Annotated in this window: 52 protein-coding genes and 1 pseudogene (2 of these 53 running past the window's edge); 25 read left to right on the top strand and 28 right to left on the bottom strand. The window is 42.7% G+C overall.

Annotation, left to right across the window (positions count from 1 at the left end; translation table 11 throughout):
* Positions 1-585: the 5' portion of a 16S rRNA (adenine(1518)-N(6)/adenine(1519)-N(6))-dimethyltransferase RsmA gene (gene rsmA / locus JMX96_RS05335; RefSeq protein ID WP_201567912.1), read on the bottom strand. 279 nt of this gene lie to the left of the window's left edge; the window shows 585 of its 864 coding nt (coding positions 1-585); its start codon is at positions 583-585; its stop codon lies off the left edge, out of view.
* Between the two features lie 516 nt (positions 586-1,101).
* Between rsmA and JMX96_RS05330 the strand changes: the two genes are divergently transcribed.
* Positions 1,102-1,881: a transglutaminase-like domain-containing protein gene (locus JMX96_RS05330; protein WP_201567910.1), complete on the top strand. Its 780-nt coding sequence runs from the start codon at positions 1,102-1,104 to the stop codon at positions 1,879-1,881.
* A 161-nt stretch (positions 1,882-2,042) separates the two neighbouring features.
* Here JMX96_RS05330 and pdxA read toward each other — a convergent pair whose 3' ends face one another.
* Positions 2,043-3,143: a 4-hydroxythreonine-4-phosphate dehydrogenase PdxA gene (gene pdxA / locus JMX96_RS05325; protein ID WP_201567908.1), complete on the bottom strand. Its 1,101-nt coding sequence runs from the start codon at positions 3,141-3,143 to the stop codon at positions 2,043-2,045.
* Positions 3,144-3,441: 298 nt separating this feature from the next.
* Between pdxA and dnaB the strand changes: the two genes are divergently transcribed.
* The 3 genes from dnaB (at position 3,442) to argF (ending at position 7,268) form a co-directional block, all read left to right on the top strand.
* Positions 3,442-4,845 (top strand): replicative DNA helicase, encoded by a 1,404-nt coding sequence (gene dnaB / locus JMX96_RS05320; protein ID WP_057760393.1) that lies wholly within the window; start codon positions 3,442-3,444, stop codon positions 4,843-4,845.
* Between the two features lie 175 nt (positions 4,846-5,020).
* Positions 5,021-6,127: an alanine racemase gene (gene alr / locus JMX96_RS05315; protein ID WP_201567906.1), complete on the top strand. Its 1,107-nt coding sequence runs from the start codon at positions 5,021-5,023 to the stop codon at positions 6,125-6,127.
* A 217-nt stretch (positions 6,128-6,344) separates the two neighbouring features.
* Positions 6,345-7,268, top strand: coding sequence for an ornithine carbamoyltransferase (argF, locus tag JMX96_RS05310; protein ID WP_057760398.1), 924 nt, complete (start codon positions 6,345-6,347; stop codon positions 7,266-7,268).
* A gap of 136 nt (positions 7,269-7,404) precedes the next feature.
* Here the strand turns inward: argF and rpiA are convergent, their stop codons facing one another.
* Positions 7,405-8,064, bottom strand: a complete 660-nt coding sequence (gene rpiA, locus JMX96_RS05305; RefSeq protein WP_057760400.1) for a ribose-5-phosphate isomerase RpiA — start codon at positions 8,062-8,064, stop codon at positions 7,405-7,407.
* A gap of 306 nt (positions 8,065-8,370) precedes the next feature.
* Between rpiA and ilvA the strand changes: the two genes are divergently transcribed.
* The 8 genes from ilvA (at position 8,371) to JMX96_RS05265 (ending at position 15,148) form a co-directional block, all read left to right on the top strand.
* Positions 8,371-9,924 (top strand): threonine ammonia-lyase, biosynthetic, encoded by a 1,554-nt coding sequence (gene ilvA, locus JMX96_RS05300; RefSeq protein WP_201567903.1) that lies wholly within the window; start codon positions 8,371-8,373, stop codon positions 9,922-9,924.
* 102 nt (positions 9,925-10,026) lie between these two features.
* Entirely contained in the window at positions 10,027-10,416 is a 390-nt protein-coding gene (locus tag JMX96_RS05295) for an excalibur calcium-binding domain-containing protein (protein ID WP_261863483.1), read from the top strand.
* A 97-nt stretch (positions 10,417-10,513) separates the two neighbouring features.
* A complete protein-coding gene (locus JMX96_RS05290) occupies positions 10,514-10,936 on the top strand; it encodes an RNA-binding S4 domain-containing protein (protein ID WP_201567895.1) in 423 nt (140 codons plus the stop codon).
* 207 nt (positions 10,937-11,143) lie between these two features.
* Entirely contained in the window at positions 11,144-11,641 is a 498-nt protein-coding gene (locus JMX96_RS05285; RefSeq protein ID WP_191113680.1) for a low molecular weight protein-tyrosine-phosphatase, read from the top strand.
* A gap of 315 nt (positions 11,642-11,956) precedes the next feature.
* A complete protein-coding gene (gene murB, locus JMX96_RS05280; protein WP_261863492.1) occupies positions 11,957-12,997 on the top strand; it encodes a UDP-N-acetylmuramate dehydrogenase in 1,041 nt (346 codons plus the stop codon).
* Positions 12,998-13,046: 49 nt separating this feature from the next.
* A complete protein-coding gene (locus JMX96_RS05275; protein WP_227676932.1) occupies positions 13,047-13,775 on the top strand; it encodes a YdcF family protein in 729 nt (242 codons plus the stop codon).
* A 115-nt stretch (positions 13,776-13,890) separates the two neighbouring features.
* Positions 13,891-14,151, top strand: a complete 261-nt coding sequence (gene ccoS, locus JMX96_RS05270; RefSeq protein WP_227676930.1) for a cbb3-type cytochrome oxidase assembly protein CcoS — start codon at positions 13,891-13,893, stop codon at positions 14,149-14,151.
* Between the two features lie 97 nt (positions 14,152-14,248).
* On the top strand, positions 14,249-15,148 hold the full coding sequence (locus JMX96_RS05265; protein ID WP_201567885.1) for a sulfite exporter TauE/SafE family protein: 900 nt from the start codon (positions 14,249-14,251) through the stop codon (positions 15,146-15,148).
* A gap of 106 nt (positions 15,149-15,254) precedes the next feature.
* Here JMX96_RS05265 and JMX96_RS05260 read toward each other — a convergent pair whose 3' ends face one another.
* Together JMX96_RS05260 and JMX96_RS05255 are read right to left on the bottom strand one after the other, a co-directional pair.
* Complete coding sequence (locus tag JMX96_RS05260) at positions 15,255-16,409, bottom strand: DEAD/DEAH box helicase (RefSeq protein WP_201567883.1); 1,155 nt, start codon at positions 16,407-16,409, stop codon at positions 15,255-15,257.
* 290 nt (positions 16,410-16,699) lie between these two features.
* Positions 16,700-16,915 carry a cold-shock protein gene (locus JMX96_RS05255; RefSeq protein ID WP_057760416.1) on the bottom strand — a complete coding sequence of 72 codons (216 nt, stop codon included), beginning with the start codon at positions 16,913-16,915 and terminating at the stop codon, positions 16,700-16,702.
* Between the two features lie 445 nt (positions 16,916-17,360).
* Between JMX96_RS05255 and aroQ the strand changes: the two genes are divergently transcribed.
* Complete coding sequence (gene aroQ / locus JMX96_RS05250) at positions 17,361-17,897, top strand: type II 3-dehydroquinate dehydratase (protein ID WP_201567873.1); 537 nt, start codon at positions 17,361-17,363, stop codon at positions 17,895-17,897.
* A 123-nt stretch (positions 17,898-18,020) separates the two neighbouring features.
* Complete coding sequence (locus tag JMX96_RS05245) at positions 18,021-19,322, top strand: ABC1 kinase family protein (protein ID WP_201567871.1); 1,302 nt, start codon at positions 18,021-18,023, stop codon at positions 19,320-19,322.
* Positions 19,323-19,355: 33 nt separating this feature from the next.
* Here JMX96_RS05245 and JMX96_RS05240 read toward each other — a convergent pair whose 3' ends face one another.
* On the bottom strand, positions 19,356-20,186 hold the full coding sequence (locus JMX96_RS05240) for an ion transporter (protein WP_057760421.1): 831 nt from the start codon (positions 20,184-20,186) through the stop codon (positions 19,356-19,358).
* 317 nt (positions 20,187-20,503) lie between these two features.
* Here JMX96_RS05240 and JMX96_RS05235 point away from each other — a divergent pair, with 317 nt between their 5' ends.
* Entirely contained in the window at positions 20,504-21,253 is a 750-nt protein-coding gene (locus JMX96_RS05235) for a YebC/PmpR family DNA-binding transcriptional regulator (protein ID WP_191113687.1), read from the top strand.
* Between the two features lie 74 nt (positions 21,254-21,327).
* Here JMX96_RS05235 and JMX96_RS05230 read toward each other — a convergent pair whose 3' ends face one another.
* Positions 21,328-21,894 carry a methylated-DNA--[protein]-cysteine S-methyltransferase gene (locus JMX96_RS05230; RefSeq protein ID WP_201567869.1) on the bottom strand — a complete coding sequence of 189 codons (567 nt, stop codon included), beginning with the start codon at positions 21,892-21,894 and terminating at the stop codon, positions 21,328-21,330.
* A 54-nt stretch (positions 21,895-21,948) separates the two neighbouring features.
* Positions 21,949-22,860: a signal recognition particle-docking protein FtsY gene (ftsY, locus tag JMX96_RS05225; RefSeq protein WP_227526712.1), complete on the bottom strand. Its 912-nt coding sequence runs from the start codon at positions 22,858-22,860 to the stop codon at positions 21,949-21,951.
* A gap of 765 nt (positions 22,861-23,625) precedes the next feature.
* On the opposite strand from ftsY, the gene JMX96_RS05220 reads away from it, so the two are divergent.
* From JMX96_RS05220 to JMX96_RS05210, 3 genes are all read left to right on the top strand, one after another.
* Positions 23,626-23,775 carry a hypothetical protein gene (locus JMX96_RS05220; protein WP_156410696.1) on the top strand — a complete coding sequence of 50 codons (150 nt, stop codon included), beginning with the start codon at positions 23,626-23,628 and terminating at the stop codon, positions 23,773-23,775.
* Positions 23,776-23,840: 65 nt separating this feature from the next.
* Positions 23,841-25,337, top strand: coding sequence for a M16 family metallopeptidase (locus JMX96_RS05215; RefSeq protein ID WP_201567867.1), 1,497 nt, complete (start codon positions 23,841-23,843; stop codon positions 25,335-25,337).
* A 67-nt stretch (positions 25,338-25,404) separates the two neighbouring features.
* Entirely contained in the window at positions 25,405-26,982 is a 1,578-nt protein-coding gene (locus tag JMX96_RS05210) for a M16 family metallopeptidase (RefSeq protein WP_201567865.1), read from the top strand.
* A gap of 151 nt (positions 26,983-27,133) precedes the next feature.
* On the opposite strand, the gene JMX96_RS05205 is transcribed toward JMX96_RS05210, so the two are convergent.
* Both JMX96_RS05205 and JMX96_RS05200 read right to left on the bottom strand, forming a co-directional pair.
* Positions 27,134-27,709, bottom strand: a complete 576-nt coding sequence (locus JMX96_RS05205; protein WP_201567863.1) for a hypothetical protein — start codon at positions 27,707-27,709, stop codon at positions 27,134-27,136.
* Between the two features lie 268 nt (positions 27,710-27,977).
* Positions 27,978-28,925, bottom strand: a complete 948-nt coding sequence (locus tag JMX96_RS05200) for a D-Ala-D-Ala carboxypeptidase family metallohydrolase (protein ID WP_201567856.1) — start codon at positions 28,923-28,925, stop codon at positions 27,978-27,980.
* Between the two features lie 284 nt (positions 28,926-29,209).
* Here JMX96_RS05200 and rodA point away from each other — a divergent pair, with 284 nt between their 5' ends.
* A complete protein-coding gene (gene rodA, locus JMX96_RS05195) occupies positions 29,210-30,352 on the top strand; it encodes a rod shape-determining protein RodA (protein ID WP_201567854.1) in 1,143 nt (380 codons plus the stop codon).
* Between the two features lie 1,109 nt (positions 30,353-31,461).
* Positions 31,462-31,803, top strand: a pseudogene (locus tag JMX96_RS13730) (septal ring lytic transglycosylase RlpA family protein); the annotation flags it as partial.
* Between the two features lie 216 nt (positions 31,804-32,019).
* Here the strand turns inward: JMX96_RS13730 and radA are convergent.
* The 11 genes from radA to JMX96_RS05135 form a co-directional block, all read right to left on the bottom strand.
* A complete protein-coding gene (gene radA, locus JMX96_RS05185; protein WP_201567852.1) occupies positions 32,020-33,456 on the bottom strand; it encodes a DNA repair protein RadA in 1,437 nt (478 codons plus the stop codon).
* A gap of 393 nt (positions 33,457-33,849) precedes the next feature.
* The gene (gene lptB / locus JMX96_RS05180) at positions 33,850-34,560 is read right to left on the bottom strand and encodes an LPS export ABC transporter ATP-binding protein (protein ID WP_370587250.1); all 711 of its coding nucleotides are present in this window, start codon (positions 34,558-34,560) and stop codon (positions 33,850-33,852) included.
* A 143-nt stretch (positions 34,561-34,703) separates the two neighbouring features.
* A complete protein-coding gene (lptA, locus tag JMX96_RS05175) occupies positions 34,704-35,261 on the bottom strand; it encodes a lipopolysaccharide transport periplasmic protein LptA (RefSeq protein ID WP_057760441.1) in 558 nt (185 codons plus the stop codon).
* A gap of 89 nt (positions 35,262-35,350) precedes the next feature.
* On the bottom strand, positions 35,351-35,935 hold the full coding sequence (gene lptC / locus JMX96_RS05170) for an LPS export ABC transporter periplasmic protein LptC (RefSeq protein WP_057760443.1): 585 nt from the start codon (positions 35,933-35,935) through the stop codon (positions 35,351-35,353).
* Positions 35,932-36,498 carry a KdsC family phosphatase gene (locus JMX96_RS05165; protein ID WP_201567850.1) on the bottom strand — a complete coding sequence of 189 codons (567 nt, stop codon included), beginning with the start codon at positions 36,496-36,498 and terminating at the stop codon, positions 35,932-35,934. The genes lptC and JMX96_RS05165 overlap by 4 nt, the downstream gene beginning before the upstream one ends.
* Positions 36,499-36,575: 77 nt before the next feature.
* On the bottom strand, positions 36,576-37,568 hold the full coding sequence (locus JMX96_RS05160) for a KpsF/GutQ family sugar-phosphate isomerase (protein WP_114700106.1): 993 nt from the start codon (positions 37,566-37,568) through the stop codon (positions 36,576-36,578).
* 219 nt (positions 37,569-37,787) lie between these two features.
* A complete protein-coding gene (gene hfq / locus JMX96_RS05155; RefSeq protein ID WP_201567848.1) occupies positions 37,788-38,315 on the bottom strand; it encodes an RNA chaperone Hfq in 528 nt (175 codons plus the stop codon).
* Positions 38,316-38,642: 327 nt separating this feature from the next.
* On the bottom strand, positions 38,643-39,806 hold the full coding sequence (gene miaA, locus JMX96_RS05150) for a tRNA (adenosine(37)-N6)-dimethylallyltransferase MiaA (protein ID WP_201567840.1): 1,164 nt from the start codon (positions 39,804-39,806) through the stop codon (positions 38,643-38,645).
* Between the two features lie 82 nt (positions 39,807-39,888).
* Complete coding sequence (mutL, locus tag JMX96_RS05145; RefSeq protein WP_201567832.1) at positions 39,889-41,658, bottom strand: DNA mismatch repair endonuclease MutL; 1,770 nt, start codon at positions 41,656-41,658, stop codon at positions 39,889-39,891.
* Between the two features lie 53 nt (positions 41,659-41,711).
* Complete coding sequence (tsaE, locus tag JMX96_RS05140; RefSeq protein WP_201567823.1) at positions 41,712-42,242, bottom strand: tRNA (adenosine(37)-N6)-threonylcarbamoyltransferase complex ATPase subunit type 1 TsaE; 531 nt, start codon at positions 42,240-42,242, stop codon at positions 41,712-41,714.
* Positions 42,235-42,852, bottom strand: coding sequence for a 6-pyruvoyl trahydropterin synthase family protein (locus JMX96_RS05135; protein WP_191113700.1), 618 nt, complete (start codon positions 42,850-42,852; stop codon positions 42,235-42,237). Before JMX96_RS05135 ends, tsaE begins: the two co-directional genes overlap by 8 nt.
* 390 nt (positions 42,853-43,242) lie before the next feature.
* On the opposite strand from JMX96_RS05135, the gene JMX96_RS13670 reads away from it, so the two are divergent.
* A complete protein-coding gene (locus tag JMX96_RS13670) occupies positions 43,243-43,368 on the top strand; it encodes a hypothetical protein (protein ID WP_256958865.1) in 126 nt (41 codons plus the stop codon).
* A 106-nt stretch (positions 43,369-43,474) separates the two neighbouring features.
* Here JMX96_RS13670 and JMX96_RS05130 read toward each other — a convergent pair whose 3' ends face one another.
* Complete coding sequence (locus tag JMX96_RS05130) at positions 43,475-43,807, bottom strand: YnfA family protein (RefSeq protein ID WP_201567813.1); 333 nt, start codon at positions 43,805-43,807, stop codon at positions 43,475-43,477.
* Between the two features lie 221 nt (positions 43,808-44,028).
* Here JMX96_RS05130 and htpX point away from each other — a divergent pair, with 221 nt between their 5' ends.
* Both htpX and JMX96_RS05120 read left to right on the top strand, forming a co-directional pair.
* The gene (gene htpX / locus JMX96_RS05125) at positions 44,029-44,943 is read left to right on the top strand and encodes a protease HtpX (protein ID WP_201567811.1); all 915 of its coding nucleotides are present in this window, start codon (positions 44,029-44,031) and stop codon (positions 44,941-44,943) included.
* Between the two features lie 99 nt (positions 44,944-45,042).
* Entirely contained in the window at positions 45,043-45,984 is a 942-nt protein-coding gene (locus JMX96_RS05120; RefSeq protein ID WP_201567803.1) for a restriction endonuclease, read from the top strand.
* A 177-nt stretch (positions 45,985-46,161) separates the two neighbouring features.
* On the opposite strand, the gene JMX96_RS05115 is transcribed toward JMX96_RS05120, so the two are convergent.
* Together JMX96_RS05115 and JMX96_RS05110 are read right to left on the bottom strand one after the other, a co-directional pair.
* The gene (locus JMX96_RS05115; RefSeq protein ID WP_201567794.1) at positions 46,162-47,436 is read right to left on the bottom strand and encodes a saccharopine dehydrogenase family protein; all 1,275 of its coding nucleotides are present in this window, start codon (positions 47,434-47,436) and stop codon (positions 46,162-46,164) included.
* Between the two features lie 275 nt (positions 47,437-47,711).
* Positions 47,712-48,953 carry a carboxynorspermidine decarboxylase gene (locus JMX96_RS05110; RefSeq protein WP_227676926.1) on the bottom strand — a complete coding sequence of 414 codons (1,242 nt, stop codon included), beginning with the start codon at positions 48,951-48,953 and terminating at the stop codon, positions 47,712-47,714.
* A 99-nt stretch (positions 48,954-49,052) separates the two neighbouring features.
* Between JMX96_RS05110 and JMX96_RS05105 the strand changes: the two genes are divergently transcribed.
* Complete coding sequence (locus tag JMX96_RS05105; protein ID WP_201567792.1) at positions 49,053-49,718, top strand: DUF924 family protein; 666 nt, start codon at positions 49,053-49,055, stop codon at positions 49,716-49,718.
* Between the two features lie 151 nt (positions 49,719-49,869).
* Here JMX96_RS05105 and JMX96_RS05100 read toward each other — a convergent pair whose 3' ends face one another.
* From JMX96_RS05100 to lpxB, 3 genes are all read right to left on the bottom strand, one after another.
* On the bottom strand, positions 49,870-51,123 hold the full coding sequence (locus tag JMX96_RS05100) for a CAP domain-containing protein (RefSeq protein ID WP_201567790.1): 1,254 nt from the start codon (positions 51,121-51,123) through the stop codon (positions 49,870-49,872).
* Between the two features lie 334 nt (positions 51,124-51,457).
* Entirely contained in the window at positions 51,458-52,336 is an 879-nt protein-coding gene (locus tag JMX96_RS05095; RefSeq protein WP_201567788.1) for a ribonuclease HII, read from the bottom strand.
* Between the two features lie 22 nt (positions 52,337-52,358).
* Positions 52,359-53,591 carry a lipid-A-disaccharide synthase gene (lpxB, locus tag JMX96_RS05090; protein WP_413786733.1) on the bottom strand — a complete coding sequence of 411 codons (1,233 nt, stop codon included), beginning with the start codon at positions 53,589-53,591 and terminating at the stop codon, positions 52,359-52,361.
* A 513-nt stretch (positions 53,592-54,104) separates the two neighbouring features.
* Between lpxB and JMX96_RS05085 the strand changes: the two genes are divergently transcribed.
* On the top strand, positions 54,105-55,187 hold the full coding sequence (locus JMX96_RS05085) for a 3-deoxy-7-phosphoheptulonate synthase (RefSeq protein ID WP_102078467.1): 1,083 nt from the start codon (positions 54,105-54,107) through the stop codon (positions 55,185-55,187).
* Positions 55,188-55,304: 117 nt separating this feature from the next.
* On the opposite strand, the gene pepN is transcribed toward JMX96_RS05085, so the two are convergent.
* Positions 55,305-57,671, bottom strand: partial view of an aminopeptidase N gene (gene pepN / locus JMX96_RS05080; protein WP_261863489.1) — the 3' portion only. It continues 234 nt past the right edge of the window; 2,367 of the gene's 2,601 nt are visible here — the last part of the coding sequence; its start codon lies beyond the right edge, outside the window; the stop codon is at positions 55,305-55,307.

Below are 57,671 nucleotides of genomic sequence, written 5' to 3'. Positions count from 1 at the left end.
ATTAAACGCACCGCGAGGAACGGTCAGCAAGTAATCTGTATCACAGTGGTATTGCATGATGACCGATAAGCGGCCATAAGTCTTGCTACCCACGTCGGCTGTGATACGCTCGACCACTTCTTTTTGCAACATAAAATGCATGTCTTGAATCACATCGGCATAGCTAAGCAGATGAAATAAGATAGGCGTTGAGATGTTATACGGTAGGTTACCCACCACGCGCAGCTTACCGCGCTCTTCACTATATAGCTCACGGTAGTCCACATGCATCGCGTTGTCTTTGATAATCTCAAAGTTTGGGTGGCTATTGGCACCAATACGAATACGCAAGCTATCTGCTAAATCGCGATCTAGCTCCACCACTGTCATCGCATCCACTTCTGCCAATAACGGCTCGGTCAATGCGCCCATACCAGGCCCAATCTCGATCAAATTGTCATCGCGCTCTAGACGAATACTTTCGACGATTTCGCGAATGACGCTGGTATCATGCAAGAAGTTCTGGCCAAAGCGCTTACGCGGCTGATGTTTGGCAGTACGTAAGCTGTTAGAAATAGTTTGAGCATCAAATGAAGTTTTGGACATAAAAGAGTCTTAATGTATAAAGGAGAAATGGGCTATGATAATGTAATGGCAGCGATATACTGACTTTATAATAACAAATTATACCACAGCTCATAATTAGGCTGTGTTTTTGAATAATTATTATCGATAGACGAGCCATGCTTTCGAGTAACCAACCCGGTAACTTTTTACCTCTAAATCCATATAATATAAACTCTGATCATGCTAAATGGCAGCGTCAAATCAAGTGCTAGCAGACAGAAACAGGTCCAAAGATGGAGTCCTCATAACAATCGCGGCGTAAAACTAAATCGATAATTAATCGATTTTTAACACTTCTCAGGTTCATTAAAGCCCGACTGCATAACGCAATTGGTTATGTCTCACCTTTTGATTCTGAAAAGCGGTATTATGATAATTTAATCCTGTCAGGTATTGGTGTCTGACTCCAGTAAACCAGTCTCTGATATAGTCGGGAGCGGTTCAGCCCCACGCGATCGTCAGCCCGCCAGATAAATACCCTTAGGGAATTCACATATGATTCTGAAACTTAACGTCACCCTCCATTATCGACTCTCAGAGCCAATGGATCTTTTGCTTCAGATTGAAGCTGCCGATCTTGCGGATCAACGGGTACAGTCAGCCGAAATTTGGACATCAGACGTTGCGCATTTTTCACGGGTTACCGCCGATGATGGCATAGGAGAGCGGATTTGGATTCACGCTGAAGGGGATTTTAGCTGCACTTATCTCGCAGAAATCGCCGTTGACCGTCCTGCCTTAGACATATCGGCACTGTCCCAAACGCCCCTGCATCTTTTGCCCGGAGAGACGATCAGGCATTTAATGCCGTCTCACTATTGCCCGTCAGAACAATTCCATGCCTTCGTGGACACCGAGTTTGGCGATCTCACTGGCGGCGCACGGATTGCCGCGATGCGCGACTGGATCGAGTCGGCATTTAGCTATGTACCTGGATCGAGCCATGCACAGACCACCGCACTCGACAGCTTTGCTCAACGTCAGGGCGTATGCCGCGACTTTGCGCATGTTCTCGTAACACTAGCGCGCGCGTCGTCGATACCAGCTAGGTTTGTGAGTGTTTATGCGCCCGATGTGACACCGCAAGACTTTCATGCCGTGGCCGAGGTCTATCTTGAAGGGAGCTGGCACCTCATTGATCCGACTGGCATGGCAGATGCCGACACAATGGCCCGCATCGGTGTTGGGTCCGATGCGTCCAGTGTCGCGTTCTTAACCTCGTTCGGATCCATGGAGCTGATTAACCAATCGGTATCCGTAACCAGACAAGCTTAGGGTCCTGATCCTAGGCTTTCGAGCCTATGTTTAAAACAGATGCTGCCCGTCATGCACGATATAAACTTTACTAAATCGTCTTAAGTGGCTGCCTTTTTAGATAGGCATTACTGATAATAAAATTATTAAGTACTACGTGAAAAATATCTATAAGCACTATTTTATACAGCAGGTACATCGATAAGTGACTTATCAGCCATCTCATTAGCCATACTTAGTGCTTGATATAAGCTGGTCGCACTCGCACCGCCGTTTCCTGCCAAGTCTAGCGCCGTACCATGATCGACAGAAGTACGAATATAAGGCAAGCCTAAGGTTAGATTGACGGTATCACCAAAACCGTGCGATTTTAATACTGGTAAACCTTGGTCGTGATACATGGCAATGACCGCATCACAGTTTGCTAAATGTCTGGTGGTAAATAACGTATCGGCAGGCATCGCCTCTGATATATTGACACCTGCATCGATGAATTCTTGCAACACGGGATTGATAATCTCAATCTCCTCACTTCCCAAGTGACCACCCTCGCCTGCATGTGGATTGAGGCCGCAAACCAAGATACGAGGCTGCGCGAGACCAAACTTTTCTCTCATGTCATCGATGACAATTTGTACCGTTTGGCGCACGTTCTCCGCGGTGATGGCAGCAGGGATGTCCTTTAATGGTAAATGCGTAGTGACAAGCGCGACTTTCATCGCTTGATTGGCAAGCATCATGACGACCTTCTCACAACCACTTTGCTGCATAAAAAACTCAGTATGACCACTAAACATGGTGCCATCTAACAGCTTGATACCAGCATCTATCAACGCTGATTTTTGCAACGGCCCGGTGACGATGGCAGCGACTGTATTATTTATTGCCAGTTTATGAGCAATATCTAACTGCTGAGCCACCATCGCTGAGTTAGCAATATTGATTTGCCCGCAGACAACGGGTGCGGCACAAGGGATATTTAGTAGGATAAAAGCACTATCAGCGTCTATATCTTGCTGCGATATCTGCTCTACCAAGTTAACATCGAAACTATCGGCATTTATATCTGTATTGATAGTATGCCAACTAGGTGTACTTTTGAGCACACCAGATGCAATCAATTCCTCCACGCGAGTTTGCATCGCTTGAGCGTCAGCAGTCACCCAAATTGGCCGAGAAAAATCTTGCAACTTACCCTCTGCTGCTAGTCCTAGTACTACGTCCATGCCAATACCTGCAGGCTCACCTGTAGTGATTAATAGTGGGCGCTTTTCTTCTGTCATAACAATAGCCTTATTTTATTCAAATTATTGATTTTATTGTATTTATAATTATTATTCTAAGTTTTTTTACTTAGACATTGTATGGTATCTCTTACTTCATAAAAAACAATCACTTCAGATTTAGTGCTTTATCAAGTCTAAAAAACCACATTATGTGTTAAACTTTCGCATCTGATTGTAGCATTTACAGACAAACCTGAAACCGCGTTTTGGTACTTCTATCGTAGAGGCGCGCTACGTTTGTATTGCTTTATCATCGACATCCTTTTTCATACCCATTTTAACTCATTAGGCACTCATGGCAGAAAACGACAAAACCGACGACTTACTCAATCAGACACCGCCGCACAATATTGATATTGAAAAGGCATTGCTCGCGTCTTTGATGAGTATCGAAGAGGCGTACGACAAGATTGCCGATATTGTCACCAAAGATGACTTTTATGCTGGGCGACATCAATATATTTTTGATGCCATTGCCCATTTGGCGGCAGTGAATGAGCCTTATGATACGGTCATGGTACACGACTGGTTAGAAGCGCAGAAATTACTCAAAGGTGCAGGTGGGGACAGTTATTTGGCTGATATTTTGAGCCAAAGTCCTGCAACCTTGTTTAACCTGACTGCCTATGCCCAGCGTGTGCGTGAACTATCAACGCTGCGCCAGTTAATTACCACTGGTAACGACATGCTGACGCTTGCCTATAATCCAAAAGACCAAAGCGTTAGTGACATTCTAGACAATGTCGAGGGTAAGATATTTAGTATCAATGAGCAGCATAACAAGCGCGCGGAACAGCGCGGACCTGTTGGTATTACCTCTGTCTTGACCAATGTTATCGATAAGATTCAAGAACTCAAATCAAACCCCGATGGCATGATTGGTTTGCAGACACCATTTGCCGAGCTGAATAACAAAACCCAAGGCCTACAAGCGGGTGATTTAATTATCGTCGCTGCGCGTCCTTCGATGGGTAAAACCACTTTTGCGATGAACTTGGCAGAAGGGATCTTGTTTAATGAAGATTTGCCCGTCGTGGTGTTTTCGATGGAGATGCCCGCTGAATCAATCGTCATGCGTTTGCTGTCCTCATGGGGTGCGATTAATCAGACGCACCTGCGTTCTGGGCAAATGAATGAAGATGAATGGGCAAAGATGATGAACGCCATTCAACATTTGCAATCAAAGCATTTATATATTGATGATAGTACTGCCCTACCGCCGTCTGAGATGCGTTCTCGCTGCCGCCGTATCGCCAAAAACCATGACGGTCGCTTGGGTGCAATCGTAGTCGATTATCTGCAGCTGATGAAAGTACCCAGTCTAGATGGTAACCGTGTTGGTGAGATTTCTGAGATTTCTCGCAGTCTAAAGGCGCTCGCACGTGAGCTTGAATGTCCCGTGATTGCATTGTCACAGCTTAACCGTAGTCTAGAAAACCGTCCAAATAAACGCCCTATCATGTCGGATCTACGTGAATCTGGTGCGATTGAGCAGGATGCCGATTTGATTATGTTCATCTATCGTGATGAGGTTTATAATGAAAACTCGGACCACAAAGGCGTGGCGGAAATCATCATTGGTAAACAGCGTAACGGCCCTATCGGTACTATTCGTCTAGGCTTTGAAGGTCAATTTACCCGCTTTATCAATCTAACGCCAGAGTACTACCAAGGCGTGAGTTTTGAGAATGATGAGTAACTAACCATATAAATTATAAGCCTGATCAATACTAAGCATCAAAATTAGGTCTAATCATAGTTTAATAAATAATTTTATATAATCAGTTTTTAGCACAATAGCCAGTACCGCATCAATCCAATCGATGTAGTACTGGCTTTATAACTTCATAATTCTACTCATACAGAAGGCGATTATGCGCACAATCACTATAAAACCAAAAGCCCTTACCCATAACCTAAATCAAGTAAAAAAGCGTGCACCCCAGTCTAAAGTATTGGCTATGGTCAAATCCAATGCTTATGGACACGGCGTGGCGGCAGTCTTGCCAGCCCTGCAGCAAGCAGATGGTATCGGTGTCGCTACCTTAACTGAAGCGCTAGAAGCCAGGCAGCTAGGTTGGGAGAAAACGATCGGTCTAGTGGAGGGTGCGTTTACCGCTGATGAGTGGCAGCAAGCGATTGATCATGAGATTAGCTGCGTGATTCACCATGAACCACAGCTAGAGTGGGCATTACAAAACATCCCGCCAGCTGGCAGTGCAACTAGAGTAGCTTGGCTCAAATACAATACAGGTATGAACCGTTTGGGTTTCAATGCTGAGGGTGTGCTGTCAGCAGCAAAACGCCTACATGAAGCGGGTTATCAGCTAATTCTAGCCACGCATTTTGCCAATGCTGATGACCACGATCATCCATTAAATGCGATGCAGATTGAGCGCTTCTCAAGCGTACTAGCGACTTTGAAAGACACCATTAGCCCAGATATCCAAGGCTCATTATGCAACTCTGCTGGTATCGTCAACTTCCCAGAGTACCATTATGACTGGGTACGTCCAGGCATTATCTTATACGGTAGCTCACCTGTCGTCGATAAAAGTGCACAAGAACTAGACTTGCAGCCCGCGATGGAGTTTACTGCTCAAATCATTGCTCTACAAACCGTTAGCGCAAATGATGCGATCGGCTATGGTAGCCGCTGGCGTGCGCAGCAAGACACCAGAACCGCATTGGTCAGCGTTGGATATGGTGATGGCTACCCACGTGTGGTCACTGATGATGCGTATGTCACTGTCATGGATACTAACGACAGCCAAAGCTACCGTTGCCCAGTGATTGGGCGCGTAGCGATGGATATGATTGTCATTGATATCAGTAGCGCACCTGAGAGTCTTGCTATAGATAGCAAGGTCATGCTCTGGGGCGATGCGCCGCGTGTCGACGAAGTTGCAAGTCATGCTGGGACGATTAGCTATGAGCTGTTATGTCGCCTTAGCATACGTCCAAACCGTACACAGGCATAATCATTAGCGGTACAGTCATTAGCATACAAGGTATCGTGGCTTGCAAAGGTGATTTCGATCTATTTGGCAAGCCATTTGATCTTGATAAAAATGAACGTTTACATTGAAAGTAAATACGCTATACTAAAAGTTTGTTGTCAACCCAGTATACGCACTGACGCGATGCTATTGAAGACTGATGACGTTTCACTGACTGCGATCGACTGCTAGGATTACTATGAGTTTGCGCCATTTTTTAACCTTATCTGATTTAACCAAACAAGAACTAGAAAACTTAATCAAACGCGCAAGCGAATTGCGTAAGATGCAACATGCAGGCGAGATATATCAGCCTTTTGTTGGTCGTACGCTTGGCATGATATTTGAAAAATCTTCAACGCGTACCCGTATTTCATTTGAGACGGGCATGGGTCAATTTGGTGGTAACGCCATATTTTTATCACCAAACGATACACAGCTCGGTCGCGGTGAGCCATTAGAAGATTCAGCACGCGTGATTTCTAGCATGGTTGATATCATTATGATTCGTACCTTTGGGCACGAAAAAGTTGAAACCTTTGCTGAATACTCAAGCGTACCGATTATCAATGCGTTGACCGATGACTATCATCCATGTCAGTTGCTTGCTGATATGCAAACCTATTACGAGCATCGCGGTAGCATTGAAAATAAGATCGTCACGTGGGTCGGTGATGGCAACAATATGTGCTCGTCATTTATGCAAGCTGCTAATCAGTTTGGTTTTGAATTACGCGTGGCAGCACCTTATGGGTTTGAGCCTGATCCGAAACTTATGGAACGCTTCTCACACTGCGTGAGCTTGGTAGAAAACGTACAAGACGCGGCAAAAGATTCTAACTTAATTGTCACCGATGTGTGGGCAAGTATGGGGCAAGAATCAGAGCAAAACACGCGTGCACGTCGTTTTGCGCCTTATCAAGTGACGCCATCTCTACTAGACAAAGCTGACCCTGAAGTGGTGTTTATGCATTGCTTGCCAGCGCACCGCGGCGAGGAAATCTCTCATGATATGCTGAACGATCCACGCTCTGTGGTATGGGACGAAGCTGAAAACCGCTTACATGCCCAAAAAGCATTGATGGAGTTTTTACTCAAAGACAAAATCAAGTTACCTGCATAACTTAGACTATTCTATAAAAAGACCGTGAGATCAATAGTAAAATAACTTGCTAGTACACTTCTAAGTAAGTTCCCAAACAAAAAAGCCGTCCAGATCTGGACGGCTTTTTTGTTTATACAAATGATTTGATCATAGATTAACGCGTGAGCGTTGTCACGCCATTAGCACCTGCTTTTAGCAGAACGTCTGCTTGGTTTGCTGCAAAGATACCATTACAGACCACACCCACGATATTATTTAGCTCTTTTTCGAGCGCGATTGGATTACTCACATCCAAGTCATAGGTGTCTAAGATAACGTTACCATAATCAGTGACAAAGTCTTCACGATATACTGGCTCACCGCCCAATTTGGCCAATTGGCGAGCCACATACGAGCGTGCTTGTGGTAATACTTCAATTGGTACTGGAAACGCGCGACCTAATATATCAACGCTTTTGCTATCATCGACCATACAGACGAACTTGTTTGAAGCTGCAGCCACAATCTTTTCGCGAGTCAATGCACCGCCGCCGCCCTTGATAAGTTGCAAGTGCTCATTAACTTCATCCGCACCATCGATATAAACATCTAACGTGCCAGCAAAGTTCAAATCGACTATTTCGATACCAAGCGCACGAAGTTTGTCTTCTGTCACCTGTGAGCTAGCGACGGCGCCAGCAAGCTTCAATTGTGGCAACAACTCAATCAAACAGTTGACCGTACTACCTGTCCCTACCCCAAGTATCATATCGTCTTCGATATAGCTTAGAGCAGCTTTGGCCGCGGCTTGCTTTTGTGCTTGCTGATCACTCATCATAAATCCTTGGAAAATAAACGTATGGTCTTAAAAAAAGTAAAAGGCTAAAACAGATAAAATGCGCGGCTATTATAACCGATGATATTAACGGATGTTAGCGCATCATGACGCTAATTTGTGAGTCCTATCGTGCCTACCTAAGACTTAACGTATGCAAATACCTGCACTTCATGTAAATTCAAGCACGAAATCCCAAGAAAACTGCAATTGAGTCTTGCAAGATACTAAAAATCGGCATAGGCTAATCTATTTCGTTTTTATATTCATCTACACTTTTTATATTCACTCTGTTTAGGGATTACTATGCTGTCACACTGGGTACGAGCCATCTTACAAGCCACCGTCTATGACGTTGCTATTCAAACACCACTTGAAACGGCGCCCAAGCTGACCCAACGTTTTGCCAATGATATTCGATTTAAGCGTGAAGACTTACAACCAGTCAAATCATTTAAATTGCGCGGTGCCTATAACCGCATCAGTCAGTTGAGCGATGAGCAAAAAGCGCGTGGCGTCATTTGCGCTTCAGCAGGTAATCATGCACAAGGCGTGGCGTACTCTGCACGCAAATTATCATTAAACAACATCATCGTCATGCCAACCACGACTCCTGACATCAAAGTAGATGCGGTAAGAGCACTTGGTGGCAATGTAGATCTGCACGGTGATAGTTTTGATCAAGCAAACCGTTATGCGATTGACCGCGCTGAACGCGAAGGACTGACCTTTATTCCGCCTTATGACGATGAGCTGGTCATCGCAGGACAAGGCACCATTGGCCTTGAGCTGACCCAACAGTGGCGCAACATGGACTATGTATTTGTTGCCGTGGGTGGTGGTGGCCTAATCTCTGGTGTGGCCGCATTCTTAGGCGAAGTTGCACCACATGTCAAAGTGATTGCGGTAGAAGCCGAGCAGTCAGCTTGTCTAAAAGCAGCGCTTGAAACAGGTGAACGTGTCAAGCTCGAGCAAGTAGGATTGTTCGTTGATGGCGTAGCAGTGGCGCAGATTGGCGAATTACCTTTTAATGTCGTTCGTACACAAAAAAGCGATAACTCAGGCCCTATCGTTGAGCCTGAAGTGATCACTTGTACCAATGATGAAGTGTGTGCCGCTGTCAAAGATATCTTTGAAGAAAACCGCAGCATCGTTGAGCCTGCTGGCGCACTGTCAGTCGCTGGTATGAAAAAATATATCGAAGCCAATAATATTCAAGATAAAAACTGCGTCGGTATCATTTGCGGTGCCAATATGAATTTTGACCGCCTACGTTATATCGCTGAGCGTACCGAAATTGGTGAGAAAAAAGAAGCTATCTTTGGGGTCACTATCCCCGAGCAAACAGGCGCTTTCTTGAACTTCTGTCGCAGTCTACATGGCCGTAACATCACAGAGTTTAATTATCGTGCCGATAGCAAAAAATCACCAGACTCAATGGAACCTGCCTCAATCTTCGTTGGCATTGCTTTAAAAGAAGGCGAAAAAGAGCGTCAAACCATCAGTAACCAATTGTCAGACGATGGCTACACTGCTCATGACCTGACTGATGATGATATCGCCAAATCACATATCCGTCATTTAATTGGTGGTCATGCTCATGTCGAAAACGAGCAATTGCTACAAGTGGTATTCCCAGAACGTCCAGGCGCATTACTAACGTTCTTAGAAAAGTTGGGTGATGACTTCAATATTACCTTATTCCATTACCGCAACCATGGTGCTGCTGAAGGTCGTGTACTGGTTGGCCTACAAGCCTCTGAAGGCAATTCTCGTCAGCTACAAGACGCGCTTTTAGATATTGGTTATGACTGTGCTACAGTCAATGACAACATTGGCTATCAGTTGTTTTTGAGATAGTAAAAATAGACGTAATATTTCTTACCTAATGGCAGTTTTTAAGTCGATTAAAAACTGCCATTTTCATATTAATAATGATTATGAGCTGGCAGGTATGGCATAGTGATAAACAAAGTATTGGTGATATTGACCTGTCTGATTTTCGTGCTTATAGGTTATAGAGTCCTTCAACCTAAAAACACGGTACATCAACCTACAACCAATGCAGCGGCAGATATCGTAACGCAACCTACTCTTACCTCTACTGACGTCGATAACATTGATGACATACCGCCGACATACGTTGATTTGGGTACTACTTCAACATCAGCGCCAACTGCAACTCCAGTCTTATCAACACAACCGGCCTCAAACTTTTCATGTGATGGCAGAACACATTGCTCACAAATGACATCCTGTGCAGAAGCCACTTATTTTACAAACTACTGTCCTAATACCAAAATGGATGGTAACCACGATGGTGTACCTTGTGAACAACAATGGTGCAACTAACCCACAACCATAAAATCTATTTGCAAATATTAAAGTTGCCCTAATATTGTTTATATAAAACTATAATTTAATATAAAACGAATGCAGAGTGACTCTTATGAAGAAAAGTGCTGATAACAATAACTCAGGTTTGGTGAAAATCCGTCTCGATAAATGGCTTTGGGCAGCTAGATTTTATCGTACACGCACCCTTGCCAAGCAAGCGATTGAAAGTGGACGCGTGCACTATGCTGGTAGCCGAGTAAAAACCAGTAAAGAGATTTCAGTCGGAGATGAGCTAACCATTCGCCAAGGCTCAGCGACCGCGATGACCGAAAAGACGGTCGTTGTTGAGGCGCTATCTGCACAGCGTGGCAATGCGACCGCCGCTGAGGTACTATATTCAGAGACTAAAGAGAGCGAAAACCGGCGTGCGTACTATGCCGAACAGCGCAAACTGGCTAATCTTGCTCGTCCTGACAACAAGCCCAACAAAAAAGAGCGACGCGATCTACAGCGTTTTAAAAGTAATCAAGATTAAAACCGTTTCATTATCTCGCCTTTTGGCCATGCATCATATGGCCAAATTTCCATTGTTAAATGACGCTATTGTTTAGTCTCTATCCTTGCCATTCCAAGCATTAAGCGTTACGCTAGCAGCTGATTCAATCGATTGCATGCTAATAAAAGCCGCATTAACAATGCTGGTCTCTTATAGCATGTTTTTTTTGTTATAGAAGGTCATATTATGCTGATGAAAGCCTGTACTCCCTCGTCTGTATTATTGGTATGTTTGGGAAATATCTGCCGCTCCCCTACTGCTGAAGAAGTTTTTCGTCAGCAAGCAGCGATTGCTGGACTATCTATAAAAGTAGACTCAGCAGGCACCAGTGATTGGCACGTTGGCAGTGCGCCTGATGCTCGCTCACAACGTCATGCTAAGTCACACGGCTATAAAATTAATAAGCTGGTCGCTCGTCAAGTCAGTGCCAATGACTTTCGTGATTTTGATCTAATCTTAGCCATGGATTCACAGAATTTAGCTGATCTGCAAGCGATCAAAGACAGCATTGCAGAGTCAGAAGATAGTTTAGCAACACTAGCGCTGTTCAGTGAAGAAGACCCTACCTATTGCGGCAGTGATGTACCAGATCCATATAAAGGCGATAACGATGATTTCGAAGAAGTGATCGAGCGTATCGAATCAAGCGCGCAAGCTTGGATAGAAAGCTGGAAAGCCTGCTAGCCATACTGTCTATATTTCTGCTACTCTTGCATCCGGTATCCTCTATAATATGGTTAAGCTTCTACAAAAGAGCTACAGCGTTAACCTCGCTTGAAGTATCACAGTTACATCTGCACTCAGTTGCCTTGTATCTCTTTTAAATTGAAACAACTATAACTACCTTATTACTTATTATCCTTTTGCCACATAGGCTATGTTATGACCCAAGCTGCACGCCTTGACCACAGTACTCAGTCTACCATCAGCTCTGATGTTTCGAATGTTTCATCGACTGCCGTAGTCAATGATTCAATCGACTTGTCATATGACAATACTATGGCATTGGCCTGTGTTGCTGACTCTGTCGTGACGTTAGAAAATGAGGCGCAGCTTGATGACTTTATGGCAGCTTATATAGAGGATACAGCAGACAAGCTACCACTGTTTGTACTGTCTGGCGGTAGTAATGTCTTATTACCTGCCGCTTTGAAAGCCATAGTATTACAGCCAAAGATGCGTGGTATTAATCTGACCGAACAAACTGACGATTATGTTGATATCGAGGTAATGGCTGGCGAGAACTGGCATGATTTGGTCGTTCATACGGTCAATCAAGGTTGGTATGGGTTGGAAAACCTTGCCTTAATACCAGGTCTGACGGGCGCAGCACCCATACAAAATATCGGTGCATATGGCGTACAACTAGAAGACCGCTTACAGTATGTACGCGCCTATCATTTGCCGACACAAACTTGGCACTATTTGTCAGCTGCTGATTGCCAATTTGGCTATCGTGACAGTATCTTTAAACACACACCAAACACATGGCTTATTAGTCGTGTGGGTTTCAGATTACATACTGATTCTGCCAATATTTTAGCCAGTTATGGTGATGTACAGACTGTAGCGCAGCGCTATGCGGAGCAACAAGGACGTAAGCAAGCGACGCCTACTGACGTTATGCAAGCTATTATAGATATTAGACAACAAAAGCTGCCTGACCCTAAGCAGCTACCTAATTGTGGCAGTTTTTTTCAAAATCCTATTATCGCTCAGGAGCGGTTCACAGCGCTGCAAGCAACTTATCCAGCTATCGTTGGTTATGCGATGCCTAATGCAATGGTAAAGGTGGCTGCAGGGTGGCTCATTGAGCAAGCAGGATTAAAAGGCGGCGGCATTGCACCTATTTTTACGCATAAACAGCAAGCACTAGTACTAACCAACCATACGCCTCAGCAAGCCACGCAAGAGGATGTAGCCGTAGCACAGAAACATATCGCTGCTACTGTCTATGAAAAATTTGCCATTCAATTGTCACGTGAGCCAGTCTGGGTAAATGCTGATGGCTCAATTGGATATGCTGAGCATGTGGCCTAAAAAATCATGGTCTAAGCGGCTATTATCTAAACGATTATGGCGATATTACTTGCGGTTTTCTGAACGCATGGTGACGCTTTTTCGCATTATCAATATTACTTTTATACTAGGCTCCACGTCTGTCATTTTGGTGATTATTAGCTTATTTACTCCGCTGTTTTCGCAAGCAATCGTTTATATCTTTTCTCTATTGCCGCTTCCTGATATGCCTGCTGCTGCCATGAGCTCGCCGCCTACCGCCTATGTAGTCCTAGGCGGCGGTCTGACCAATGACCACAACAACCAAATTATCCTAAATCGTTATAGTCTCAATCGTGCCCGTACCGCTGCAGGTGCTTACCATGACTTACCCCTACCAATCGTGCTGAGTGGTGCTGAAGCTCCATGGCTCGGTCAATGGTTGATGGAACACGGTATCGACGGACTGATAAGTGAAAATGCCAGCATGAATACATGTGAAAACGCCCGTTTTACAGCCAAACGCATTCCGCTACGCCATGTATATCTGATTACTGATAGCTATCATATGGCACGTGCACGCAGACAGTTTGCCTTAAATGGTATCAATAGCACACCACTCCCTGCGCCACTGCCAGTTAGACGCGACTGGATGAAGCCTGCCCACAACTTAAGTCACTCACGGCGCGCTGTCTATGAAGTCGCAGCCTACCTCCGCGATGTGATACGTCCACAGATGGACTGTCGCCACGCCAATGATGTGACTTCACAGCAGCTATTGACCCCAAGAGGCAATGCCGCAAAAAACACTGACGAATAAACGTTAAAGATGTATACGATACCCTTGAGAGACTCATTCTAAATGCTACCGGTCATCCACTACATTTGTGATGGGTGTATAATAATAAGAGACACTGCTATTTAAGAGATTTGCCATGCTCAGTATATTTTTATTAATTCCATTAAGTCTCATGCTGTTTGTGGTTGCTATTTGGGCAGTGCGTTATGCGGTCAAGTCAAATCAATTCGAAGATCTGGACAATGCATCACAGCGTATTATATTGGATGACCGTCAAGAACGCCGCCAAACCATGCAGGCTCACGAAAGCTCAGCACCTACCCAGCAAAAAGATAAAACAGCGGCAACTGATGGAAATAACGAACATTCTGAGATAGATAAAAACTCAGAAATCTAATTTATCTACCTTATAGATGCGTAATTCATTGGTACCGTTTTATTAAATAATTCAGCACTAGCAAGTTCGCCCTTTACTATTCTTAGGAGACGCATTCATGACCATCGCTTTACTTGTGGCGGCATTACTAATGGGATTCTTTGGTTCACCGCATTGTTTAGGCATGTGTGGCGGTCTTGTGACCGCGTTTGGTCTGTCTATGAAAGATGTCAGCCCCGCCAAGCGGCGCGCTTTGGTGGCCACTTACCATCTTGGGCGTTTAACGAGTTACGCATTATTGGGTTTAATCGCAGGGCTTATCGGTATTACTGTGTTAAAGCCATTGATGATGGGTAATAGTACACCGCGTATTTTATTAGGATTGGTACTGGTATTCGTCGGTGTGACGATGCTTGGTGCGCCGTTTTTGACTAAGCTTGAACGTTTTGGTATGCGCTTTTGGCAGTATCTTAGCCCATTGCGTCAAAAGGTATTTCCACTTAATACTTTTCCGCGTGCACTAACAGCAGGTTTGCTTTGGGGCTTTCTGCCTTGTGGCCTGGTATACGGCGCTCTATTGATTGCGGTCGTTGCTCATAACCCACTAAGCGGTGCTGCGTTGATGTTTGTCTTTGGTCTAGGAACCATACCGATGTTGGTTGCGACGCATGAAACGGTCGGTTGGCTACGTGATAAGATTGGACGTTTTCGCCTAAGGCAGTTAAATGGTGCGGTTATGGTCATATCAGGTTTGGCAGTAGCGGTCGTGCCGATGGTCATGGCAAATATGCATGGCGGCCATGGTGAGATGAATCATGGTAGCCACACTGCTATGATGTCTGATATGGACTCTCATGACATGAGCCAAATGAATCACGATATGGATATGGCAGAAGACATGGATCAGAGCATGCAAAATATGGACAACCATATGGATCATAGCATGCATGACATGAGTGATAAATCACTGGACATGAATCACCATGAGCATACTGAAATGATGGAACACGCTCAATAAAGTCATTTAAACAGATACTATTAACACTTAGCATATAAAAAAGCCCTCAATACCATTTGCGATATTGAGGGCTTTTGCTTGTTAAGTAGTGCTCAATTTATAGCAATTATTCCTGCCACTGCTCAAGCGTAAACTTGGTTTCCAAGTGCTTCTCTAATGCCGGTATATTGAAGGCATCATCTTCACTCACAAAGCTGATACTAATACCTGTCTGACCCGCACGGCCCGTACGACCAATGCGATGTACATAATCATCTGGCTGATCAGGCAAAGTAAAATTAACCACATGGCTGATATCATCGACATGGATACCACGCCCTGCTACATCTGTCGCCACCAAAATAGATGCATGACCATCTTTAAATCGCTGTAAGTACTTCTCACGTTTTTGCTGAATGACATCGCCCGAGAGCATCACAATATTATGCGCTTGACGCAACTTGTGATACAGACGCTTGACTTGGTCTTTACGATTGGCAAAGACGATGACCTTCTCTACTGCTTCATCACTGATAATACGCTGCAAGGCGTCCAGCTTTTGATCTTCTGTCAGCAAATAAAAATGCTGATCTACTAACTCACTGGTCTTGTGTTCAGGCTCAATTTCAACAAACTGAGGCTCATGTAACCAGCGGTAAGCTAAATTCATGACATCTTGGTTAAAGGTTGCAGAAAACAACAAGCTTTGACGATCGGTATTGGCAGGCATTCGACCAACTAAGCGCTTGATATCAGGAATGAATCCCATATCTAGCATACGATCGGCTTCATCAAGTACCAATACCTCTACTCTATCTAGATACACCATGCCTTTATTAGCAAGGTCAATTAGACGACCAGGCGTCGCTACCAAAATATCAACGTATTGACGTTCAAGCTCGTGCTGCTGAGTTTCATAGTTAGTACCACCCATAATACAAACACTATGTAGCGAGGTATATTTGGTTAATGCAATACAGTCATCAAATATTTGCTGAGCCAATTCGCGAGTTGGCGCCATGACCACAGCACGCGGCTCACCAAGATAGCGCTCTTCGTCATTGGCAAATGGGCGCTTAAGCAAGGCTTCCATAATAGTCAGTAGAAAAGTCGCTGTTTTCCCCGTGCCCGTTTGTGCTTGTCCGATAGCATCTTGATGTGCCAATGTATGCGGTAGTATCTTTGCTTGAATGGGCGTCAATTCAGTAAAACCTAGATCACTTACTGCACGCAGGGTCGCTGTTGAAAGTGGCAAATCAGTAAACGTTGTAAAATTGCTCAAAAAAATATCCTTTTAAATGAATTGCTCGTATTTTATTAATTGTAAATAGGCTCAAAATGAACCCTTATAGTGTCAAATGCAGCATTTAAACCGTAATCAGTAAGAGTAGCCTTATCGAGTCTGTGGAAAACCATCAGACATATAAGCATAAAAAAAGCCAAGCCCAAATCCAATCCTACCAAATATGCTGCAGTTCACTCAACATAGGTAAGATAAGATGGGCTTGACTCAGTAGTATATCAGTAGTTTGTACAGACATTATAACTAAACCGCTTTAATGTCTGAGTAAATTACTCTTCTATCTTTCTGACTTCTTCAGCTTGCAGACCTTTGTCACCTTCTACTACGCTGAACTCAACTTTTTCGCCATCTTTTAGAGAACGATAGCCATCACCCTGAATCGCGCGGAAATGGACAAAAATATCTTCTCCGCTGTCACGTTGAATGAAACCAAAGCCTTTTGAGTCATTAAACCACTTAACGATACCTTGCTCACGAGCTGACATAATATTACTTCCTAAAAAAGTCCGCTTAGCCCTAGCTTCCTTTGCGACATTGCATATAAACAGGGTCTAAGATTATGAAATCAAAAATTAAGAGTATTACTACTCTACTTACCATCATCTATGCAGTGCTTTAATTACCTACATAGTGTTTCCATAACGAATTCGCCAAACACACTTATCGTAATGAAATTTGATGATAGCAACAAACTTGCAATATTTATTGCATAAAAAATATCATAGCACGGGTTTTTAGCAACATAAAGACTTTTAATATGCTTTTTGATATCTAAATAATTTTTTAAACAAATTTTTATAACCTAGCTATCAAGCTGTTATGATAAAGAGCAAAATGCGTCGAAGCCATTTTAGCTTAACGCCGCGCACCTTAGATTATTCTTATACTATAATAAATTATTAACATTGCTCAATAGTTACCGAGACCATTATGACCTCCTCTACTTCGATAAAAGCAGCCGAACAACCGACTAACGAAAATTCAAATCAAATACTGACTCATAAATTACTACTGGTAAATGGAGTGAATCTGAATTTACTAGGCAAGCGAGAACCGCATATTTATGGTTATACGACGCTTGCTGATATAGAAAAGCAACTAGTCAAGCGCGCCGCACGCCACGGTGTAGAGTTAACATGTATACAGTCCAACCATGAGGGTAAGCTAGTAGACGACATTCAGTATCATGGATTATTGGCGAACAAATCTGCTCAAGTCGATGCTATCATCATCAATCCGGCTGCATTTACGCATACTTCAGTGGCTCTGCGCGATGCGCTATTGGCTACCCAAAAGCCATTTATAGAAGTACATTTATCCAATGTTCATGCCCGTGAGCCTTTCCGTCATCATTCATATCTAAGTGACGTTGCGGTCGGAGTCATTTGCGGCTTGGGACAATTAGGCTATCAAATGGCGCTTGATTACTGGTTGAGCAATATGTATGCAGTTGACACAAATAGATAATATGACTGTGCTTACTTTTTTATAAATGATTACTCGCGTCTTCACACATTAGTCAAACAGTAATCTTGCAATTAAAATAATAGAATTACGACTGAGCAAATAACCCATTATACGGTGACATGAATGGCAAAATCGTCCGGAAAACGCTTTATGAAACTCGCTGGCATGACAGCGAGTATTGCTGGCAAAGCCGCTAAAAACTCATTTAAGCATCTCTCAAGTGACGAAGAAAAACGTCTGCAAGCTCGCTCAGATCTGATGCAAGACGTGGGCGTTCAAATTGCCGAAACGTTGGGTGAGATGAAAGGCGCAGTGATGAAGGTCGGACAGATTGCTTCACAATATAAGGATGTGTTCCCGCCTGAGGTTGCGTCAGCGCTCGAAAAGCTACAGAAAGATGCGCCGCCAATGCCATATGCGCAGATACGAGCTCAAGTTGAACGCGAACTGAAAGCGCCAATCTTAGAATTATTCAGCGAGTTTGAAGAGAAACCCTTTGCCGCAGCATCTATTGGACAAGTGCACAAAGCGACGTTGCCATCGGGTCAAAAAGTGGTAGTTAAAGTCCAGTATCCTGATGTCGATGAAAACTGCGATAGCGATCTCAAACAAGTGCGTATGGCATTAAAAATCGCTGGCGTGCTCAATATGAGTAAGCAACTACAAGAGCAGCTTTTCAATGAGATTCGCCAGAGTCTGCACGATGAATTGGACTATGTTAAAGAAGCTCATAACTTACGCGTATTCGGCGCTTTTCATGCAGAAGATGAAGGCCTTATTATTCCAAAAGTGATTAGCAGCCATTCGTCTAGACGGATTTTAACGCTGACCGAAGAGATGGGAGAGACATTGACTGTCGCTGCGACATGGGACAATGACGTCAAACAAAAAATAGCAGAGCGTCTGTTTCATTTTACCGCAGGCCAGCTATTTGGATTATACCGTATGCACTGCGATCCTCATCCAGGTAACTTCGCTTTCCGTCATGACGGTAGTGTCGTGGCTTATGACTTTGGCGGTATCCGAAGTTATAGTGATAGCGAAGTGCAGCTATTCAAACGCTTTGTCAAACATGCACTAAGAGGTGACGTCACTGCACTTGAGCAAGATTTGATTGCGCTAGATATTCGCCGCGAAGATGACAAAAACATCCCTGGTGAGTTTTATGAAAAGTGGTTATCAATTGGACTCAAACCTTTATCCATTAGTCCTTATCAAGAAGGCGAATTTGATTTTGGGAGTAGCCAAGTCCATCACGAGGCCATTGCACAGATGCGTACGTCTTTGAAGTACTTTGGTCAGTTTCAACCCTCAGCCACCACTATGATGCTAGACCGTACTGTATCAGGACAATATTGGAATCTGGTCAATCTAGGCGTCGAGATCGACCTGTCACCACTGGTTGATGAATATATCGATGCGTAGTAGATGTATTGACTGTCACGATTAAATCTATTCCTAGATATGTAGCGCGTGACCACAACGATCGCAAAAGTCTGCCCCTACTGCATGACCGAATTTACCACAGTTGGGGCAAGTCACTGGGTTAAGTTGTGGACGCATATTACGTGCTAACTCTGACGTAAAAATACCTGTTGGTACCGCAATAATCGAATAACCCGTGATCATGACCATGGTTGCAATTGCTTGGCCGAGCGGTGTCTTGGGTGACATATCACCATAGCCAACCGTCGTCATCGTAACAACGGCCCAGTAGATAGACAATGGAATACTGGTAAATCCATTTTCCGGCCCTTCTACGACATAAATAATTGAACCAAAGATGGTTACCAATAATACAAGCGATAAGAAAAAGACCGTAATTTTCTGTTGACTGGTTTTTAATGCCGACGCCAAGAACCCAGCCTGTTGCATATAGGCTTTGAGCTTAAGAACACGGAACACACGTAAAATACGTAATACCCGTATCACGAGTAGATACTGCACACCTACAAACATTAAGCTCAAATAACTTGGTAATACAGATAGTAAGTCTACTATCCCAAAGAAGCTAAAAGCATAGCGTAAGCGGTTGGGTGCTGAGAATAGTCTTAACGCATACTCAATGGTAAACAAAATGGTAAAAAACCACTCTGCATAAAAGAACAACGTGCCATACTGCAAACGCATATATAGCACACTATCAAGCATGACGACGGCCACACTGGCTAAAATTGCAATCAGCAATACAATATCAAAGAGCTTACCCAGACGAGTATCTGTGCCTTCAATAATGATATGCGTACGGTTACGCAAGTGTGTAAGAGCTTCGGCGGTTGGTTGCTTCATAGAATCAGTACTTTATAAAATCAATGGCTTGATAGCACGCAATGACTTAAAATGTGATGGATAAGGGCAAGTTGGTCAAAATAGCTAAAACTGGTTTATAATATCGCTCACCTATCACAGTGAATACAATCTATAAGTTGCCACAGTGTAGCAAAAAAGCACTCTCAACAACATACAAATCGTTAACGTGCCAGTAGCGCTACTACCTAAAATAGACAAAGTAATGATAGTATAAAATTAGGCAATCAGATATCGAAGGTTGTTGTTGATCACTTTTTTTACCCATAAAAATAGTACGTAGAACTTAAGGATGTTATATGGCAGGCCATTCAAAATGGGCAAATATTAAACACCGCAAAGCCCGTCAGGATGCAGTAAGGGGTAAGATATTTACCAAGATTATTCGCGAAATCGTTTCAGCTGCCAAACAAGGCGATCCCGATCCTGACAAAAACCCACGCTTACGTGCCGTTATCGAAAAAGCCCTATCAGTCAATATGACGCGCGACACGATTAATCGTGCTGTCGATCGTGGTACAGGTGGCGGCGATAATGAGAATATGGAAGAAGTCAGTTACGAGGGTTATGGTGTTGGTGGTGTGGCTGTACTGGTCGAAACCATGACGGATAACCTTAATCGTACGGTCAGCGAAGTACGTCATGCTTTTACCAAGAATGATGGTAATCTTGGCACATCAGGCTCAGTGGCGTACCTATTCACTAAACGTGGCGAAATCACTTTTAACGATGTCAGCTTAGAAGATGAGGTCATGCTCGTTGCACTAGATGCGGGCGCCGTTGATATCGAAAATGATGGCGAAAGCTTGCTTGTTATCACTGAATGGGAAAGTTTCGGTCAAGTCCAAGATGCCCTTAATGCGGCTGGTCTTATTTCTGACAACGCCGAGGTCACTATGTCACCATCTACCACGGCTGAGATCGACAATGTTGATGATGCTGAAAAGATCATGAAGATGATTGATATGCTAGAAGATGCTGATGATGTGCAAGAAGTTTATACTAACGTGAACTTCTCTGCTGAAGTCATGGCTCAGCTTGAAGCATAAACTTATTAATTGTTCAGTAAAAAGGGCCAGATACTAAAAGTATTTGGCCCTTTTTTATTAAGATAAATTTAGTTTTACGTCCAACTTCCTTCTAGTGCTAGTAAATACTCTTTTTTATCTAGCCCGCCTGTATAGCCACCGAGCTTACCGTCGCTTGCAATCACTCGATGACAAGGCACGATAATGCTAAAAGGATTTTTGCCATTGGCCTGCGCAACCGCACGGAATCCCTTTGGACTGTTGACACGCTGCGCGAGCGTGGCATAGCTGATGGTTTCGCCATACTCAATACCTTGTAGTGCCTGCCATACTCTTTGCTGAAAATCAGTACCCATAGAGAAGTCTAAAGGCAAGTCTAACGTCTTACGTTTACCATCAGCATAGTCTTTGAGTTGGAAAATCGTTTCTATTAATAACGCTTGATCAGGTTCATTTATGCTTAGGCTATTTTTATCTATAAAAGTAAAGTCTTCATCTGTCAGGCCATAGTACTTTTTAAGTTTGGGTACAGATTTTGAGCTATGCCATGAGTTACCTGGCAGCAGCCAGTTGGCTTCAACGAGCATAGGCTGACCATGCGCATTGTCACGAGCAATCAGTGTTAATCGATGTGACCCAAAGGATGCTGTGGTAACTATCATAGCGTCTACTTCCCTATTCTTTTAAAAATGATTTACCAGATAAAACTGGCTCTCTTATTCTTTATCGTCGGTCTCGAACAAAGCAGCGACAAATTGCTTCGGACTAAAAGAACGCAAGTCGTCAATCGACTCACCCACACCAATATAGCGGATAGGCACATCTGTCGTTTCGGCAATATTAAACACCACACCACCTTTAGCAGTACCATCTAGTTTGGTAATAGTAATACCTGTCAGCGGCACAACCTTGTTAAACAGCTCAACTTGGTTGATAGCATTTTGACCCGTGCCAGCATCCAGCACAATCATACCTTCATGCGGGGCACTTGGATCCGCTTTACGCATGACACGTACGACTTTCTCTAACTCTGCCATCAAATGTGTCTTGTTTTGCAAACGTCCCGCAGTATCAGCGATGAGCACATCGATATTTTTTGCTTTGGCTGACTGCATCGCATCAAAAATGACAGAAGCACTGTCAGAACCATGACCTTGCGCCACTACTGGAATATGATTGCGCTCGCCCCAAATCTGTAGCTGCTCAGTAGCTGCCGCACGGAATGTATCACCCGCTGCCAGCATGACTGACTTGCCCTCGCCTTGTAGACGCTTGGCAAGCTTACCAATCGTTGTGGTTTTCCCTACGCCATTGACCCCTACTACCAATATAACAAACGGCTTTTTGCTAGTATCAATCACCAATGGCTCAACTTTTGGTGTGAGGATATCAACCAATTCACTTTGCAATGCTTTATATAAAGAATGTGCATAGATCAAGTCACCACGATCTGTTTGCTCGGTGAGGCTCTTGATGATACGGTTCGTCGCGTTGACGCCGATATCGGCCACCAATAGCTGATCTTCAACTTCTTCTAATAGCTCGTCATCAATCTCTTTACCACCGATTAAGATACTGACCATGCCTTCGGCTAAGTTTTTGCGTGACTTACTGAGTCCCGTTTTCATACGGTTAAACCAGCTGCCCTTTTTCTTATTCTCTTTTGTCTCTTGTGAGTCTGTAGCAGGCTCTTTGCTAGTAGCTACCTGTGTGTCGCTGTCAGCTACCGGATTTACACTTGGCGTATCACCCAATTGCTCTTGCAACGGCATAGCAGGAATGGTTGACGCAGTATTAGTTTGACTTGTAGCGGCGGCTGTCTCTGTAGCGCTCGAAAAGCTTTCAGAATTACCTTTAGGGACATTATGCTCTTCTGTCATTACAATTGGCGTCGCTAAAGCAATATTGTCTGCAGCATCATTACTAGAGACGTCTTGGTTTACCGTACTGTCCTTTTGCGGAGCAACACTCTCTGTTTCATCAATAATGGGCACAGATTGCACCGGTAGACTGGGTAAGGTAATATCATCGTCATCTAAGTCGTCAAGACCAGCATCAAGGTTAATGACTACGCGGTTGCTATTGTTTGGGTTGTTCATAAGTTTGCCCTAAAAGTTATCACGATTAATTATTTGTTTATTGTTAATGGATTTATAGGTTGTCATCTGGCTACGAGCGACATGACGCTTAATTTTTATCTATTTTAGCATAATTCAAGTCATGCTCAGCCCTTACCCTATTAGACTATCGTCAAAATTTATCTGTTTAAAAAATCACTCAGTGATTTGAGAAAGTTTTGCTTAAGGTTTAGACACAAAATTCTGACCTGTTACTCGTCAGACTTCGCCTACTCTACCAAGACTTATTCGATACATACTTATTAGGAATCCGTTATGTCATTATTCTCTAAGCACTATAAGAAAATCAGCAGCATCAGTGTAGCGGTTTTATTAACGACGACTATATTAGTGACCGGTTGCACCACGACGCAAGAGTTTAGACCGACTGCTAGCGTTATGGTTGGTGCTCAGACCTCTTTGTAATGCCATTTATTACTATGATTAGTATCTAATTCTTCTATCATTATTTTATATAAGTAGACCATACTATGCCATTGTCTTTACCTCTAGCAGCTGCGCCATTACGCATTGCTTGTGCCTTAGCAGTAGCAGCCTCACTTGCTGCATGTCAAACCAATACGATGCCTACTGACTCTGCAACTGCGACAAGCTCAATTGCAAAAAATAGCTTGGCTCAAAACATATCAGATGAAAATAAAACGAGCAAAGACACACAGTCGTCTGAGTTGACAATGGACATGTCAGGTCGACATGAATATCAGTTAGAAAATGGTCTAAAAGTCGTTATAAAAGAAGACCACCGTGCCCCAGTCGCTATGACACAAATCTGGTACCGAGTGGGCTCGGCAGATGAGCCTCTTGATAAAGGTGGTATCTCTCACTTACTCGAGCATATGATGTTCAAAGGCACGACCAATGTCTCTAGTGATGATTATGAGCGGCTAATTGCTAAGTTTGGCGGCGTCAACAATGCCTTTACCAGCTATGACTATACCGGATACTACGAGCTATTCCCTGCCAATCGTATGCCGTTAGCGCTAGAGCTTGAAGCAGATCGCATGAAAAATCTTATATTCGATGAAAAAGAATTTGCCAAAGAGCATCAAGTGGTCATGGAAGAGCGTCGCCAACGTACTGATGACAATCCGCTTGCCAAAGCGTATGAGTCGTTTCGTCTGCTGGCCTTACCTGATAGCCCAAAAGGTGAATCTGTCATTGGGCCTATGAACGAGCTAGAATCGATTAAACTTTCAGATTTAAAAGACTGGTATAAGACATGGTATGCACCAAATAATGCGACGTTAGTCATCGTCGGTGACGTGCAACCACAAGAAGTACTTACTCAAGTCAAACGTTACTTTGGTGATTTAGAAAAAAGCAACCTACCCAAACGTACTTCTGTGACTCAAAAAGGCTTCCGTGGTTATCAAAAGGTAGACTCTGAGCAAGCCGTACAAGTGCCCGTTCTACTGATGGGTTACAACGTGCCAAGCCTTGCCACGGCAGGCTCAAACAATGAAAAACAAGCTTATGCCCTGTCACTTGCGCAAGATGTGCTCGATGGTGGCTTATCTGCACGTTTAGAGAGTCGACTGATACGTGAGCAAGGTATATTGACGACGGTTGGTACTTCTTACGACTTGCTAGATCGCGGTGATGGGCTGTTTTTGATTCAAGCAACACCTCGTGAAGGCGTCAGCTTAGAGCAAGCACAGCAAGCCATAACCTCAGAAATGGAAAAGCTAAAAACAGATCCTATTGCCGATGATGAAATTAGTCGCGCCAAGACCAATACGGTTACTGGTTTGATTTATGCGCAAGACAGCATGGAAGGACGAGCACGTATGATTGGCTCGTTACAATCTATCGGTCTAGATGATAGATTACTTGCTAAACTGCCAACTAAGCTCAATGGTATCAGTGTGGCTGATATTCAGGCTGCCAGTAACAAATATTTGGTCAAGGATAACTTGACGGTGATGCATGTCGTGCCACCTAAAGACAATAAAACCTCAGCGAAATAGTCGCTGCCTATTATCAAACGTCTCATAAAAATGGCCATAACACCGTATTCTTAATAAGAAGAAACTCATGATTCAGAATAAATACGACTCTAAAGCAAGACAAAAATCTTTTAAGACTGCTTCATCCTCTATAAAAGGCACTATCGCATCTACAAAGCGAGCCTACCTCAGTGCTAGCGTAGTTTTTGCTTTTAGCGTCTTAGCTACTACTGCGCAGGCAGATACAACAGCTGCTGAAGATTACCGCGCACCTGCTGCAGTCGATGCAAGTGCGCCAATTGCTGCTCTATCTAAGCTAACCAGCTTAAACGATGACAAACCTTTAAAAGTCACCGTACCGACCATTCAACAGTTTAAGACCAAGTCTGGCGTACCTGTTATGTTTGTACAAACGACCACCTTGCCAATCGTCGATGTTGATTTGCGTTTTAATGCGGGTAGCGCGCGTGATGGTAGTATCAAAAAGGATGGTTTTGGTATTGCTAATATGACAGCGACGATGCTCGAACAGGGCTCAAAAAGCCTAGATGAAAACGCATTTACACGTGCAGTGGAAACGTTGGGTATCAACCTAAGCAGTAGCGCGTATAAAGATATGTTTATCGTTTCACTGCGTAGCCTATCTGATGACAAGCATCTTCTGCCAGCCATTGACTTAATGACACAGATGGTAAGTGAGCCTACGTTTGACGAGCAAGTTCTAGCTCGCAATAAAGCAAGACTGTTGGTAGGCCTGCAGCAACAAAAACAAGATCCCAATAGTCTAGCAAGTATCGCTTTCAATGATGCTTTGTACGGTACTCACCCTTACGCGCATCCATCAGTCGGCACACTAGAAAGCGTTCCTACGATTGAGAAACAGCAACTGATAGACTTTAAAAACAAATATCTGGTAGCAGCAAACGCATCTGTTGCTATGACAGGTAACCTGACACTAGAACAAGCCAAAAAACTGGCAGAAGACATCACTGCTAAATTGCCTACTGGCCAAGCTGCCACTGATTTACCTGAGCCGAAACCGCTGACTAAAGCGCAGCATGTTCATATTCCATTCCCAAGCACTCAAACCACTGTCCTTATGGGACAATTGGGTAGCAAACGGGCAACTGACCCAATAGCACAGCAGCAGCAGACCAACTTTGCTGTTGGAAATGAAGTCATGGCAGGCAGTGACTTTAATGCGCGGTTAATGACGGAGGTAAGACAAAACCTTGGCTATACTTATGGTATCTCGGGGTCGATGAACCCAATGCTCTCTCGAGGTCCCTATCAGATTGGTTTTTCGACACGTAATGACAAGGCTCGTGCGGCTATTGGTGCAAGCTTAGCGGTTATCAATGAAACGTTGGAAAAGGGCATTACTAATAATGAGATGCGCCTGACTACAGATAATTTGAAAAACAGCTTCCCGATGGGATTTGCAAGCAATGCAGGTATTAATGGCTTACTCGGAATGATGAACTTTTACCAATTACCGAATAATTACTTAGCTGACTATACCAATCGCATTGATCAAGTCACTCTTTCAGAGGTCAATCAAACCATGCGAAATACGCTAAAACCTGATAACTTTTTGATAGTTACGGTTGGGCAAGAAGATCCGTGGAAAGAAAATAAAGCGGCAAAAAAATCCAGTAAGAAATAAGTTGCTAGGAAAGTAGTTTAGAAAAGTTAAGGCTCATTAATTTTGTGAACGTATTATAAGTGGTAAAGAATACTGCTTATAACATGTCCATTTAAATATTTGAATTACTATGATGCATTAATAAGAAGCAGAAAATTCTTAATGCTTGGCATTAGGAATGCTTGGCGTCAGAAATTTTTAGCGCAACATCATAGACAAAATGTTCTGGCTTATGGGTGGCCCCGTTATAGCTCAAACGGATAACATGCTTATCATAAGACGTCACTTTATAATTACCATTGGCAAAGTTATGTAGCGTCGGCACAATTAATAGCGCTTCTATTTGACGGTTATCTACTTTAACATTGAGGCGCTGACCCTCTCGCGGATATAAAAAATAATCACAGTAGTCATTTACCATGACCTCTGATATACGTTCGATAACCTGATTACCTGTTTCTTCTTGAATTAATTTTGGACAGACATCAGAGCGCTTAGAGGCCAAACGAGCATAAGAGTTCTTGATACTGTCTTCTATCTCTTTAGAGCTTTGTATATGTCTATCAGCCTTATCCGTCACTATCATATTGTTTTCAGAGGACATTTCTGTACTACACGCACTAATCAGCAATACCGACATAAGTGCAGAAGTAAACAAAGCGCCATACTTATAGTTCGAGTGCAAAAGACCTTGCTTCTTGTTATTTAATTTATGATAGCTTTTCATTGTCGAGCGCTGATTTTTCATAGTTTTCGCTTAAAGTAAATTTGGTGGTTTTCTTTATAAGCCATGAAAATATAAAGGCGATTGATAAGACATATTATTAAAGCATAGTTTTCAAATACCAAACAAATTTTTAATGAACTCATGCGTCTAACCTATGAATCCTACCAAATAATTACAATATTATTATTTTTAGTAAACACCGGAACAGTATATATAAAAATGAATATATATCTAGTGTTATCTCGGCTAACTTTATATTTATTCGAACTTTCGATTCTTGACAAGTCAATTAATAACGGCAAGAAGAAGAACTACTAGCGTGATTGAACCCCCACTTACGATAACCATCAGTATCTAAATGAATAGCCCCTGTCGCATATAATCCTAAGCCAAAGTTATAAGGCTGTCCTTGATACTGCCAAAACTGACATAAGCCATCATGCATGGTACTCAAGCGCCATAAATTGTCTTCGTACTCAGGTACCCAGATATCCATAGCACTTGCATTCATATGCTTACTACCGTCTGCCCCGCCTGCACAGTCATTCAAACCTGGGTTACGATATACCGAACGTATCTCACTGCTGAGTGGTAAAACACCTTGGTTTTTCAACTCACTATAAAGGCGCAATGTTGGTACAATGTTAGACCATAGCTCTTGAGGCGGCAGTTGATACGGCTCATACCCGCATTTACTCCAACTACGGGCAGTCGTCAGCAGTTGAGACAATGGCGGTACATTCTGTGATCCAACTCGTGCGCTAAGATAACGCTCATACTCTGCTACTTGTCTGGCACGATAGCTATTGCTATTTAACCATGCGTTAAAGTCCATATTCATAGAATCGTTATAAGCACCATTATAGGTGTTGTTTGCTGTACTATAAGTAGTACCGCGTCTCACTACATTCACACGTTTGTTTTCTTCAATGGACAACCTAGCATCAATCTCGAAATCACGCTGTTTTTGTACAATCAAGTTTTGAATACTGTCGCCACTTGATGTATTCGCCCCACTCAACATGGTGACACCAGGACGCTGACTTGAGCTGTTAGTAGAAGGTGTTATATACGCATTATTGTTATTGCTTGTACTGCTACTTTGACGTATTTGAATACGGCGTTCACTATCGTCACTGATAATAACGGCATGAGCACTGACACTGCCAGCACATAGGATAAGAGTAATAATAGGTTGGCAAATTTGCCTATACGCATGGATTTTTGATTTTATCATTGCAAGAAACTACCGCTAAAAACGTTTTATCGATACTATCAAATTTTCAACAAGCAGGCTAAACTATCGCTTCTAATTTAAAGTCCAATATTGATAATTAACACTTATCCTTACAACTTTTATAATTGAGTGACTTTATTATTATTTGTGAATGATATAGCCATCGCGTGCTCGCATACTTTTATTAAAGTCGGTACTTTTTAGTACGTTTATCATCATTATTTATAATGAGTTAATTTAGTTAGTACTTCCCTCCTACACCAATTGTTAGCCAAATTCTGCCTATGTCTTCTAACCTGCAATATCGTTTTTCACGTCAAAGCCATCATTTGGGTCAAGGTCATGCACCGACACTATGGCAACGCATTCATATCGACCCATGGTTAACTTTACTGTTATTGACGGTTTGTTGTATTGGTCTGACGATTCTATACAGCGCCGCCAGCCAAGATATTGGTATGGTTATTCGCCAAATGGTCAGTTACGGTGTGGCATTCGCTGTGATGTTTACCATGGCGCAGATACCGCCTAGTCTCTATCGTACTTTTACGCCTATATTTTATGTCTTAGGGCTTATATTATTAGTGCTGGTAGATATTATCGGTGAAGTACGTATGGGTGCTCAGCGCTGGATCAATTTGCCTGGGTTCGGTAGTGTGCAGCCTTCAGAGTTCATGAAGCTGGGCATGCCAATGATGTGTGCTTGGTTTTTATCTAAGCGTGATTTGCCACCGTCAGCGTCTAGCATTGCTATTACCTTAGCATTGATCATTGTACCGGTGCTATTAATTGCTAAAGAGCCTGATCTTGGTACGTCACTACTGGTCGCTGCTAGTGGCATATTTGTGCTTTTCTTAGCGGGCCTTTCATGGCGATTGATTTCTGCTGCTGTAATTTTGGCTGTGCCGTTTATTGCTTTTGCTTGGAACTTTTTGCTCCATGACTATCAGCGTACGCGGGTATTGACACTCCTTAATCCTGAAGCAGATGTACAAGGCGCTGGATGGAACATCATTCAATCGAAGACAGCCATTGGTTCTGGTGGCCTCACTGGAAAAGGCTATTTAGAAGGCACGCAATCACACCTACATTTCCTACCAGAAGGCCATACTGACTTTATTATTGCTGCCTTCTCCGAAGAGTTTGGTTTGCTCGGTGTGATGCTACTGATGTTCATTTATTTCTGCCTTTTATCACGTGCCTTATATATCGCTTTCACTCATCCTGATGTTTATAGTAGATTGTTGGCTGGTGCTATCGCCATGTCTTTCTTTGTTTATATATTCGTCAATGTCGGCATGGTTGGCGGCATTTTGCCTGTCGTAGGTGTTCCACTACCATTTATTAGTTATGGGGGTACGGCTATCGTGACTCTGATGGCAGGATTTGGCTTGCTCATGTCTATTCATACACATAAATCCGGCTAATTTGTATCAGGTACTTTTTATACAAACCAACTTTAAAGTAAGTCGTTGTAATAATTATGGTAGTACCATTAAGATAAATTGTTTTGTACTACTAATAATTTGATAAAAGACAATGAGCAGCCATGGCGCGAAGAAGAGTTTTATCCTTAGCGCTATGGCTTTTTTATTTTAATGGTTTTCATATAATTTATGTTCGTATAGATAACAATAATAGTTACAAATCTGAAATAATTGTTCGTTTTAGCGCCTCTTATTTTTAATAGTAAACAGGCATAATTTCCAATATAAGTTAACCACCTATAAGTTCAGAAAGATTTTATTCCTTGTTTTTTACAAAAAATTGCGTTAACCTCGTTTTACTGTACTCTGATACATAACCCGTACATAGCTACTAATAAACTTTGCATTTAAATATATTTAGGTTGTAGCGTAGCCGTATAGTTAGCATCTTGTAGATTCCAGACTTTCAAATACACTACTTAATTAACGGTTTGATAACAAAGCAATACGCGATATCCTCTAAACCTTTTATTAAAGTAGCATTCTAAAGAAGTTTGTATATCGCACATCATGTAAATACGACATATAGTGACATTGTCACTTAGTCCTGATTTTGGACTTTGTATTCAATGCTTATCGCTAACTATCATTTGAGCGTATCGTTAGTCACTTTAGCTCTATTTCTGCTGAACACTGATGATAATGAAATGAAAAATTACCATATATTAATACCTATAAGAGCTATTCATTAATCAATATGAAAATAAGAGATTAATGCCATGCTCAATCTAAAATATTTAGAGTTAGGTTTTGATGTATAAGTTATAGAGGTATTTATGAACAAGCGTTTATCTGGTTTACTTACAATGTCAGCAATGTTATTTGCTGGCTCTGCAGTCGCTACCAATGCAAATGCTGTAGAAGCAAAGACCACACTTGCTATGATTTCGCAAGATAACGCCTCCCACATCGACCGTGTACTTGGTGAATTAAGCCGTCAACATGATGGTGCATCAAGCTTGGTAAAATCAGCCCGTCAGCCGACTTCATTGGCACTTAGCAGCTCATTGTTAGCCAATGATACGACACAAGTCACCAATGATGAAGATGTACTAGAGCGCCTAACAGCTGTTGCCTCTAACTCTGTCAGCAAATTTAAGCAGACTGGTCTTGCTTCTTGGTATGGCCGTAAGTTTCATGGTCGCAAGACTGCCAGTGGCGAAACTTTCGACATGAACGGTTTAACTGCAGCGCATCGCTCATTACCATTGAACTGCTATGTCAAAGTCACTAACAAGACCAATGGCAAAAGTGTCGTGGTAAAAGTGAACGATCGCGGACCATTCCATGGTAACCGTGTTTTAGATTTATCTTATGGTGCTGCCAAAAAACTTGGTATTACGAGTAAAGGCGTGGGTAACGTTGCTATTGAGCGCGTTGCAGGACCTTAATTTTAAGTATCGGCTTTAGAGACCAATAATATTGCTAGCCCATATAACAAAAAAAGCCTAACTAATCATTAATTAGGCTTTTTTTATGGTTTATATTTATCTCTCTAGGCTAATAGTAGCGACTAAGCTAATAGTAGCGACTAAGCTAATAGTAGCGACTAAGCTAATAGTAGCGACTAAGCTACTCAAAACGAAGTACTATTAATTCTGTATACCTTATAACTCAAATGCGCTTTCAATAGCATCATCCAGACGCTCAACAGCAATCACATTGATACCTTTAAACTGAGGCGCATTCTTAGCAGGTGCATTGGCCTTTGGAATGATGGCATGCTTAAACCCATGTTTCATCGCTTCCTTTAGGCGCTCTTGTCCATTAGGTACTGGGCGTATCTCGCCTGACAGACCCACTTCTCCGAATACGGCTAATGAAGATGGTAACGCTCTCTCTTTAATACTTGAAGCACAAGCCAACAGTACGGCCAAATCAGATCCTGTTTCTATGACTTTAACGCCACCAACGACATTGACATAGACATCTTGTCCACTGGTATGTATCCCGCCGTGACGATGCATCACTGCTAGTAGCATGGATAAACGTTGGAAATCTAGACCCAATGCCATCCTTCTAGGCGAGCCCTGTGAATCATCGACCAAGGCCTGCACTTCTACTAGTAACGGCCTTGTACCTTCACGGCTGACCATTACTACAGATCCAGCAACAGGTTTGTCATAACGACTCAAAAATATCGCTGATGGATTAGCGACTTCTTTGAGCCCCATATCGGTCATACCAAAGATACCCAACTCATTAACCGCACCAAAGCGATTCTTGACCGCACGAATCATACGAAAACGCGAGTCAGACTGGCCTTCGAAATAAAGTACGGTATCAACCATATGCTCTAATACTCGCGGACCCGCTAGCGTACCTTCTTTGGTCACATGTCCTACTAAAAATAGCGCTGTCCCTGTTTGCTTAGCATAGCGAGTCAAAATCGCTGCAGACTCTCTAATCTGACTGACACCACCTGGTGCAGAGTTGATAGCGTCCGTATAAATTGTCTGAATAGAATCAATAATAGCGATGGCTGGCTGCTCTTGCGTTAATGCAGCACAAATGGTTTCTACGTTAGTTTCGGCCAGTACACGCAGTCTATCAGCAGGCAAGTCTAAACGTTTGGCTCGCATGGCCACCTGTGCAAGTGACTCTTCACCCGTCACGTATAATGCACTACCTGCTAGTGAATCCGCCCGTGCCATATTGGTCGCCGTTTGCAGCAAGATAGTTGATTTACCAATACCTGGATCACCACCGATTAACACTACGGAACCCGCTACTAACCCACCGCCGAGTACGCGATCAAACTCACTGATACCGGTTGGTAGGCGCGTGTCGAGCGTCACACTTACTGCATTAAGCGGCATGACAGCACTGTGAGTACCAGAGTAGTTACCAGCTGGCGCACTGGTACCACGAGTAGCAGCTCGTGCGTTATTAGGCTTCGCGGTACTCTTATTATGATGTGGCATGCTGACATTTGGGGCTTCGACCAAGCTATTCCATTCCCCGCAATCCGTACACTGCCCAGCCCATTTACCAAAATGCGCACCGCAATGCTGACAGACATAGCTGCTTTTATTTTTTGCCATAGCTTATAAGCCTTATTCAGAGGATCAATCGAGAATAATGAAGGTAATAATGTCACGCTTTATAAGCGCTGATTCAAAAATATTTGTTATGATAAGTCAGCCATTGGTTTTGCAAGCTGTACTTGAAAGAGGATGATGTTAATTGTAGAGATATTAATTGTAGATATAAATAGTAACTGGCTTACAGGCTCTATATAGAATAGTGTTAACCAGATCTATTAGTTAATCAGAAAATACAAAACTGTTGGTATAAATTTTACGCAGCATTTGGAAAGCAGAATGCATAGAAAGTAAGGAAAATCCATACCAGCATAACTCTACTTTAACGGCACCTTTTTGTTTTAAGCGCACTATATAAAATAGAGTATGAGATAAGCAACTTAACGTTCTAACTTATACTTGGAAGTCTTTACCTAGATAAACAGATTTCACTAAATCATTTTCTAACACTTCAGCTGAAGTGCCTTCTGCAATGATAGCGCCTTCTGATACAATATAAGCCTTTTCGCAAATAGCCAGTGTATCTCGAACATTATGATCGGTGATTAAAACGCCAATACCGCGATTTTTAAGCGTCAAAATAACATCTTTAATATCGCCAACAGAGATAGGATCTACCCCTGCAAAAGGTTCATCCAATAAGATAAACTTAGGATCAGCAGCCAATGCTCGCGCAATCTCACAGCGACGACGCTCACCGCCTGACACGCTCATACCCTGAGACTTGCGCACATGTTCTAAATGAAACTCGCCAATCAACTTTTCAAGTTCTTGCTGTTGTTCAGCTTTATTTAATTCTGTGCGAGTCTGCAGGATAGCTAAGATATTATCTTCGATAGATAATTTACGAAAGATTGATGCCTCTTGCGGTAGATAGCCGATACCCGCACGCGCACGCTCGTGCATTGCGTATTTAGATAAATCCATTTTACCTAATGTAACGCGGCCTTTATCCATATTGACCAGTCCCACCACCATATAGAAGCTAGTCGTTTTACCAGCACCATTAGGCCCCAACAATCCGACGACTTGACCCTGTTCGACAGAAAATGAAACGTCTTTGACTACCCAACGTTTACCATAGCGTTTGCCTAGATTTTGCATAGTCAATCGAGCGACAGGCGCCGTATTGGTGTTTGATGCCGATAGGTCTAGATTTTTATCATCGCTCATAACTTACTCTTACTTTCACAAAATTTAAGCATTGCTAAAGGCAGACTTATTTACTCATAGCCTGTTTATTTGGATTAACGTACGCCACTTTGGTTTGTACCGTTATTAGGCGGGAATACCAATTCAACGCGCTGATTGCCACCAGCAGTTGCTTCAACATCACCTGCTTTTAGGCTATAACGGATAACATTACCAGCAAAGCTTGCACCATTCTGAACCAGTTTTGCATTACCAGTTAGTGTAATAATCCCAGACACTGCGTTGTAGTCAATTTTATTAGCCTGCCCTTTTGCCAAGCCTTTCTCTTGTGTGACTACTTGCTGCATAGTCGCTGGACGGCCAGTTGCTACCGCTGAGTTAATGCTGCGCTGCTGAGAAAGATTGACCGTGATGTTATCGGCCGTCATCTTAAACGTACCTTGAGTAATAATGACATTACCTGCATAACTGGTCACGCCAGTACGCTCACTATAAGTGGCTTTATCTGCTAGCAATTTAATCTGCTGATTAGAGTCTGATGGCAATGCATGACTATATAGCGGTAGCGCCAATAACATTACCATTGGCAGTGCGCGCAATTTGTGCAAGCAGAGTGATGATGCGCGTAAAGTAGGCAAAAATTTAAGTTTCATATAAATAACTCATTTCATAATAGGTGGTAGGATTTGCAAACTTTATGCTAGCTGCTATTTTTTAACACAGTAAATAAGAAGTACTTTGATTAAAACAATGCTTTATCTTGGCGTTCAGATGGAGAAAAGGCAACAGCAACTTGGCCAAATTCATACTCTCCCGTCTCAAGATTGGCAGTCATACTAGAGGCTTCAAATCGATTCATGCCTTGTTCGATTTTCACAGGCGCGTCACTGTATACCTTGCCTGATTTCGTATTGCCCTTTAGCGTACTACCAGTTACTTTTATTGGTTCGATATCGGGGGTACTCTTATTGCCTTCGCTAACCAGTGTAAATCCACCTGATAAACTAAGCTCCCCTGTCTGTTGACTGATGGCTGCACTGCCCGCTTGAATACGATAACGTTGCTCTGCAGATGGTTCCCAATTCATGGTAATGCCTGACATTTCATCCTGATTGGTCTCAGGATTATGCGTCAAAGACTCAGCAGTAAGCTCGTATTCGGTTTCACCTTGTTCATTAGTCTGTACAGCTTTGATATCGGTAGCTTCATAATCGACATCTGTCGTTTCAATATTGACTGGCGGCGTTACGTCGCCTTGCTGCTGAAAAAACCAACCCGCGATACCAGCAATAATTAAGGCTAATACAATTAAGACACGTGTATTCACGACTGTTTATCCTGAGTTTGCGCCTCATCAAGCGTGTAATGCGCGATAAAGTCTTGATAATGTCCATGACCTTTTAAAATAAGATCACATATCTCACGTACTGCACCAGTACCGCCAGCACGAGTCGTTACCATGTCACTGCGCTTGATGACTTCAGCATGCGCGTTAGGTACGGTGGCCGCAAACCCTACTGTTTGCATCGCTTTAATGTCTGGTAAATCATCGCCCATATAGGCACAGTCGGCAGCAGTGATATTCAGGGCAGGATCTAGAGACGATAGCAGCTCGTTTAGTGCAATGAGCTTATCATCACGGCCTTGCACCACATGGTCGACGCCCATTTCTGCTGCTCGCTTATTCACCATCGCACTACTACGGCCGGTAATAATGGCTGTCAAAATACCGTAGCGCGCTAGAGACTTAACACCCACACCATCCTGTACGGAGAACGCTTTGGTCTCAACACCATTGGCATCATAGATAATTTGACCATTGGATAAAATACCATCAACATCCATGACCAATAGTTTTACTTGTCCGGCTTTCTGTATCAAGTCCTGCATTATTTGTCTCTTTTTAATATTTATTTTCGAAGCATTATTCTATATAGCTTAACTATTTCAACGGCAACTCACAAACCTTATTTGACCCCAGCTTGCAGCAAATCATGCACGGTAATAATAGCTTCTAAACGATCTTCATCATCAATAATCAATAACTGGCTAATACCACTTTCATTCATAACACTCAGCGCATCTGACGCACGCATGGTTTTACTGATATGGCGTGGATTGCTGACCATTACTTCATGCATTGGCGTTTGTAGATCGATGCCTTTTTCTAACCCTCGGCGTAAGTCACCATCTGTGAACACACCGACGACCTTATTGTTATCATCAGTCACTACGGTCATGCCCAATCGCCCAGCAGACATGGTAAATAAAGCTTGTTGCAATGGGGCCTGCTGATGAATCAAAGGCAAGTCTTCTGAGTTGGTATGCATCAAATCTTCAACACGCGTTAATAGCTGACGACCCAGGGCACCAGCAGGATGCGATAATGCAAAATCTTCAGAAGTGAAATTACGGGCATGTACTAAAGCAACCGCCAATGCATCTCCAAGCGCTAAAGTAGCCGTCGTACTGGAGGTAGGCGCTAGATTAAGTGGACAAGCCTCTTGCGATTGACCGAGTGTCAATACAATATCAGCTGCTCGCGGTAGCATACCGCGCTTATCACGACTGATACTGATGAGAGGGATATTTAGATGCTTAACAACTGGCAGTAGCATCTTAATTTCATCTGACTCACCTGAGTTTGAAATAGCAAGCAGCACATCGCCTTTCACAAGCATCCCCAAATCACCATGCCCTGCTTCACCAGGATGCATAAAAAAAGCAGGCGTACCAGTTGAGGCAAAGGTCGCTGCAATTTTGCGTCCAATTAGCCCTGACTTACCCATGCCCGTAACCACTACTCGACCCTTACAAGTCAGAATGATGTCACATGCTTGTGCAAATCTGTCATCAATCTGCTCTGTTAGTAGTGCTAACGCAGATATCTCTGTGTTAATGGCCTCGATAGCAGTGGTAATAAATTGCTCATGGGTTAAGTTGTTTTTGGTATCACTCATGCATCCGCTCTGTTTTTATAATGAATCAATACGCTATTTTACTACACTATGTTTCATATTAGTAATGGTCTACAAAATCTACACTAATATAGCACTTCGTACTGAACAAAGAACTTGCTGCTATCTATACAAAAAAAACCCACTATATCAGCAGGTTTTAAACGAATAAATCATGTCTTAACACTTTGTTCAGACAACATGCTCGATTAGGGCAATGAGTTAGCTGTTGCTATCATTAGAACCATCGCTTGGCTTATCTTCAAAGCCTGTATTATCTGCCGTGGCATCAAACCCACGATCTTGACCGAAGCCACCACGCTCAAACCCGCGCTCTTGACCTTGACCAAAGCTACCGCGTTCAAAGCCGCGATCCTGACCTTGGCTAAAACCACCACGATTGAATCCACTACGACTCGATGCAAATCCGCGCTCTTCAAAGCCGCTAGCAGCAGGGTTGCTACCACGTTCAAAACCACCGCCTTGATATCCAGTCGGTGCTGCGCTCTGAGGCTGAGCACTTGTACCTGTCGTCGTACTACTACGCGGGTTACGCGCTGGCACGACTGTTGAAATAGCATGCTTATATACCATTTGACTCACTGTGTTTTTTAAGAGAACGACATATTGATCAAATGATTCAATTTGGCCTTGTAATTTAATGCCATTTACCAAAAAAATAGAGACAGGAATGCGATCTTTGCGCAGCGAGTTCAAGAACGGATCTTGTAAAGTTTGTCCTTTTGACATGAAATCTCTCCTAAATATTATATAGTTATGTTTTGAGTGCCAATTATTTTAAGTGTTAATTTAATTATAATGGCTAAAAGGTAGATACAATAAGGTGTTTTCTTTATAAAACGTATCTAAATAAATATTCGTTGCTCTTAAGTGATTCCACTTTATCGCGAATACGTTATTATTGTAAATAATTAAGTAACTAGTTGTTTCGTTAATATTTTCTGTCTACAAAAGTTCATAAACCAGACATAATAACAATGCTCAAAGCACTGAGCCAAATTATAACAGCTATCTATGTCAATTTTTGAAACTAATTGTGTTAGCTATCATTGTACCTTAAGACAAGTACTCTCGTGCTTCGGCCATGGTTTTAAACGTTTGTAATATCATACGACTGCTAGCATCAGCCTTGCTCTCAGATTCTGCTATCCCATTTGATGGTGCGCTAGGCAATTGCATTACCTTTCTCAGCCATGTGTACTGACGTTTTGCTAGCTGTCTTGTAGCATATAATGCCTTATTTTGCATTTCCTGACAAGCAAGCGCCTCGGTCTCTTGGTTAGCCATGTTTGGTTGAGCAGCTGACTGAGCAACATTAGCTGGGATTTCTTCTCCGTTGACAGCTGTATGCTTGCCAAAAGCTTCATAAAATTGAGCTTTATTCAGATGAGTTTCGTCAAATATCGGATGATCAATATGCACCAAGTATTCTAGTACTTGCCTGTAGCCCACACAGCGCATCGAAGGCATATTAGGCGTGAGCGGATACTTTTTTAGTAAGTCTATGACTTCAGTCACTAGTCCTTCATTCCACATGATATCTAGACGTTGTTCGATACGATTATGTAGCCATGAACGATCTGGCATTACCGATAGCGCGTGCCACTGCTGCTCTGGGTTGTGGGCTAGGGCTTGCTTTGGCTTGCGCTGCCAGTCACTTATTGGAATATTTGTTTGTAGGTAGACCTCAATTGCTCGCGTGATACGCTGAGTATCAGTAGCATTCAAACGCTCATGACTTATGGGGTCTATACTCCCCAAATAATCATATAGAGCGCTAATACCTTCCTCTTGACGCCACTGCTCTACGCGCGCCCGTACGCTGTCATCGCTATCGGGCACAGGAGACAACCCATCGAGTAGCGCCATGTAATACATCATGGTGCCGCCTACTAATAGTGGTATCTTGCCATTTCTGTGACATTCGTCAATTAGACGGGCAACATCACTGACAAACTCAGCCACGCTATAGCTTTGCTTAGGATCAATGATATCGACCAAATGATGTGGATAACGCGCCAGTTCAGCCGCTGTTGGCTTGGCTGTGCCAATATTCATGTCACGATATATCAGCGCTGAGTCCACAGAAATTAATTCAAAACGGCCAGTATCGTATAGCTCGTATGCCAGTGACGTTTTGCCACTAGCGGTTGGTGCCATAAGACAAACCACGCTGTTATCCGTCAGTTTGTGAGGTAGGCTATCAGACGAATGTTGCATAAAGTGGCCTTTCATAATATATGGATAACTCAGATATCAATTGGTTTAATTGCTTTAAGATGTTGTAATTATTTTAAGATATTCAGGATAGCATTAGCTTTACTAAGTGGTGGCTATCTATCGCTTTAATAGCATTGCTCATGATTATTTCGGTAAGATCATTTGCAAAAACTATTGAATCTTGCGCAGACATTTGCGTATTAACCGTCATAAGTTGCTGATTAATCTTAGTAGCACTGCTTAGCAATCTATATTTTTTGAATACTTGCTGACTAGAGGTAAGTGATTCAAACAACTGGTTTATTTTAGACTGCCAGTCTTTAGCACCTATCAGTACACACTGCCCTTGGTGATAAAATAATAGCCAAGGTAGCTTTTTATTATCTGTACTTGAGTCAATACCAATAGTCTCTACGTTTTCAATAATATCTAAGCAAATTGGTAAAGAGACAGAAGTAGCTGCTACAACGGAATAATGTGACGAGCTGTTGTTACTTTGATCTGACCGCTCATTGATATGAGATCGCAATGACTCTTGCAATAAAGGATTATTTGAAGATGATTGGTTTGCAGTAGGCTGATAAGCCTGTCTAGTAGCTTCTACTTGATTATTCTGCCTTTGGTTATTGCTAGACTGACTACTTGAGATGGGTATTCCAGAAGAACGACTTAGAGGAACATCATTACTTGTTCTTGCCACAGAAGTATATTGGCTGTCAGTTTCTGTCGTCGCTACGGACGCAGATGCAGACTCAGACCCAAACTTAGCTACATCGATCGTTTTCAACTGCGCACGAACTGTATGGCCTAAGTGCGCCATAATATTATTCAATGGACTGATTTTGATACGTTGTTTAGATGGATGTACATTGATATTTAACCATTGAGTTGGTAAATCAAAATACAGTGCATACCCCATACCTGCTAGCTGCGCACCTTGTGCCAGTTGACGTATCTGATTGCTAATCAACGCTTCTTTTACCAGTCTGCCATTTACATAAATCAGCTTTGGTAAGTCAGATTTTTCATGATGCAATGGCCATAACCAACCACTAATCGCTGCCTGATTAACATTGCTATCATCGTACGCTACAGACGACTGTACCAGACTCGACAAATCTATCGATATTGCTAATGCATTATCTGTCAATGCCATACCCGTTGCTTGTTCCAACCGCGGCAGTGGCAAGCGACTGTCATTGTCACCATTAATACCCGTAGCACTTGCAGATAATGATAGCCGCTGTTTATTGTCATGAAAAAGTGTCAAAGCAACATCGGCACGCGCCAGTGCGACTTCACGAACAATGGTTTCAATATGACCGAATTCAGTAGCAATAGATTTTAGGTTGCCACGGCGGGCAGGCACATTGAAATACAAATCTTTTACGACAATCGTAGTACCGCGGTTATGGACAACTGGTAACAGTTTCGGTGTGTCATCCAATACGCCAGCGACCTGTAATTGACGACCGATACCGCTCTCATCATGACTACTGGTTAAGGTTAAACGCGAGACAGCAGCCATGGCCGCTAACGCCTCACCGCGAAAACCCAACGTCGTAATACCATGCAAATTAGCAACGTCAGCAACCTTACTGGTCGCATGACGAGTAATGGCCATAACCATGTCATCAGGATGAATACCGACCCCATTATCCACCACTTCAATCAAACCCATACCGCCTTGAGTGATGCGCACTTCAATATTGGTCGCGCCAGCATCGATGGCATTCTCAAGCAACTCCTTGACCACTGCTGCTGGACGTGTCACCACCTCACCTGCTGCTAATTGATTGATCAGCAACGGCGATAGTTTTTTAATGCGTTTATTAGGATGATTATCTGGCATAGATATATGTCATGTTTTTGGAAAGTAGCGATTGGTGTAATTTAGATATTCATTTAGATGATAAGTTGCGATAGATCCAGACCCTGCGCTTGACCTGCCTTTGACAGTCTCAACTGCACTTGGCGAGCTTCAGTGCCGTTATCATCGCTTACACTTTGAGTCATATCGATAAATAACGTGGGCGGCGGAAGATAGCTATCAGCACGGCTAGCCCATTCGATGATGACTAATGCTTCAGGCTCATCCAGATACTCGTCAAATCCAATAAAAGACAGTTCTTCTGGATCTTGCAGACGATATAAATCTGCATGATAAACTGGCTTGATCGAACCATCTTTTCGCTGAATACTATAAGGCTCAACCAAAGTATAGGTTGGACTTTTCACTGCACCTGTATGACCGAGCGCTTGTAACCAATAACGCGTCAATGTAGTCTTTCCAGCGCCCAAGTCACCTGCCAGCCACACGCTACCTGTCAGCGGCAATGTCGCTAATTGCTTAGCTAATGCTTGAGTATCTTGCTCAGAATTGAGTATCAGAGTCTTTAAGTATTTGCTATTTTCTATAGATTGACCATCACACATCAGACTGAACCTGCTCTGTCTGTACCTGCATGGTCACAGTTGGATTGGTAAAGCTTTCACCGCGAATCAGTTTGGCATACAGCTCAGAGTCAGTCCACTCAGCACGAACCTGCTCACTGAATTCAAAATCTTCTAAGACCAGCTTACCCATTTGATCGTTTGCAACATCATCAGCAAAACACTGCGCATACCCTGTCGCCGTCTCGTGAGCAATTACTGAGTACACGCTGACATCTGCTTCACCATTTTGCATTTGTGTCTGGCGCAGTATTTCTTGCGCCCAAAAGAATATTACTCGTGAAAACTGCTCTGCCGATGGCGAAACTGGTAGGCTTATCCAACGTGCGCTAAATTTCTTACACGCTGCGACATACTCAGGATCATCTTTGTTCCAAAAGCAAATGGCATGATCAAAGCTATCAATAATGTCTTTGATAGAAGACTTTAGTAGACCAAAGTCATAAACCATTTGCCCATGGTCTAAACGAGTGGCCTCAAGGATCAGCTCAATTTGATAGCTATGACCATGAATCGAGTGCTTACAACGCTCAGAACTACAGTTACGAACGATGTGAGCATTTTCAAATTTGAACAGTTTACGAATACGCATAATAATTTGACCAAAACAGTAAGCACTATGGTGCTAAATGTTAATAAATAAGAGTTTGCCGTGTTTATGAATCGGTTTATAGTCCATTATAGCAAATCGCCATGTATCCGTAAGTAAGCACTTATTAATACAATGATTGATTGAACGAATCAATTGATAAACTAGGACTAACCGTATTGGGGTTGCTCGTCATTCTGCGCAGAGAACACTTAGCGAAAACCATAAACGATTTGAATGATAATTGAATCGTAGACGAATTGTGCGAGCGCTATCTATTACTAAAGCTTAAGCCTATACTCTATTCAGTAAACAGCTATGTTAGCTGTACTCACACTATCTTGAATTCGCTGAACTTTGCGTAATGAGTAGTGTGCTGTAAAAAAGGAAACGATGATGAGCAAAGGTCAAGACAGCAAGAAGAACGTTAAGAAAAAGCCCCTTTTGACTGCTAAAGAGAAGAAAGCTGCCAAACAAGCCAAGAAAGACGACAATGGTAGCATCTTAGGCAAACATTAATAATAAATACATCAATATGCCAATCTGACCTAACCGTTTGATTGGTATTTTTTTGGTTCGTCATTGGCCTTTAGCTAAGCACTGTCTTATTAAGCTTAGGTTTTGATTAAGCTCCGCGCGGTGCAAACATAATAATCGCCATTCCTAATAGCGCAACTATCGAACCCACTATGTCCCACATGGTTGGTCGTATACCATTGACCGTCCATAACCATAAAATCGCCATGCATATATAAACACCACCATATGCAGCATAAACCCTGCCCGCAGCAGTCGGATGTAATGACAGCAGCCAAACAAATACAACCAAACTCAGCGCACCAGGTATCAGTAGCCAGATTGACTTACCTTCTCGCAGCCACAGATAAGGCAGATAACATCCTGCTATCTCAGCCAATGCAGTAAGCGCAAATAGCCCAACCGTCTTTAATTCTGTCAAAAATTACTACTCCTCATCTACTACTGTTCTAACCTGCTAAAACCAGTCAGGTATTGTACGGCATTTCCCAGAATAATCACCCTATCTCTGTCACCTCTTATAAAAAGCTATTTTGTCTGACATTACAGTCAAAATCACAGTAAAATCTATCATAGCAAACAAACCTCTTAGAGAGCGCTCTATCGAGGCCATACCGACATTGTAAATAGGAAGCTAGCGTCATGATGCGCATTGGATTATTTTTATTAACCAACTTAGCAGTGATTGTAGTATTTAGCATTGTGTTTGGTATTTTATCGAGGTTTTTTGGGATTGGCGGCGTGCACAGCGCAGGTGGTCTTAACTACATTAGCCTTGCTGTTATGTGTGGTATCTACGGTATGGTCGGCTCGATGGTGTCGCTATTTATATCGAAGTGGATGGCTAAAAGATCCACTGGTACGGTAGTTATAGAATCGCCACGCACCGCTACTGAGCAATGGTTAGTTGATACAATCGCCAAACAAGCACGAGCCGTAAATATCGGTATGCCTGAGGTTGGTATTTTTAATAATTCGCAGCCAAATGCCTTTGCGACTGGCTGGAATAAAAATAAAGCGCTAGTGGCAGTTTCGTCTGGTCTATTGCAAAATATGAATCAAGATGAAGTCGAAGCCGTATTGGCGCATGAGATTGGTCATGTGGCCAATGGCGATATGGTAACCCTCGCTCTCATTCAAGGCGTGGTCAATGCGTTTGTGATGTTCTTTGCACGCATTGTCGGTAGTTTCGTTGATCGTACTGTGTTCAAAAATACCAGTGATCGCCCAGGTGTTGGGTACTTTATTACCAGTATTGTGATGGATATTTTGCTTGGATTTTTGGCGTCTGCCATCGTCATGTGGTTTTCACGCTTACGTGAATTCCGTGCGGATCAAATGGGTGCCAAACTTGCCAGCCGCGAAAAAATGATCAGTGCGCTTGATGCGTTGCGTCCTTCTGCACAGCGACCGGATCAAATGTCTGAGAGTATGAAAGCATTTGCGATCTCATCAGGACAAACTCAAGGCTTTAGTATTGCCAACCTATTCCGCTCACACCCAACATTGGATGATCGTATTGTGGCGTTGCGAGAATATAATCCTAGTGAGGGGTGATGATTGAACTACCTCTTTTATGAATTACTATAAACATAGTTTTAAAACGTGCTGATTTATACCGTCTCTATTAATCCAAGGCTCAATATTGAGATATTTATGTCTGACAAAAAACAAGGTGAAGCTGAACAGCCCAGCAATAACATTGTCTGGATTATTGCTCTATCCATTATCTTAAATGTAGCTCTAGGTAGCTTTATATACTCGATTCTTAGGGAAGTTCTTGGTTTTAATGATGATTATGCTAGCCTAACCTCGATAGCGATATGTATTTTTCTTGCTTACAAATATTTCAAACATAATGAAAAAGATAAAGCTACTGATAAAAATACTGAAAGTAAGCAGCAGGAGTCACATCGCGGCTTTACATACAGAGAAATACATGACATACCTGAAAAAGAGAATAATAATAAACATAAAAACACGGTATTTAATGAAAACGAACTAAATCAGAAAGAGCTTGATAGATACATTAGTAAAAATCATTCTAAAGAAGAAATTGGTTTATTCTACGAGAGGTATGTAGGGTATGTTTTTGAAAAAAAAGGATGGCACGTAATATATCATGGAGCTAAAAAAGGAAAGCAAGATGAAGGTATAGATCTAATTTGCATGAAAAAAGATAGAGTGCGCTTAGTTCAATGTAAGTACTGGTCACAGAACAAAAGTTTATTTGAAAACAGTATATTCCAATTATACGGTACATGGCAGCTACGAGTTAAAAATAATGAATTTGGCTTTAAAAAAATAGACGCCTACATAATTACCTCGACAACACTAGGAGCAATTGCAAGAAATAGCGCTGAAACTTTAGATGTAAAATTTACGGAAAATTTCAATTTAGATAAAAACTATCCTAAGATAAAATGCACAACTACCAAAAATGGTGAAAAGATATATCACCTCCCTACTGACCAACAATACGATAATATAGGCATCAATAAAGATTCAAGACGTTTTTATGTACGTACTGTTGCTGATGCTGTGGCGAAAGGACATCGAAGAGCTTATCGTCATGCGTTTCATAACCACGACTTATGAAGTAAAATCGTAAAACATTTTCTATCCAATCGGAAATTATATCCATTCTATAAGCCGCTCATGCATTCAAACACGATCGATAGTAGCAAGAACGTAATGTCACCGCTAGCTCTCATTACTTAGACATAAAAAAAGCCTATCTATATAAGACAGGCTTTTCTAAAAAAAATTTGCTAATTAAATATCAAACTCAAGCGCTCTATCACCTTCGCTATCTTTGATACGCGTTGGCAGACCAATCTTATTTAGTAGATTGATAAATGGCTTGGCATCTAACTCTTCGACGTTGACCATCTTACCTGCATCCCATTCGCCAGTTGCGACCAGTATCGCAGCAGCAACAGGTGGCACGCCTGCGGTATAAGAGATACCTTGGCTACCAACTTCGTTGTAAGCATCTTTATGATCTGAAACATTATAAATAAACACTTCAGTCTCAACACCATTGATCTTGCCTTTGACTTTATCACCAATGCAGGTCTTGCCTGTATAGTTCGGTGCAAGTGAGCTTGGATCTGGTAGTACTGCTTTAACAACTTTTAGTGGTACAACTTCTTGGCCTTCAGCAGTTATCACTGGCTGCTCAGACAACAATCCTAAGCTCTGTAGGACAGTGAAGACATTGATGTAATGCTCACCAAAACCCATCCAAAAGCGAATGTTTGGTACATCTAGATTGGCTGACAATGAATGCACTTCATCGTGGCCACTTAGATAGCTGTTTTGCACACCCACAACTGGCAAATCGTCCGTACGTTTGACTTCAAACATTTTGTTAGACTGCCACTTGCTATCCTGCCAAGAGTAAACCGTACCGGTGAACTCACGGAAGTTGATCTCTGGGTCAAAGTTGGTCGCAAAGTATTTGCCATGGCTGCCCGCATTGATATCAATGATATCGATATCCGTCACAGATCCTGCATCCATCATGTCATAGCCCAGACGCGCGTAGGCGTTGACCATACCAGGATCAAACCCTGCACCTAAAATGGCAGTGACATTGTTGTCTGCACAGCGCTCTTTACGTTGCCATTCATAGTTGTTGTACCACGGCGGTGTCTCACAAATCTTACGTGGGTCTTCATGAATAGCCGTATCTATGTAGGCAGTACCTGTCTCAATGCAGGCTTCTAGTACGGTCATATTGATAAATGCCGAACCAACATTGATAACTATTTGTATTCCAGTGTCTTGTATCAGCTGCACAAGTGCTTGGCTGTCCATCGCATCAACTTGATGCGTATGCAAGACCGCAGCCTGCTTAAAGCTGTCTTTTTCTTTTACACTTTGGGCGATGGTGTCGCATTTGTCTTTTGTACGTGAGGCGATATGAATCTCACCAAGTACATCATTGTGCATCGCACATTTATGCGCGACCACTTGAGCGACACCGCCTGCTCCGATGATCAGTACGTCTTTTTTGTTGGGCTTAGCTTGTTGGTTTGTGTTCAATGAACAATCCTCCTTTGTGTCCCTGTCGATACCATTGATAGCGGCTATGCAAAACAGAAACGAGTGAATGATATGCGTGAATTAAAAAGGAAGACCGAGGAAAACCCACGCACCCGTCGGGCAAATAATACTCCATTATTTGCCCGACGCGATTATAACAATTTTTATTCCCTTATCGGTAAAAAATAATGTATCAATAGTAGATACCTTAAAATTACCCATTATTAAGACTAAGCCTTTGTTTTCTAATGTAGAAAAGGCGCAAAAGTAACGCTTTAAGACAAGCTGGCTTTATAATCTTGATAATCAAACTCACGTTGGATATCGATACTGCCATCCAATCGACAGATGACTATCGCTGGCATGTTGACACCATTGAACCAGTTTTTCTTAACCATTGTATAACCAGCAGCATTGCCAAAGGCAATCTGATCGCCTATCTGAAGATTACTCGGTAATGCATACTCGCCGAAAATATCACCTGCTAAGCAAGAACGACCATAGATAATGGTATGGTCTGCCGACTCAGCATCAGCTTCAGACGATGCAGCTTCTGCAGGATTACCAATAGGTGCAATATCGACAGCTGTATGGTTAATCGCGGCAATCGGTGCGGACTCACGATAAATCAATAGATCAAGCATATGCGCTTCGATAGAAGCATCGACGACTGCTAGGTTTTTTTCGTTATGCATGGTATCCAATACAGTAGTTACCAACGTGCCCGCACCGTGAATACTGGCTTCACCCGGCTCAAGATACACTTGCACGCCATAGTTTTCGCTAAACGCTTTCAAACGTGCAGCTAGCTTCTCTAATGGATAATCAGGCGCGATAAAGTGGATACCGCCGCCCAAGCTCACCCATTCAAGCTGCGCTAAGACATCACCAAATCTTTCTTCGATATCAGCCAAGCTTTCACTAAAGGCTTCAAAGCTGTCATTTTCGCAATTGTTATGAATCATGACGCCAGTGATATCGCCAAGTACTGCTGCGATTTTATCTTTATCGTGTTCACCAAGACGACTAAATGGACGCGCAGGATCAGCAATCAAAAACGATGAGTTGCTGGTCTTAGGGTTGAGTCGTAGACCTACAGGTATATTTTGTGCGGCGGCTTGCGCTTTAAAAGCGTTGAGCTGTGAGATTGAGTTAAAGATGATTTTATCCGCATAGTTCAACACTTCAGGGATTTCGTCTGCACTATAGGCGACGCTATAAGCATGCGTTTCTTTTTTATCGCTGCTACTGGCATCATCGTTATTGCCAAAGGTCTCATAGCCCAATCTGACTTCGTTAAGTGAAGATGAAGTCGTGCCATGCAGATAAGGCTGCATCACATCAAACACGCCCCATGTGGCAAAGCATTTTAGTGCCAATAATGCTTTTGCACCAGACAGCTCACATAGCCTTGCAATGATTTTCATATTGGCAACGATGGCCGCTTCATCAAGCACATAGTAAGGCGTTGGTGGCAATGTCGCGTTGATAGAATTCTCTAGATTTTTAGCATTCATAATAGATTACCTAATAGACACTCTGCTGTTGGTATCTTGACAGACAGATATAAATATTTGCGCTATAGTAGACTAAATTCATCATAATTAGAATATCTTATGGCACTCTCAACCGATTATTCCACCTCAGCCAGTCGATCCCATTCATCACAATTGGATCCGAAAAACATAGATTTGACTTATCTAGATCCTGATGCGCGTGCCGTGTTGGATTTTTGGTTTGATAAAAACAATGAAGCTTACTGGTTTGAACAAAACGATCGTTTTGATAAGCAAATACAAGATAAGTTTGGCGACATTTGGGAAGCAGCGAAACAAGGCGAATGTGTCAGTTGGCGTATCGCAGAGTCTTCATTGGATGGTAATAGCTCGATAACGGCGTTGGCAGGACGCTTGGCAGAAATTATTGTGCTGGATCAGTTTTCACGCAATTTATGTCGCGGACAAGCAAGTTCATTTGCACAAGATGGTATGGCCTTAGCACTCGCCCAAGAAGCCATTCAACAGCCTTATTTTGATACTCTACCGATGCAATGGCGTAGGTTTATTATTATACCGTTTATGCACTCCGAGTCGGCCATGATTCATAAGCGTTATCTACCGCTATTTGAGCAATTAGATGATGCAAATACATTAGATTTTGAACATCGTCACAAACAAATCATTGATCAATTCGGGCGATACCCACATCGCAACGAGGTACTAAATCGCGACTCAACCGAAGATGAAAAAAACTTTTTAAAACAGCCTAACTCATCGTTTTAGGCGAGACTCCTAGTATTGTATGAAGATAATTAAAGTTATTACACAAAAAATTATTACAAAAAAAATCATCACATAAAAAGAAGGTCTGAATCATATCACTGGTTCAGACCTTCTTTTTTACGATCAATATTTAGAGCGTATTAAATGATTATTAATAATTTACCTTACCAGTAGTAAACGTAAATGACTGCTGCTCTAATGTTTTATCGTCAACCAAAATATCAAAGCTGACCTTATATTGGCTATTGCCATAAAGTCCACAATTACCACCTTTATTACTACCTGATTCACAGCTTTTCAACGCATCAGTTAATGGCAAAATAAATGCTTCATTCGTTGGTAGCGCATAATTCGTACCTTTGTACGGATCATTGTCAGAATCAAGCAATTGAATCGGCACATCTATATTACGCTGCACATCTCGGAATTTAACGTTACTCACTTTAACTTTATCAGCGGATGGCATGTTAATATAAACAGGCTGTCCGATAGGCTCAGTACGTAAATTGCGCCCAGAGCCTCTGACTGGATTTGGGGTTTCGTTATAAAGTGCAGTAACTGTTCCCGTCACATCTTGACATGGGTACGTAAAAACACCTTCAAGCGTTTTATTTGTCGTGGTTTTTGTCCCTGCAGCATTGCTTACCAAAACATAGCCTTTATTGTTAGCAGCATTTTTACTACTAGGCGTATAGGTAACCACTCCTGTTCCTACTACACCTGAGGTTGGCAACATTAAAGAGCGTAGATGATAAGGCGCTGACAACAGCGACTTTGCCATAGAGCTTGCTACAGCTTCTGTACTCAAAAAATTGCCTGCCGAACTGTAATAGACAGACTGGGCAATGTTTTCAGTGACACCATATTGAGAGTTACCATAGTCTGCATTGATCAATCGATCTGCCAGATCTAATCCACTGAAAAAAGGATTGTTAGAACCTGTCACACTAGCAATATCGCTGATTTCATTTTCAAAATGCGCGTTAAAGCTAGTTGGTGAGCTATTAGCAAATACATATTTAATGTAATTTGCGTGCTGAATAGCAATATCATCTAGTTCTGTATCAACGGATAAACCATTTAGACCACAGCTGGTTCTTGCCAAACTAAACTGATTATTTGCACTCAGTGCTGCTTGTACATTATTATCAGCTGACCCATTGCCATCAACGTTAGGATTACCATCGCTTGGCTCGTCACCCTGACTAGTTGGTGTCGCTATAATCGGAGCAGAAATAATAGGTTCCGACGTTGTTGGCTGGGCAGCTTCATCGCTTTGTGAGTTATCTGTTGTATTAGCAGATGTAGAACTGCTGTCAGAATCACCGCCTCCGCCGCACGCGCTGAGAAATATGGTTAAAAATAGCACTGCCGCAAGATTTTTTTGAGAAGTATAAGAAGTCATCGCTCATCCTATAAAATAATAACCTGCTTGTGAAAAGCAATGAGAATAAAAATCAGCTACAGGGTAGTTAGTGGTTGATTTAACAGTGTTTTATTTCAATATAATATCTATTGTATTACAAATTATGAACTTTTGCTCATTATTTTGTAAAAAAACCTACTACTCGCTAATTGCAAGTAACAGGTTTCTTTTTAAGTATATAAATCAACACTAAGCTTAGGCTATTTTTAAGGCAAAGATATCATCTAAAGTACGATTCTTTTGTATCCACTATACAGTCGCTTTTTCATAATCGCTTTTTCATCACTACTTTGTGATAGTCACTTGTTTATAGCTACTGTATTTCTAGCGCTTTTCTTACTGGTGCAAAACTACGTCTATGCGTTGGCAAGACACCATATTTTTCGATTGCTTCCATGTGCGCGCGCGTCGGATAGCCTTTGTGTTTAGCAATACCGTATTCCGGATATTGAGCATCCAGTGTATACATCGATTCATCACGACTTACTTTTGCCAATATACTGGCCGCTGCAATACTAGTATGACGCGCATCACCTTTTACCCACGCTTGACAATCAATCGCAGATGGCGCTACCTCTAAATTTTCAAAGCTATTATAGTTCAAATCAGGACAACGATTTCCATCAAACAGTACTTCGATTTTTAATTGATTGAGCGACGTGCTGTTATCATTTCCAGTAGTCGAGAATTTTTCAAAAATCACTTCTAGCAATGATTCAGTACATAAGCGCATACCAAGCATTGTTGCCTGCAAGATATTCACCTGGTCGATTACTGCTGCTGGTATATCAGCGACGATATAGCCGATAGCATGCTGCTGAACCAATGGATAAAGGATATCGCGCTTTTTTTCACTCAGTTGTTTGGAGTCTGTCAGTATCGACAATGGCGTGTCTTTAAGCGGCTGTTCTTCAATGAGCCCTGACCAAGTCGCAGGTAATATTGCCGCCGCCACATTGACGCTGCCTAGTAATGGGCCGCGCCCTGCTTCATCAACGCCGATTTGTAGTATTGACTGCTCCGTCTCTTGGTTATCATTAGTCAGATATTGAGTAAGCAACTCAGCGGTATTCATTTGCCCATATAAACGTATGGGCGCTGCTAACTGAATATATTGTCCTTTGACATCAATATGCTCGATATTAATGTCAATCATCTGAGCTGAGCTTTCTGTACTGTTTTGAATATACATAATGTTAGGCAGTCTTTCTTGTTTAATTAGGATTGACGGTATTAGTATTTTGGATAAACCATTGTTCAATCACGCTGTTTGCAGGCTCATGGTTACTTTGCTGTTGTAGCGACTGCTTTGTCACTAGTAAGTCATGTAATTGCTCGGCATAAGCGCGTGGTTGCAGCAATCGCATTACGGTACGGCAAATATTGTCGCCACTCGCCTGCTCTTGAATCAGCTCAGGTACGATTGGCGCATTAGCCAATATATTAGGCAATGCCACATATGGTACTTTTACCAGACGCTTGGCTATTTGGTAAGTCAGCTGATTTAATTGATAGACTACTACCATCGGCCGTTCAAGCAGCATTGCCTCCAGCGTTGCTGTCCCAGAAGCCAGCATCACGATATCTGATGCCGCCATGGCATGTTGGCTAAATTCTGGCTGGGTATCATCGTAAACCACCACAATTGCTTCACGTAGCTGCTCTGAGCGTTGGTCGATCACTTCTTGCACGATATATTGATGGTTTTGATCGACCGTTGGAATGATAAAGCACAGCTTAGGATCTAATAGGATTAACTTTTGGATACCATCAAGCATCAATGGCAGAATCGCTGTAATTTCACCGCGCCTAGAGCCTGGCATCACACAAATAAGCTGACTCACATCATCGAAGCGTTCAATAAAAAACTGCTGCAACCCATCATTGTCCCAAACGAGCTCACTGCGACGTTGGTTGATTGGTGTATCGATCAGGACCTGATCAATGGTTCGTAGTAATGGATGACCCACACAGATCGCCGGATGATTATGTCGCTCATAAACTGGCAACTCAAACGGGAATAGACATAGCACCAAATTGGTCGCCGCCTTAATATTATGGATACGCGACTCGCGCCATGCCCAGATAGAAGGACTGACATACTGCACACAGAACACGCCTTGGGGCTTTAATTTTTTGGATACTCGCAAATTGAAATCAGGCGCATCAATACCGACAAACCAATCAATATTAGCAGCCTTAAATGCGCTCAATAGCTCGCGACGTGCTTTAAGCAAATCGGGTAACTGCGACATGACCTCAACCAGACCCATCACTGCCAAGCGCTCTAATGGGAAAATACTATGTAGCCCTTGCGCCTGCATTTTTGTACCGCCTACGCCTACCCAGACAATATCATCACGTAGATTATTCATTTGCCGCATAAAATCTGCGCCTAAGCTGTCACCAGATACCTCACCTGCGACGATACCTATCACTAGCGGCATAGCATTTATGTTTGCTACTTGAGAATCCGTCCCGGCTTGATGAATGAGGTCAGTATAGTGATGAGACGTAGCAGAATCTGTCATGACAAGCTCTCGATATTAGAAATACACAAAATAAAATAAACCGTTATTATAAAATATAACGTAATAAATCAGCGATATGGCCTTATGAATAATATGCGCACTCATCCGTACTGTTTTAATGCCACAGTTTGGTCCACCCATCGCTAATGTTGCTATCATACGTGACGATGATACAAATAGCTAAATTCACGCATAAAATCTGAGCGTTATGCACCAAAAACTCAACCAACTCTTATTAATAGATAGAAAAACCAAATGCTAAACGTGCATTTAGAACGTCAAATATCACGCTAAGTCTCTATAAGTATAACTAAGTTTTAGTTTTCTCATTCCAGTTATCAGTCAATTAACTGTTCGACTACCCTTGTCAACCAACACTTTTGTCCGCATAATGAATGTTCCTATAAATCAGCTAGACGATATATAACCATGACAACATCAGTTACCCATAATGCAGATATTGACGACGTGAATATTGAAAAATTTATTCCTTTGATTACCCCCGCCGAGCTAAAAGCCGAGCTGCCTCTGTCAGACGACGCGTATAACACCGTACTAAAAGGTCGCAATACTATTCAAGATATCTTGGATGGTAAAGACAAGCGTTTGTTTGTGGTCATTGGCCCTTGCTCTATTCACGATATCAAAGCCGCTCACGAATATGCCGATCGTTTAGCCGTATTGGCAAAAGAAATCGAAGACAGTGTATTTGTGGTCATGCGTGTTTATTTCGAAAAACCTCGTACGACGGTTGGCTGGAAAGGCATGATCAACGACCCTGACATGAATGACAGCTTTGATATAGAAAAAGGCTTGCGCACGGCTCGTAAATTGCTACTTGATTTGAATGAAAAGGGTTTACCTTGCGCGACTGAAGCACTTGATCCAAATACACCGCAGTACATACAAGATCTAATCAGCTGGTCAGCCATTGGTGCACGTACCACTGAGAGCCAAACGCATCGCGAAATGAGCTCTGGCTTATCATGCCCAGTTGGCTTTAAGAACGGTACTGATGGCGGCATGACAGTTGCTGTCAATGCCATGCAAGCGGTTAAAGAAGGTCATAGCTTTTTAGGTCTGTCGTCAGATGGTAAAGTCTCTATCATCAAATCTAAAGGTAACCCTTACGCGCACGTGGTACTTCGCGGTGGTAACGGTAAACCTAACTATGATGAAACTGCGGTAGCCCAAGTTGAAAACGAGCTGGCAAAAGGCAAAACCAATAGCAAGATTATGATTGACTCAAGTCATGCCAACTCTGGTAAAGACCCTTACCTACAACCGATGGTTATCAAAAACGTTGCTGAACAAATCCAAAATGGTAATAAATCAATTATCGGTATGATGATTGAGAGTCACTTGAAAGGCGGCAATCAAAAATTGACTGCTGATTTAAGCCAGCTTGAGTACGGCAAATCGATCACCGATGGTTGCCTAGATTGGGATAGCACCGTCACAGCATTACGTGACTTACGTGATATGGTAAAAGATGTGCTACCAAATCGCTAATAGCTATTCACGATAATTTATCGTCGAGCAAAAAATAAAAAGCCCCCTTCGTATTAGTACGAAGGGGGCTTTTTATTTATGAACACTCTGTCTCAACTCACTTCATACTGCTCTCAATTAACTATTTGCAGCACCTAATACACTCTCCAAGCTTTCGAGCACATGCTTAGATGAGACATTCTTTTGTAAATCTATCAGCTGCTCATGCGCCATTTGACGACGAGGCTCAGCCAACGTATTCCAGCGAGCCAGTACTTGCAGTAAGCGCGATGCTAATACAGGGTTGGCATCATCTAATTTCTGAATCACGCCTGTATACATCTCTAGACCTTCTGCCGTCCAAAGTACCGTCGGTTGCGAGCTAAAAGCACTGATGACCGAACGGACACGGTTAGGCGTATTCCAATCAAAGTCCGTGTGCGTCAGTAGTGACTTGACCATATCAGGTGTCACATCGTCAGCGGCAGCTTGTATACTAAACCACAAATCGATAACCAGATCGTTTGCTTGGAAACGCTCGTAAAAATCAGCCAAGTACTCATCCGCTTCTACCAATTGGTGATTGACCATGGCTTTCAATGCACCAAAGCGCTCAGTCATACAGCTGGCATTCTCATACTGCTGCTGTGCCCAGTCTGCTGCATCATCTACATTGGCAGTCAACGCCATATCAAGCACGACATTACGCAGCGCACGAATGCCTCGAGCTTCAGCGCTATCCTCATAAGACTGTATTGGCAGGTTATTATACAGCTCAGCCCACTGGCCTTTTAACTTATCAGCTACTTGCTTGTATAGCCCATCGCGCTGCTCTTTAACCAACACTGGATCGTAGTCTTTAGAAATAGCAGAAGCCAACTCTTGCGCTGATGGAATATCAAGCAATCGTGCTGCTAGCATCGCATCGTCAGCGGCTAAGACAGGTAATGTCTGCGCCAATGCTTCTAAGTATACACCAGGGCTGCTCTTCGTACCTTGGCCTTGCAGCAAAATACGATTTACCAGCATTTGAGTAACCTGCCAGCGGTTAAACCCATTGGTTTCATGCTTAAGCAAAAACGCTAAGTCTGCATCTTGGTAGTCATAGCTGAGCTGTACTGGTGCACTAAAATCACGCAGTAATGACACAACAGGCTCGCTTGCGACATTTTCAAAGACAAAGGTTTGCGTCGCCTCGTCAAGCAACAACATACGCTCAGCAACGATAGCGCCTGAGTCTTTGTCAAATAAGGCGGTTGCTACAGGTATTGGCAATGGTTTTGGTGCATCAAAGCCTTTGACATGGCGTGTTTGCTGATTCAAAGTAATAGTCAGCGTCTGTGCTGCGCTATCATAGGTTTGAGAACCTGATACCACTGGCGTACCAGGCTGACGATACCAATCAATGAAATTCTCGATTTTGTCATCAGTGATACTCAGCGCTGATAAAAAGTCCTCAACTGTTACCGCTTGTCCATCATAGCGACGGAAATACTCATCTGTTCCTTTGCGGAAATCATCTGGCCCTAACGTATTGGCAATCATACGCACAATTTCAGCGCCTTTCTCATAGACAGTCGTCGTATAAAAGTTATTAATCTCAACAAAACTTTCTGGACGCACTGGGTGCGCTAATGGACCTGCATCTTCGCTGAATTGATGTGCACGTAGGGTGGCTACGTCATCAATGCGCTGTACCGCACTTGACTGTTGATCTGCTGAGAATGACTGATCACGGTAAACGGTAAAGCCTTCTTTCAAGCACAGCTGAAACCAATCACGGCAAGTAATACGGTTGCCAGTCCAGTTATGAAAATACTCATGAGCAATAATAGCTTTTACGCTAAAACTGCGTGCATCGGTGGTTGTTTCAGGGCTAGATAACACACAAGCGGTGTTAAAAATATTCAAACCCTTATTTTCCATTGCACCCATATTGAATTGGCTGACCGCCACAATCATGTAACGATCTAGATCGTAGGCTCGCCCGTAATTGACCTCATCCCACTTCATAGCATCTTTTAGGGCTTGCATACCGACATCGCATTTATCGATATCAGCAGACTTGGCATACAACTCAAGCAACACTTCTCGACCTTCGCTAGTCGTATAAGAATCTGTCAATACATCTAAATCAGCAACCACACAGGCAAATAAATAGCTTGGCTTATTGGTTGGATCGTGCCAGATGGCATAATGACGGTCGGGCTCATTGGCTACTTCACCTGCTTCGACTAAGTTACCATTGGCCAATAACGTCGGATAGCGCTTATCTGCTTCAAGTCGTGTGGTAAATATCGCCAACACATCAGGGCGATCCGGATAAAAAGTAATCTTACGGAAACCTTCTGGCTCGCACTGCGTCACAAACATCGTGTCGTCGCCACTGCCCGCCATATATAAGCCTTCAAGCGCCGTATTAGTCTGTGGGCAGATACGCACCTGAATATCTAAAGTAGCTCGCTCAGGGGTATTATAAATCGTCAGCTTACCCACTTCCTGCTG

Origin of the sequence: Psychrobacter sp. JCM 18900, assembly GCF_904846625.1 — a bacterium.
Classification (GTDB): Bacteria; Pseudomonadota; Gammaproteobacteria; order Pseudomonadales; family Moraxellaceae; genus Psychrobacter.
This window is presented reverse-complemented; position numbering and strand designations above follow the sequence as displayed.

Coding starts and splice junctions, on each gene's coding strand:
- JMX96_RS05330 (WP_201567910.1), top strand. CDS start 1,102: ATGATTCTGAAACTTAACGTCACCCTCCATTATCGACTCTCAGAGCCA.
- pdxA (WP_201567908.1), bottom strand. CDS start 3,143: ATGACAGAAGAAAAGCGCCCACTATTAATCACTACAGGTGAGCCTGCA.
- dnaB (WP_057760393.1), top strand. CDS start 3,442: ATGGCAGAAAACGACAAAACCGACGACTTACTCAATCAGACACCGCCG.
- alr (WP_201567906.1), top strand. CDS start 5,021: ATGCGCACAATCACTATAAAACCAAAAGCCCTTACCCATAACCTAAAT.
- argF (WP_057760398.1), top strand. CDS start 6,345: ATGAGTTTGCGCCATTTTTTAACCTTATCTGATTTAACCAAACAAGAA.
- rpiA (WP_057760400.1), bottom strand. CDS start 8,064: ATGAGTGATCAGCAAGCACAAAAGCAAGCCGCGGCCAAAGCTGCTCTA.
- ilvA (WP_201567903.1), top strand. CDS start 8,371: ATGCTGTCACACTGGGTACGAGCCATCTTACAAGCCACCGTCTATGAC.
- JMX96_RS05290 (WP_201567895.1), top strand. CDS start 10,514: ATGAAGAAAAGTGCTGATAACAATAACTCAGGTTTGGTGAAAATCCGT.
- JMX96_RS05285 (WP_191113680.1), top strand. CDS start 11,144: ATGCTGATGAAAGCCTGTACTCCCTCGTCTGTATTATTGGTATGTTTG.
- murB (WP_261863492.1), top strand. CDS start 11,957: ATGGCATTGGCCTGTGTTGCTGACTCTGTCGTGACGTTAGAAAATGAG.
- ccoS (WP_227676930.1), top strand. CDS start 13,891: ATGCTCAGTATATTTTTATTAATTCCATTAAGTCTCATGCTGTTTGTG.
- JMX96_RS05265 (WP_201567885.1), top strand. CDS start 14,249: ATGACCATCGCTTTACTTGTGGCGGCATTACTAATGGGATTCTTTGGT.
- JMX96_RS05255 (WP_057760416.1), bottom strand. CDS start 16,915: ATGTCAGCTCGTGAGCAAGGTATCGTTAAGTGGTTTAATGACTCAAAA.
- aroQ (WP_201567873.1), top strand. CDS start 17,361: ATGACCTCCTCTACTTCGATAAAAGCAGCCGAACAACCGACTAACGAA.
- JMX96_RS05245 (WP_201567871.1), top strand. CDS start 18,021: ATGGCAAAATCGTCCGGAAAACGCTTTATGAAACTCGCTGGCATGACA.
- JMX96_RS05240 (WP_057760421.1), bottom strand. CDS start 20,186: ATGAAGCAACCAACCGCCGAAGCTCTTACACACTTGCGTAACCGTACG.
- JMX96_RS05235 (WP_191113687.1), top strand. CDS start 20,504: ATGGCAGGCCATTCAAAATGGGCAAATATTAAACACCGCAAAGCCCGT.
- JMX96_RS05230 (WP_201567869.1), bottom strand. CDS start 21,894: ATGATAGTTACCACAGCATCCTTTGGGTCACATCGATTAACACTGATT.
- ftsY (WP_227526712.1), bottom strand. CDS start 22,860: ATGAAAACGGGACTCAGTAAGTCACGCAAAAACTTAGCCGAAGGCATG.
- JMX96_RS05220 (WP_156410696.1), top strand. CDS start 23,626: ATGTCATTATTCTCTAAGCACTATAAGAAAATCAGCAGCATCAGTGTA.
- JMX96_RS05215 (WP_201567867.1), top strand. CDS start 23,841: ATGCCATTGTCTTTACCTCTAGCAGCTGCGCCATTACGCATTGCTTGT.
- JMX96_RS05210 (WP_201567865.1), top strand. CDS start 25,405: ATGATTCAGAATAAATACGACTCTAAAGCAAGACAAAAATCTTTTAAG.
- JMX96_RS05205 (WP_201567863.1), bottom strand. CDS start 27,709: ATGAAAAATCAGCGCTCGACAATGAAAAGCTATCATAAATTAAATAAC.
- JMX96_RS05200 (WP_201567856.1), bottom strand. CDS start 28,925: ATGATAAAATCAAAAATCCATGCGTATAGGCAAATTTGCCAACCTATT.
- rodA (WP_201567854.1), top strand. CDS start 29,210: ATGTCTTCTAACCTGCAATATCGTTTTTCACGTCAAAGCCATCATTTG.
- radA (WP_201567852.1), bottom strand. CDS start 33,456: ATGGCAAAAAATAAAAGCAGCTATGTCTGTCAGCATTGCGGTGCGCAT.
- lptB (WP_370587250.1), bottom strand. CDS start 34,560: ATGCAAAATCTAGGCAAACGCTATGGTAAACGTTGGGTAGTCAAAGAC.
- lptA (WP_057760441.1), bottom strand. CDS start 35,261: ATGAAACTTAAATTTTTGCCTACTTTACGCGCATCATCACTCTGCTTG.
- JMX96_RS05165 (WP_201567850.1), bottom strand. CDS start 36,498: ATGCAGGACTTGATACAGAAAGCCGGACAAGTAAAACTATTGGTCATG.
- JMX96_RS05160 (WP_114700106.1), bottom strand. CDS start 37,568: ATGAGTGATACCAAAAACAACTTAACCCATGAGCAATTTATTACCACT.
- hfq (WP_201567848.1), bottom strand. CDS start 38,315: ATGTCAAAAGGACAAACTTTACAAGATCCGTTCTTGAACTCGCTGCGC.
- miaA (WP_201567840.1), bottom strand. CDS start 39,806: ATGCAACATTCGTCTGATAGCCTACCTCACAAACTGACGGATAACAGC.
- mutL (WP_201567832.1), bottom strand. CDS start 41,658: ATGCCAGATAATCATCCTAATAAACGCATTAAAAAACTATCGCCGTTG.
- tsaE (WP_201567823.1), bottom strand. CDS start 42,242: ATGTGTGATGGTCAATCTATAGAAAATAGCAAATACTTAAAGACTCTG.
- JMX96_RS05135 (WP_191113700.1), bottom strand. CDS start 42,852: ATGCGTATTCGTAAACTGTTCAAATTTGAAAATGCTCACATCGTTCGT.
- JMX96_RS13670 (WP_256958865.1), top strand. CDS start 43,243: ATGATGAGCAAAGGTCAAGACAGCAAGAAGAACGTTAAGAAAAAGCCC.
- htpX (WP_201567811.1), top strand. CDS start 44,029: ATGATGCGCATTGGATTATTTTTATTAACCAACTTAGCAGTGATTGTA.
- JMX96_RS05120 (WP_201567803.1), top strand. CDS start 45,043: ATGTCTGACAAAAAACAAGGTGAAGCTGAACAGCCCAGCAATAACATT.
- JMX96_RS05110 (WP_227676926.1), bottom strand. CDS start 48,953: ATGAATGCTAAAAATCTAGAGAATTCTATCAACGCGACATTGCCACCA.
- JMX96_RS05105 (WP_201567792.1), top strand. CDS start 49,053: ATGGCACTCTCAACCGATTATTCCACCTCAGCCAGTCGATCCCATTCA.
- JMX96_RS05100 (WP_201567790.1), bottom strand. CDS start 51,123: ATGACTTCTTATACTTCTCAAAAAAATCTTGCGGCAGTGCTATTTTTA.
- JMX96_RS05095 (WP_201567788.1), bottom strand. CDS start 52,336: ATGTATATTCAAAACAGTACAGAAAGCTCAGCTCAGATGATTGACATT.
- lpxB (WP_413786733.1), bottom strand. CDS start 53,591: ATGCCGCTAGTGATAGGTATCGTCGCAGGTGAGGTATCTGGTGACAGC.
- JMX96_RS05085 (WP_102078467.1), top strand. CDS start 54,105: ATGACAACATCAGTTACCCATAATGCAGATATTGACGACGTGAATATT.